Consider the following 57,671-nt stretch of genomic DNA (forward strand, 5'->3'; position numbering starts at 1 on the left):
TTGGTTGAATTGTCATGAATGTTTCCTGCACAGGTACCTAAAATTGTGCGCCAAATATTCCTAAATACTGTTCCTGCAATACAAATCCATTATTATTCCATCCAAGTGTATTCATGATATAACCTAAGCCATCCGCATGATATCTTCCTGATATTTTCTGGTACGCTAAAAGCTCGTAAACCCCATTTGAATCAAAATCCACCGGATACAAGCCGCTCAAAGGATCTACAAAACCGGTTATCGGTGTTTTCAACTTCCCATTTGTGTCATATATTTCATTTAAATAACTTGCATCCCTCGTAGAGATATCAATAATATATTTCTCGTTATTTGGCTTGCTTACAACCTCAACCTTATAATGATCTTGATAAGTGACGTCGTAATTGAAATGATTATTATAAACATCAGAATCAAAAAGCAATTTGGCTTGATTCCCGACAAAGGAAACAATGTAATAATTAATAATTCCACCACTGCCACCTGTAGTAATACCAATCAATATATCATCCACGCCATTGCCTGTGAAATCACCCAAGAACAGTGTCGGATTATAGCCAACGTTGTTATGCAGCGGAATACTTGTCAATACTCCCGTTCTCCCATCCCTAATATGAAGCGTAATATTTTGAATGAATGGACTATCCGCCGTTTTTGTACCAGTCAAGTAGATTTGATCAATCACCTTATCACCCGTTACATCTCCATTAGATAACGCAACAATAAAAGGTTGCCCCATAGCGGCACGGAATTGAGAGTTATTCATGATTTGCCCCTTTCCATAAAGATAAAGACTATAGTTATTATCTATCCTATGGGTTTTTGGGTTGATTGCTACTGGTGGGTAAGGAGATTAACTTCGTTCACCTATTAATTTTGAAATAGGTGGTACAACAATCGGTCACGGTCATCGAAAAACTGTTTCATGATGGAGTAATGTTCTGTTTCTTCCAGAGTTGTTTCCTCAATCCCATCTTCTGTGATTTGGACGATTTTGGAAAGCGGGTGGGCCATCAGAATCGGCGAATGGGTCGATATGATAAACTGGGATCCTTCCCTAACAAGTTCGTTGATGCGTGCAAGCAATGATATTTGGCGAAGAGGGGACAGGGCGGCTTCGGGTTCATCCAAAATATATAAACCGTTGCCTCGAAACCGCTCTCTGAACACGGCGAAAAAGGATTCTCCGTGCGATTGCTCGTGAAGGGATACGCCTCCGAAAGAATCAATGATCCTTGAACCAAATGCAGGTTCGCGGTCAAGCTCCTCGATATTTGTCGCTACATTATAAAATGTCTCCGCCCGGAAGAAAAAATGATCTCTTGCCCGTTCCGTCCCCTTAACAAGACGAATATATTCATCAAGCTTTGAGTGGGAATCAAAACTGGAAAAATTGAAATTCAACGTTCCTCCTTCCGGATTAAAGCCATACGCAATGGCGATTCCCTCCAGCAACGTCGACTTTCCCATGCCATTTTCGCCGATTATATATGTGATGTTTGGATGAAGCTCTAATTCGTGCAAGTTCCGGACGAAGGGAAGGGTGAATGGGAATGTGCTATGCGGTATCTCTCCCCGCTTCAGACGCACAGCCCTTATATATTGGGAATTTGAGTTCAAAAGTGCCAATTGAAAGCACTCCTTTCATCGGTTTAAAGAACCCTGCCGTCCATGCCATTACTACACTATTCTCTTACAATCATAGAAATCCTCTATATTGTTGCCTGACTATTCAAGAAATGGTATATATAAAGTTTAAGAGGAAAGGGGATAGGGGATGGATTACACATTGATAAGAAATAGAATTGAAGCGATTGCTTCACGGGTCAAAGAGATTGGTGGAGAGGTTCAAGAAGTCAACATCGGCGTACCGGCTTCCCGAGAACAAATAACGGAAATGGAAGCTCGGTTAGGGGTTAAGTTGCCTGTTAGTTTTAAGAAGGTCCTTGAGGAGTTTTCAGGGGAGTTTAGCTTGCGGTGGTTTTTACCGGATGAGAGGGCAGATGAATTCGAAGGCGTATTTTCCGGAACTCCTCATTGGAGCTTAAAACGTCTTCCCGAAATTGAAGAATATCGCATGGGATGGGTTGAAACGGTTTTTCCTAATCCGGACGACCCGTATGATAAGGTTTGGCACAATAAATTGGCTTTTTGTGATGTGGGTAACGGCGATTATTTAGCCTTTGATACGACGGATAGTGATGACGCACCGGTCGTTTATTTAAGTCATGATGATGGAAGAGGCCACGGATATAAGATTGCAAATAACTTTATTGAACTCATCCATAACTGGTCAAAAATCGGTTTTGTGGGGTGCGAGGATTGGCAATGGCTACCCTTCACAATTAGTCCTGAAAGTGGGATTGATGCAGATGGGGAGACTGCAATAAGATTTAGGGAATGGATTGGGTTAGCAGAGAAAATGGATTGAATACAAACTTAAAATGCTTGGAATTGAAAGTAACCCAAACCAATGATGGTCAGGGTTATTTTTAATTACTTTTAGGTTCTCATTGAACTACGTATTGTGAAATTGAAACGTTTTGAAGTTTGTACCGTATTAGATATAATGGAATGCTTCGTTTTCCTAAACAGGAAGGTTTTTTCATCCTATTAGCGGGGCTCTTTTGTCATGATATAATAGAAACAACAGCATATAAAACGGGGTGAGTAAGTGGGTCAAATAGAATTACAGAAGATAGGAAAGGTGGCAGTTTAAACGAATGAGATTACGAGATGTCATCAAGTTCCTTCTTCCAGAATATCAAATCATAGAAGTATATAAGGAGAAAGGGTTCTTTGCAAAGAAAAATCGGATGCAGACAGCTGTACCTATGTTGCAGCGTCAAGAGTTGCGGGGAGGCGGAGGCTTGGAGAATACGGCGCCAATCCAGTCCGTTTCAAGCAAGCCGGTTAAAACAGCGCAACAGCCACAGGAGAATACAGCCGCTTACCAATACAAGGACAAGACGAAATGGAATAGTGCTGAAATCCCGGGCATCTTCGGAGAAATACGCTCCTATCTCACTGAGGATCTTGTTGGACAGAATGAATTCCTCGATCAGCTGATGATTGCCTTCAAACGGCCATATATTACCGGCTTTGACGGGAACCGACCGAAGAATACGATTTTTGTCTTAGGGGGTCGGGGAACCGGCCGGAAAACGGGTATCTACCGTGCGATCCATTATATGAAGCAGTATCGGCTTGTAAGCAGTGAAACGGTCATGAAGATAGATCTTGCTTCATATCCGACGGTTTCAGAGTTCCCGTTGTTCCTATCGGATTTATATAAATGCCTGTACGGTCAGTCGGATGCGATCTTATTCGAGAACTTTGAGAAATCCCATTCGAGCATAATTGATGTCATTTCGGTGCTGGCGAGGACGGGAACCTTTGCACTCCGCTCGAGGTATGTATTCCAGAACAATGCCCTGGTAGAAGCCACGGGAATGCTCGTTCAAAATTCCATTAGCGAATTAAGTGCGAATGGCAAGTTCTTCATCTTTGCATCGGAAAAATCCGAAGAAGACGTCTTCGATGTATTTGGTCCGAAATTTATGAGTTCGGTCGGCGATGTACTTCATACGACTTCATTTTCCAAAGGTGAAGTGCGGATGCTGACCCTTCGGATATTGGCGGAGTTGAAAGAGAAGTGCCGTGGGCAACTTTCTATTGGAATCGCCTGGGATGAGCAGGTACTTAAGGAGACGAACAGGCAATTTAAAACATCGACCGGTGTCAATGGTCTGCGGAATTACGTCCATGAGAAGTTCTTTATGCCAATCGCCGAATATAAATTAAGGCATTCATTGGATACGGATGAACGGGTGATGTTAACCCACTCAGATACAGGCTATTCGGCAATTATACGGGGTAAGACGATTCCGTTGGCAGCACTGCGACCGCAAAAGATGGCTGCGGGCATCGAAGAAGTGAAGCGTGAACTTGCTACGATCATCGGTATGGACGCTGTGAAAGAGTATGTCCTCCAGTTAGAAGATCACTTGAAAGTTCAACAACGACGGGTGTCAGCAGGAATCCAGTCGTCGGACATCTCCATGCATATGATCTTTTCGGGAAATCCGGGTACAGGGAAAACGACGATCGCGAGGATTGTCGCAAAGTATATGAAGGCACTTGGCATCCTATCCACTGGCCAACTACGGGAGGTGACACGGGCGGATCTCGTCGGTCAATATGTCGGCCAAACAGCACGTCTCACTCAAGATGCCATCAACTCTGCTCTTGGCGGTGTTCTGTTCATCGATGAAGCGTATGCGCTTTGCAGGGATAAAAACGATTTATTCGGACTTGAAGCAATCGATACGCTTGTCAAAGGAATGGAAGATAACCGCAATGATCTACTTGTCATATTGGCTGGTTATGGGGATGAAATGGAAGAATTCCTTAAAGTGAATCCTGGCCTAAAATCGCGTTTTCCGAACTTGATCCATTTCGAGGATTATACATCAGAGGAGCTCTGGAAAATTGCTTTGCATACTGCACATAGCAAAGGGTACAGGATTGCAGCGAACTGTGAGGAACCGCTGCTCCGTCTATTTGATAAACGGCAGATTAAAGGACGGAATGACAGTGGAAACGGTCGCTTAGTCCGAAATATTGTAGAAAGCACCATTTTGAATCAATCCAAACGCTTGAATGAAGACCCAACCGCCGAATTGGATGAACTTCGCTATGAAGATTTCCAGTTCGAAGAAACCGGCGATTTCGATCTCGATGCATCCCTTGCGCCAATTATCGGTTTAACCGACGTGAAGGAGTTTGTCCGTCTGCAACATAAGTTGTTGATAGCGGAAGAGAAAAGACGTGCTGCGGGCATTCAAATGGATACCACGCAATCATTAAATATGATATTTAGCGGCAACCCCGGTACCGGAAAGACGACCATCGCGCGTGTCGTGGCGCAGATGTTCAAAGATATGGGCATGCTGAAATCTGGCCATTTAGTGGAAGTGGACCGTGGCGGATTAGTGTCCCAATACGTTGGCCATACGGCGAAGAAGACGGAAGAAGTGTTCCGGTCGGCGCTCGGCGGTGTACTTTTCATCGATGAAGCGTATTCATTGTCTTCCGAAGGGGACAGTTTCGGCAGGGAAGCGATCCATACACTCGTGAAGCTGATTGAGGATTACCGTGGCGAAATTGTTGTGATTTTGGCGGGATATGACAAGGAAATGAAAGAATTCATGAAAGCGAATACGGGTCTTGCATCTCGCTTTCCGCTTCAGATTAAGTTTCCCGACTATCATGCGGAGGAACTGTTCCGCATCGCCCAAAAGATAATTTCGTCAAAAGGCTTCCGTTTGGCGGCAGATGCACAGCAATTATTGGAGGAACAGGTCGGCCAACTGCATAAGCAAGCGACAGCTGATTCCGGGAACGGCCGGATGGTAAGAAACTATGTAGAAGAAATAGTGCGAAACCAGTCGGCGAGGATTGCTACGGTGGATGTGCCTGCGGAAGAAATGCAAATGATCATCCCGCAGGATATTGAACCGATGAAAAAAGTCGACGATGATTTCGACCTCGAGGAACAATTGGCGAAAATCGTTGGATTGGATGAAGTGAAAGGTTATATACGTGGTCTCAACGCACGATTACGGATGCAGAATGAACGGAAAAAATTGGGCATGATTGTTGACGATTCCCAGACGATGCATATGATCTTTAAAGGAAATCCAGGAACCGGGAAGACGATGGTGGCACGAACAGTCGCTCAAGTACTCTATCATATTGGCGTCATTCGAACGAACAAGCTCATCGAAACAGATCGCGCCGACCTTGTGGCAGGATACGTTGGACAGACTGCCATGAAGACGAGGGAAGTGGTATTATCTGCGATGGACGGCGTCCTTTTCATCGACGAAGCATACGCTTTAGCGCAGGGAGGCACGAATGACTTCGGCAAAGAGGCTATTGATACATTGGTGAAAATGATGGATGACCATCGAGACCGACTTGTCGTCATCCTTGCAGGGTATAGCGAGGATATGGATCAGTTTTTGGTTATTAATCCAGGCTTAAGATCCCGCTTCCCGAACGTTATTGAGTTCTCCGACTACTCGACAGAGCAGTTACTGCGCATTTCCAATCAATTCTTCGAAGGAAGGGGCTATGTCCTTGACTTAGCTGCAAAAGAAAAACTGTCGGAAATCCTATCCGAAGCTTCGAAGGAACCGCATTTCGGAAATGGCCGTTACGTCCGAAACTTGTATGAAAAGGCAATTAATAACCAGGCAATCCGCCTTAGCACCGATCCTCATCTGACCCGTGAAGAATTGATGACGATCCAGTCGGCTGATCTTGAAAGGGTGTAGTACGAATGAAAAGTAAATTGGCCGCCGCAGCAGCAATCCTATATTTTATTTTTCCGATGTCTATCGTATTAATCATACTGATATTCACTCCGATTATGTTTCTATCTGATGTCAGCACAATCCGTACAGCGGGTTTTGCGGGTCCGCAGACCGGCATTGCTATGATAGGTATTTGCGGATTGTTCATCGGGATTTCTATGCTGGTACCAGCGTTACGGCGGATGTATCGAGCGATTCCTTGGTTATACGCATTCATTACAATCTTTTTCATTAATGTCATCATCGCGAATACGGCATTGATGATTTTGAATAAAGGGTATGAAGTAACGAATTCAACACGTCATACAATCTTCTTGATACTCATGATTGTATTTATCATCGGGGCGAGACTGGCGATGAGCATATATTTCAAGAAGAGACCAGTGACTTCCGTGGAAGTGAGGTAGGACATTGACAGAAAAGAAGAAGGATTTGAGAACCAAATTGGAAGAAGCAAGGGGCACTCCAAAATCGAAGCAAAGAGGAAGTATGGGTGAATCGCACCCGTCCTGGGGGGAGCCTGAAACTGCTGAAAAATCAATCCGAAAACGGAATGATCGACCGCTGAAAATTTTCGGAGCCATCTGTCTGGCCATTGGAATAGGGACTGTTGCATTTTCGGGTAGCACCAGTCCTTCAAGTTCCGAGGCAGCAAAGAATGCCCTTGAAACAAAAGTATCTTCAGGCGTTTCGGCTGGAACAATCCTGCTCAGGTCGGACGAAAACATCGGGGCAAAGGACTATACGATTGAGCATACCCATGCAGGCGACCAAGCAAAACTATGGATTTGGGATTATGCAGCCGAGGACGGGGATTTCGTTCAAGTCATCGTAGATGGTGTCCCAACATCTGAACCATTCATGATTAAACACAAACCGAAAGTAATCACCGTACCAGCAATTGGAACAATCGAAGTGAAAGGGATTCGTGATGGTGGTGGGGGCATCACCTATGCAGTCCGCTACGAGGCGAATGGAACAAGCTATTTCAACAGTGCACCTGAAGGGGAATTTAATACGTATACACTGAAGCGCAAATGAAGAAGCGGGGCTGTCCGGAATGGTAGTGAAAACTCACCTTCCGCGACAGCCTTTTTAGTACCCAATTTAGTACCTGTGCAGCAAACTATTCTAATAATACACTACAATTGCATAAATATTAAAAATGAAGTCAATAAATTTTAGAGTTTCACCAGTATTGTTGTATATTTATGCGAATCGGTTGAATTGTCGTGAATGTTTCATGCACAGGCACCTTTACAAAGAAACGGTATCTTCATATAACGAATTCAGGTATACTCTTATTGAAGAGGGTTCGAAACCATCCCCTCTATAATAAAAACTAGGGAGGAAGTACATATGGAAAAAGCGGTAGTCGTATTTAGTGGCGGGCAAGATTCAACGACGTGTCTTCTGTGGGCTTTGGAGACATTCGATCACGTTGAAGCCGTCACTTTTTTGTATGGCCAAAGAAATGCGTCGGAACTGGATTCGGCGAAGAAGATTGCAGAGGATTTGGGGGTTCCCCATACCGTCATGGATTTAAATTTGTTGAACCAGCTGACGGAGAATGCCATGACCCGCAGTGACATGGAGATTGACGAGACGGGTGGAGTTCCGAATACGTTTGTCGAGGGTAGAAACCATATATTCCTGTCGTTCGCGGCGATTTACGCAAAGCGTGTTGGGGCGAGGCATGTCATTACGGGTGTGAGTGAAACGGATTTCAGCGGTTATCCAGATTGCCGGAATGATTTTATCAAATCATTGAATGTCACGCTGAATCTTGCGATGGATGCACGCTTCGAGTTCCATACGCCGTTAATGTGGAAAACGAAGGCGGATGTCTGGGAGATGGCGGACAAAATGGGCAGTTTAGAGTATATCAGAGAGAATACGACGACTTGTTATAACGGAATCATCGGTGATGGATGCGGTGATTGTCCTTCTTGTAAATTGAGAAAACAAGGCCTTGATGCGTACCTGACAGGAGGCCGCGTACATGTTTAGGATTTTAATCTACTTACTATCGATCGTACTTGCCAACGTGATTACGGCCAAATTTGCGCCGATTGAATTAGGTTTATTCATCATCCCTTATGGAACGTTGTTTATAGGATTGACGTTAGTTATGCGGGATATGGTCCAGAATCGATTCGGCCGTTGGAAAACATATGTGTTAATTATTGCTGCGCTTGCAATCTCTGCGATTACAAGCCACTTGTTAGGCGACGCGTTGTGGGTTGTATTTGCGTCGATGCTTAGCTTTATCATATCCGAAACGGTCGATACGGAAATTTATACGCGTTTCAAACTACCTTTTGTCAAACGAGTCATGTATTCCGGAATTATCGCTGGATTTCTTGATTCTGCAGTATTCGTTATCATCGGAATCGGTCCGTTAGGTCTCAAGTTCGTACCGTGGGAGCTTGTCCCTTACGCAATTGCGGGACAGTGGATTGCGAAGACGCTTATGCAGCTGATTGTTGCCGGAGGAATCAGGCATTTTGTTATAAAATTGGGCATTTATGAACCGAATATATCAGACGAACCACATAAAGTTCCGCAAACAGTGCGGGCCACACAATAAGGGAGGAGCAAATCGAATGAAACAAAGTGACACGAAAGATCTTACATTGCTTGGAAATCAAAACACGGAATACAACTATGACTACAATCCGAGTATACTTGAAACTTTTGAGAACCAACATCAGGACAACAATTATTTTGTAAAGTTCAATATTCCTGAGTTTACAAGCCTTTGCCCGATGACCGGGCAACCGGATTTTGCGGCAATCTATATTTCTTATATTCCGGATGTTCGAATGGTGGAAAGCAAGTCGTTGAAATTATACATGTTCAGTTTCCGAAACCACGGGGCTTATCATGAGGACTGCGTAAACATTATTATGAATGACCTCATTGAACTGATGGATCCACGGTATATTGAAGTGTGGGCCAAATTCACACCGCGTGGCGGCATCTCGATCGACCCGTATTGCAATTACGGAAAATCAGGCACGATGTTTGAACAAATGGCGATTAACAGGCTCATGCAGCACGATATGTATCCGGAAAACATTGATAATCGATAAGTAGGATGAAGAAAAAAAGCGTTGGATCCCTTAAACATAGGTATCCAACGCTTTTTATGTGAGGATAATTTCAGGTTCTCACTGTAGCCATAATTGTTTCAGAACCTGCAAACGCTATAAATGAGCGTATTCATATTGTTTACCACCTTTTCGTGGAGCATCCCTCACAGACGAATTGCTTCAACTTCACGATTTCCGAGAATTCTTCCATGGGTTCAGGGTATCGGCAAGACGGACAAATGGCCATGCGTTCAAGACTGATATATTCTTCCATTTCTTCATCGGCCACGCCGTACGCAGTGACAGCAGCTTCGTACAAAGCTTCTATAAATGGATCGGGATAAAGCGAATCATCCGGGAACGAAATGATATTGCGGTATTCTGTTTTGGCATTTAAGCTGTCATTGTAAGAGATATGTGGTTTCCATTCTTCATTTGCCATCCTGTCGTTCAAAGTTTGAATGATTTTATCGCATCGGTCCGTGGACAGCCCATGCCATGTTAAATGTAGCCCTTGGAACACCTCATATTGGGATGAATCGCCGAAATAAGCGACCACCTTTTCATACAAATCATCAATACAGTCGTGAAGATATTGGATTTGCTTGCAATAATAATCCCAACGGCTTTCTGCAAAATAAACAAATGCTGAATCCCTTAACATCGAAATTTCTACAAGCGCATCATCACGTTCATCCAGTGACGAGAAACGAATGTACCCGTCTGCATATTCCCGGTACGATTCTAAAATGCCGACGTAGGAAATGGCATGCAACTCATCAAGAGTACCTTCAGGTAAGCAAATTTCGGAGCAAAAAAGGCTATCGTTAGCGCGTAACGGTTCTTCCGAAAACTCACTGGAACAAGTGAAACAGATATACATAACAAGCCCCCATTCTTTTTCATTAACCAATATACATAGGGCTCCAATAGTTTGTTATGGCAGGAACGTGTACCTTTATACGCCAAAGGGTTTCGGCAACTATTGTTTATGTTAGAAGCTCCCATTTGCTATTTGATTAGAAACATGTTATTCTTAAGAAGAATTATTTTTGTTCTAATTCAGATTGAGAATATATTTTGTCTGAATATATTTTGTTTTTCGTCTAAGGTTTTTGAGCAAGGATAGTATCACATATGTGGAAATCCACATTAGGAGGCAAAATTTATGGAACAAGGTACAGTTAAGTGGTTTAATGCAGAAAAAGGTTTTGGATTCATCGAGCGTGAAGGTGGAGAAGACGTATTCGTACATTTCTCAGCTATCCAAAGCGATGGTTTCAAATCTTTAGACGAAGGTCAAAGTGTAACTTTTGATGTTGAACAAGGACAACGTGGCCTACAAGCTACAAACGTTCAAAAAGCTTAATATAAGCCTGAAAAGACCCTATTCGTAGGGTCTTTTTTTATTTTAATTAATTTGAAACCAATACGTACTTCCCACGTATTACCATTTGGGGGAGGTGGGGGGATGTTAAGTAGAAATGAGCCACGACACATTTTTATGGCAATTTCGTTCGGGATTCTAGTAGTTTCTCCTGTGTTTCTTTTACTGTTACCATCATTTATAGCCAACTCGCTTTACCAAGAGCCAAGTACTTGGGTCATTGTTGTTCCTTCGAAGGTGTATTTGTTATATGGGGTTGGAGTACTTTTTCTAATCATCGCCACTTCTTTGCTCTGGATTTTGTCTGTGAATAAAAAATCGAAATGGCTTGCCGCAATATGCATCCTAATTTCGATTTTATTTGTGGCAGAAGGATCCGGGCATTATGTACGCGTGTCAACGGAAGGCATTTCATTCAAACGGGGAGTGGTGGAGGCAAACCAGCATTATGCATGGGATAAAATTGAGCAAGTCGTTTTTCGTCAGATTCCGCAAGAGGGAGGATTTCCGAAGTTCGATTTCTATTTTAGAGATGGGGAAATGGTTACATTGCCTCAAAATCGGCATATGCACTTGTTCCATAATACACTTGTCAAGACGCTTCAGCGTGAAGGGATAGACGTGACACGCAAATGAGGGTCATTTGGTGTTAGGGTTCCTATTGAGCTTGGACTTCTCATAGAACCCGACCCCTTGGTTTTAATTAATAATCGTGCTTGTCCGAATAGACTACTTTATAGTTTATTCAATTGGAAAAAGGGGTTGTTTCAAGGAGCAATTTTTTACCCTTTGAAATAGCCCCTCATTTTCTATTTAGTGCTCAGGAAGATAACCTATGCGTTTAAGATACAGTTCAAGCAAGCTCAGGAAGTGATCAATATCATCTTTCGTAAGATCGCCTATATTCGCGACTCGAAAGGAATTCAAATCTTTAAGCTTTCCAGGATAAATAGTTATGCCGTTTGTGTAGAAATAATCATGCATGCTCTCGAAGTTATATGCAACACACACAGGCTCTACGATTGCGGTAACAATTCTTGAATGATGTTCGGGAGCGACAAGATGCGTTAATCGAAGTTTATTGATGCCAGCGACTAACGTTTTCCAGCACTCAGAATAGCGTGCATATCTTTCATTTACACCTTCTTCTTTTACTTCCATGATGGCTTGTTTTAATGCATACATTGTCTGAACGGGCGGGGTGAACCGCATTTGCCCTGTTTCCTTGAAATGTATATATTGATCATAAAGATTTAAGTAATAATTCCTTGGCCTTGTCTTCATTTCTTTCTCTACTTCATCTTTTTTTGCCACGACAAAAGAGACGCCTGCCATGCCTTGCAAGTTTTTATTGGAACTCGCCGCGAGATAACTGATGTTCATCTTGCTCATTTGAATGGGAATCGCGGCGAATGAACTCATGGCATCCACCATCATTGTTAAATTGTTTTCTTTGCAAATTAAACCAAGCAATTCAATATCATTTAATAAACCCGTTGTTGTTTCATTGTGCACAACAGCAAGATAGGAAACGGGCTGCGGCCGATTTCGGATAAATGATTGCAAATGATCGAACTGAATTGGCTGATCCACTGGACTAACATATTCAACCCAATCGAGCCGATATGCTTCTGCAATTTCACACATTCGTTTTCCATATGACCCATTATTAATGATAACGATAACCCCGTCAGTCATTACGGTACTCAAGATTGACTCTACTGCAGCGGTACCGGATCCACCAAACAGAATGGTTGTATAGTCCTCCGTATTTGCAACGAGACTCGTAAGTTCGGTAGATACCAAACGCATGATATCACCGAATTCTTTTTCGCGCGGGCAAATATCCGGGACGATCTGCGCGAATTTAACCGTATCCGTTGTCGTAGCAGGACCTGGATTTAATAATATATTTCTTTTAAATTTCCGCATGCCACTCATCCTTTTTCGTTGATGAATTGTTGAAGTCGTATTTTCACTTCATGAGGCGTAACTTGAGGGCGACCAAGGTTTTGTTTAGATCCTGTTCTAATTTTAAGATGAAGGAAAGTAAGTCCTTTTGTCTTTTTCCATTTTTGTATTTCTTTTTCGAGTTCTTTTAGATTATGAATATACAATGATTTTTCGTATCCGCAAGCGGCCGCGATGTTGACAAAGTTTACATTATGAGAAACGGTGCGTTGCCCTCCCGTTGAGTCGTGGGTTTGATTATCTAAAAGAATATGCAGCATATTTTCGGGTTGATAGGTACCGTTTGTCGATAGACTTCCCATTCGCATAAGCAAGGAACCATCTCCGTCAATGACAACTACATTGAGTTCTTTTCGAGTAAGCGCTAATCCTAATCCAAGGGAACTAACACACCCCATGGAACCAACCATGTACAAGTTGTTCGAGGAATCTTCCACTTCATAAAGTTCTCTACCCGTTTTTCCTGTTGTTGCAAGATGTACGGTTTTCCCATCTTTACACTGATTAATCACTTGCAATGTTACAATTCGACTTGGTAGTTCATCAAAGGAAGTTTTTTCAATTTTTGACTTATTTATATGAATGGCTTCTTCCTCGAGTTTCAAGCTCTCTTTTTCAAATGTGTTTTTTTTGACTACAAAGAAAAAAGGTTGTTCTTTTTCAACCCACTCGTTAGCCGTTTTAAGTTGTAACTTTGCTTCGCTGAAATTACTTGATAAGTATTGCCATTTTATTTGCATAAGGTCTAATAATTGAGTTGTGATTTGTCCCATTAATTCATGCTGAGGTTCGTCAATCAAACCTGGTTCTCCTCGCAGACTAACAAACCCAAGCACGGGTAATTGAAACGGATAAGTTAAAGATGTAAGGGGAGAGACAGCATTTGTGAGGCCAGAGTTTTGCATGAGTACTACTGATTTCTTTCCTCCTAAGGAGGCCCCTGATGCGATTGCGATTGCATCTCCCTCATTTGCAGCAGCAATATAGTTACATTCATTGATCGAGTAGTTAATAAGACTTTTTAAAAATGAGCAGGGGACCCCGCTATAAAAGTTAAAACCATGTTTTTTAAGTTCATGACCAAATTCACTTGTGTTCAACATATAAATCACTCCGTCTCCGGGGGTGATGGGTTAGTCAATGGTAAATATTTCATCTCCGCAATTTGAAGTTCCTTTGCGTTTTGGAGTCTAAAAATTTCATTTACATTAGCGATTGAATTCTCAACTTGATGTAGACTCCCATCTTTTTGGATTTGCTTTGAAACGTTTTGCATAGCCGTAATCGATGCTCTTAAATTATGGTTAGCCCAAATTACCGCGTTTACTCCTGATTTTACGAATTCAGAAGTTGGTGTCGAATAATACATTGTTGGAACGATCAATACTGGATGTCTCCTGTTCCACTCTTTCATAAAGTCTGCTATTTGTTCGAAATCGGAATTTTTACTGTGGATAAGAATCGCATCGGCACCAGCTTGTCGGTATGCCTCTGCACGAGCAAGGACTTCTTTTATTCCCCATCCTGCAATAAAAGCTTCAACCCTTGCAACAACTATAAAATCATCATCCATTTGCGTATCTTTCATAGCTTTTATTTTTCCGCAAAACTCTTCAATTGGGGCGAGGGGCTGAGCCGTTCCGTTAATAAAAGAGTTTGTTTTAGGAAATAGTTTATCTTCTATGCATACACCGGCGATACCGATTTGCTCTAGTTTTTTAACCAACCTTCTAGCGTTGTTGAAATTTCCATATCCTGTATCTCCATCTACAAGTATTGGGATTGTCGTAGCATCGCTCATGAACTCAAGAATATCGACTACCTGTGTCCATGAAGCTTCATTATTATCACGTAGCCCCATGGACGCCGATATCGAAAGTCCACTAGCCCAGATTCCTTTAAAACCTGCTTCCTCAACGATTTTTGCAGATAAACCATTGTGAGCTTCCATTAAAAATTCAAGTTGTTGTGAGTTCAGTAAATTCTTTAATTTAGTCGTTTTCTTCAATTCTATCCCTACCTTGATTTCCTTTAATTGATGTACGAGTACCTTTATTAACATATGTAGGGATTTAGTATATTGACAGGGCAGGTTGTCCCTTAAGCCGGGTGCTAAGACATTTAATCCGTTGATTTCTCTAACTCGTCCAATCCTTATTCACTTTGCAATTTACGTATTTCCATAATTCGTCTCCAAATTTCCTTATTCTCTATTTTCGCGAATGACCGGATGCTTGGTGTCGTATTCACTTCAAATAAAATCGGTGTTCCATTTTGATCGACACCAAAGTCCATTCCATAATCTCTACAAGGCAAAGCGGAATGGATTACCTTCGCAGCTGCGATTGCAATTTCTTCGATTTTCTTTACGATATTCTCTTGATTGTCACTAAATCTCGTTTGTGCTAATACGTCGGAAATGGGAATTACTTGAGCGCCCCTATGGGAATTTACAATCCCGCTTTCTGTTTCTGTACCTGTTGAAATGGCTGCATACATTCCGCCAATCAACCAGTTGCTATTTAGTTTTTGGGTATGAACCCGAATCACAAAAGGTAATCCATCTTCGGTGATGCTTTGAATCTTTTCTTGAATGATATAAAGACCGCTTAATCTATTTAACTTTAAAAATGGATGAAGAAGCTGCTGAATTTCATTCATTCCGGATACGTACTTTTGTACGGGTGTTCCCTGAATTGTAAATCCATTTACGTAGAACTTCCCGCCATCATTTTTGTGGATTTTCAAAATTGCCCTCCCCTGGCCCGTCGTATCATGTTTAACATAGACTGCCTGATAGCGGTTCAATAAATCATCCAAACTATTCTCGCTGTATAGAACCGTTTCTGGAATATGTTTTGCAACTAATGAATCTTGTCGCAATAATAAACTTTGCTCCCATTTCCCCATTGCTTTCTTCATGCACTCATCTCCTATCATCCTATTTTATTCATGCGGAAGTTAAGGTGCCTGTGCGGAGTTGTAAAGGTACCTGTGTGAGAAACTATTCCAATAATGCACTACAATTGCATAAAAAAGAAAATGAAACACTGTCAAATCAACAGGTGGTTCTTGATGAATGTTTTATTATACATTTTCGTGAATTGTCATAAATGTGTAACGCACAGGTACCTTTACAATTCCTTTTTAACATCCGAATTTTCAAAATGGTATGGTAACATATGGGTAAGGTATAGGGAGGGGGAGGACAATGGCTATTTTAGCTGTTCACGATCTATCGAAAGTTTATAAGAGTCACCAAGTACTTGATAATATCAGTCTTACGATTGATGCACCTGGGATTTGGGCGTTGGTTGGTCCGAATGGGGTTGGGAAAACGACGTTCCTTAATGTTGTCACGAATATTCTTCCAGCCACATCCGGGAGTGTCGATTTAATGGGGAAGTCAAATAAGGACCCGTCTGTTTTTAAGGAAGTTGCGTTTCTTCAGGATAATACGGTCCTATTTGATTATTTAACAGGCTATGATCATCTGAAATACATTTGTGATGTGCAGAAAATCCCAAAAAAGAGGGTCAATGAAGTGACGGAGTATGTTGGCATGGAAGGCTATCTCAAGAAGACGGTCGGCAACTATTCTCTTGGGATGAAACAGCATTTGCTGTTAGCGATGGCACTTATTAATGAGCCGAAACTTTTGCTGTTAGATGAACCGTTAAATGGTTTGGATCCGACGAGCGCCATTTTAATGCGGGGAATTCTATTGGAGCTTGCAGAGAAAGGGACGACCATCCTTTTATCATCACATAATCTATCGGAAATTGACCGTGTGACAAAACAGATTTTATTCCTAAAGGACGGCAAACTGACTGAAGTCGATATGAATAAATTTGAAAATACGTACTATGAATTTGCGCTTTCTAATAATGAGCTTGCTCATCGTATCTTGAAAGAGCGTGGGTATGATGTGGAAATTGCTTCCGATAAGACCCGAATTCAATTGGGGAATGACCAATTAGATAAAGTAATTGACCTCATTAAAGGTGGAGAAATTCAAATTTTAGATATACAAAAAGAAATAACGGGATCGGAAAAGTTGTACAAAGAGATCTTTTCAGGAGTTAGCTCATGAACAAGGTCTTATTTGAGTGGAAAAAAATCACTCGTCTTAAAGTGTTTCTGATTTTTTTACAGCTCACGTTCGTCTTTGTTTTCGGTTTGTATTTCTATAACCATATGTCACAGGATCAAATTAAAGTAAAAAAGACCGAGCATTTTACGGAACTACGTAAAAATGTTAGCCGCCAGCTTCTTCAGGCGGAGGAAGAACAGAAAAGAAGACCATCCATGGGGCTTAGTGGGCAATTGCATTTTGGTGCGGAACTTTCCGCTAAGTTACAACAATTGATCGGCACCATTCAAAGCGGCGACTGGCGGGCTGAGTTGCAGACGGAAATTGATGTATATGATACCGCCATACAGTACATCGTTTATGATGGTGCATATTTCGGAGTAAGTTTAATTGATATGGAGCTAATCACTAAGCTAAATGAGGAATTACTGAAGAGAAATTTACCAAAGGAAGATTTTGATCTATCCATCCAGACCTCAATCTTCATGAAGAAAGTCGTTTCGTTAGTCATGAATCCTGTAGGTTTTGTCATGCTGCTATTCGTTTTAGGCCTTATTGTGACAAAGGAATTTGATGATAATACGATCCGGCAAGTGTTGACATTACCAATGACAAGAATAGAGTATATGTTCATCAAATTCATTACGATCGTTTCTGGGGGAGTACTTTGGCTTGCGCTGATTTTCGGAAGTTCTTATCTATTAGGTGAACTAATAGGCCGCTCGGAAGGGAACATTTTTCAATATCCGATTTATACGAACCAAGATACGTTTATTAGTTCAGGAAAGTATTTAATAGATGCTGTCTTGTATAGCTTCAGCTTTATGACGTTTTCTGTAGGATTGCTTCTGTTTTTAGCGTATGCATTCCGTAATACAATCGTCACGTTTTCTGCTTTGCTTTTTATCATGGCTGGTGGGTGGCTGCTTACCAGTTATGGGGTTCAAAATATGTTTAATCCATTCACGTATCAAATGGTAGACCAAGCCATTTTGCAAACACCACACTATTTCCCAGCAGGTATAGCAGTCTTAGGTGTGGCACTGTTGGCATTGTTAGTGGCTACAATAATGGTCAACCGAAAGCGGGGGATGTGACATGAAGTACTTTCTTTTTGAATGTAAAAAGATGCTCAAGAAGAAATCGATTTGGGTTGCGATCATACTATCGGTCGTGGCGATGGCGGTGTTTTATTTCTTTAATTATTCTGTAGCAGAACGAGTCCATAAGACTCGAATGCTAGATTTGGAAACAAGTCAAATCGATTTTCCTGAAAAACTTGCAAAGGATCGGATAGCTCTTGAAGAGGCAAAGAAGGCCGGAGATAGCGCAAAGGTTCTTGATTTAGAGCGTGGGATTAGTATCTATGAAAAAATGCTTGAAGAAAAAAAGTTTCAATGGAACAACATTATAGATGGTAATTGGGCAGCAATTTCGGAAAAGCAGTATGAACAGTTGAATTACTTTGCGGTAACCTCTAAGAGCCAGAACTTTCCTGTGCACTCGATTATGGATCAACACGTTTCGATGTTTACGGTAAGGGCATCCGCGGAAGAGAGAAGGCTTGTGGCGGAAATAGGGGTTGAACCTTTCGTGCAGTGGGATTACTATGCCCCTTATCATCCAACCGCCTACGATAACCATGACGGCAAGGTATTGGAAATGTGGGAATTGGGTACGAAACGCTACGGGAAGCAGGGGTTCTACTTTTTATATCAAATTATCCCCGCCTTCATTATCCCGTTCATTATTCTAATTGGCTGCTTTGTCTTTGGAAATAACGTTTCCTCCGAAGCGACGAAGAAAAAAAGAGGCTTGAATTTGTATGCGGTTCTTCCTTTAAAAAGAGGACAGCTCTTTTTCTCAAAATATTTCAGCGGACTAGTGTTCACGGTGGTTTTTGTTGTATTTATTCTGTGCGTGCCATTGATCTCAAGTTTGTTCACATCGGGTGTTGGGAGTTTGCAATATCCGGTATTGGTTTATGATGGTCCGATTGAAAGCCCGTTTGGATTTGAATCGACCATTTTAAATGAATGGACGGATGAATTTCATTTTATTACTTTAGGGGAGTATTTCAGTACAGTTCTGCTTTTAACGGTAGTTTTGATTGTTTTCATGTTTTCGATTTATTACCTCCTTTCGCTATTTTTTTAAAATCCGACGGTCAACGCAGCGATATTGCTTATTGGTACGTTCTTCGGGATGACTATTTTGCCAAAGGCGCCCTTCAATCCATTCACGTATGTAGATATTCATAGAGTCGTAAATCGGGAATTTGCAGTCGTTAATTTCAACGAGGCAATAAAAGTGGGCAACGGGTTGATGGTTTTAGGTGCGATTGGTGTTATAGCAATTGTGTTATGTTATATGAGATTTAGAAAATATGTAGTTGAATAATTTGTTTGAGGCGTCCCCATTATAAATAATATAGAGGGGGAGCCTCACTATTGAAAAGTGTGGGATAAACATGGTCACTGAAGGCGGATATCTAAAGGAAGTGGAGGTATTGACGGTGAAAAAGGCATGGAATCATCAAGGAATCATTGAGAAATTCCAAGCGAACAGGAATGAGGAGCAAGCAGGTCCGATGAAAGCATATATGAAGAACCATTTCCCGTTTTTGGGGATCAAAAGCCCTTTGCGCAAGTCGTTGCTGCGGGAACAATTCCTTGAATATGAATTGCCCGAGCCTGCTGCACTTTTTTCAGAGGCTTGGAAGCTATACGAGTTGCCGGAGCGTGAATATCAATATGCAGCAATCGCGCTGATAGATAAGATGAAAAAGCATTTGACGACGGAGGATTTTCCAGTACTACGTCAGTTTATTGAAACAAAGTCCTGGTGGGATAGTGTGGATTCGGTAGCGCCGACTTTCGTTGGACAGCTCGTTAAACTTGATAGAAATTATGGCGAAAAGGTTATGCTTGACTGGTCGAATTCGGATAATATGTGGACAAACCGTTCTGCGATTCTTCATCAGTTAAAGTTTAAGGATCAAACCGATATCGACTTGTTGTTCCACATTGTTCAGCAGCATGCCGATTCGAATGAGTTTTTCATACAAAAGGCGATTGGCTGGGCTTTGCGGGAGTATGCTAAAACGGATCCCGAAGTTGTTAAGCGATTTGTAGGGGAGACTACATTAAAGCCATTAAGCCGTCGTGAGGCACTAAAGCATATTAACTAATTTATGAAATTGATTGGGAACTTAAAGGTTTGATAACAGCCGTGGGAATTACATATTGGTTGGCCGGTCAATCGACAGAAGATTCCATTCCCCGGGAAATACCGACACTATCTGATGTTTACAATTATGGAAAGCGGAAAGAGTCGTTTGAATTTGTCGAAAAAGACCTTTCTGTGTATGAGGCCGATGACTATTTCAAACGTGCGATTACAAGGGGTACTCGTTTGGAGGCATTACTCATTACCGAAAATGCTAAACCCGAAGAGGAATTGATTGGAATCATAACACCTTTTGATTTATTGAAAATAAAATGAGTGTAAAAAAACAGTAGAAAGTTCAGTACGACACTGAATCTCCTACTGTTTTTCAATTCACTCCACTCTTTTCCGTATCGTGAAATTATCTCCAAGTAATAGCCAGTTTTGAGGGAAAGGATATCCAAGCACCCAATAACTGATGCCCCGAAGTTTATAGGCTTTTACCATATCGAATTTCGCTTGTGCACTGCGGGCATCTTCAAACCAGACTTCGTGGGTGCGTCCCTGCGAATCGACGTAACGGAAAAACGGGGCTTGAGCAGTTTGATCATATTGAATGGCAACTTGGTGTTGAATGGCCCTACGGACCGCTTCCTGTGAGCTGAATGTTTCGGCTTCAGACCCTTGGACGAAAGGAAGAATCCAGTCCCGTGCATAAATTTGAAAGCCGAACAGAATCTTGTCTCTTGGAATAACTGTAACAGCGTAGTCAAGCACCTTTTTTATTTCATTGAGTGGAGAAATTGCTTGAGCAGGTCCTTTTCGATAGCCCCATTCATAGGTCATCAACACAACAAAGTCGACAATCCTACCATGCGCTTCATAGTCATGCGCCTCATAGAGTAATCCTTTTTGTTCACTACTTGTTTTGGGGGCAAGCGCTGAAGATACAGAGTATCCTTCCGGATGTAACCGGTCGACCGCAAGTTGCAAAAACTGATTGTAATGCTCCCGGTCTGCAGGGTACACATTTTCAAAATCAATATTTAACCCCTGATAACCTTTTTCTTTCATGACAGCGAGCACATTTGTAATGACTTTTTCTTGAAGTTCACTACTTGAAAGTATAGTATGCGCAGTGTCGGATCCGGCAGCTGTAGCACTGAAATTTGTTATCGCCATTATAGGTACAACTCGTTCCGCAAAAGCGGATTTTAGCATTTCTGTATCATCGAGAGTAGATAAGGTGCCATCCTCTTTCACACTATAAACAAATGGCATCCAATAGGTGAGGTACTGGCCAACTTCCTGAATTTCCCGAGCGCCTGTTTCTCCAGTATTGATTGTATAGGCATTCACATCAATGACCGGCTTCGGAACGGTTGATTGGGAAACGGTCGGGATGACAAGAGCTTGACCAACCACCAAAGCATTCGGGTTTTCCAATTGGTTAGCTTCGATTATCTGATCCATTGTAACGCCGTACTGATGGGAAATACCCCATACAGAGTTCCCTTGTTTAACAACATGAATTTGCAATCCACTTCTCTCCTTACTGTTCATCTCCTTTAGGGTATTCGAATTGTATTTGGGATGTTATCACTTTTGAGAAATCGTAGTCGATTACGTGATAAAATGTACATTAGAGTGGGGGGATTTGAATGCGTCTTGAAAGGCCATCATTGAAATGGAAATCGGAACATATTGCCTATTTGAAGGAATGGGATGAAGCCAAGGTGAATCCAAGTAGTTTTCGGTTGAAAAAGGATTTTCCTTACGAAGATTACCTTGAAGAGTTGAAGGAAGAAGAAGCCGGGAAAAACAACAGGGTGCCAAATTCGAATTACTTCCTTATAGACGAGAACAATCGAATTTTAGGAGCAGTTACTATCCGGCATTTCCTGAGTGATTATTTACGCAATGTAGATGGCCATATCGGTGCTGGGATCCGTCCATCTGAACGTCGAAAAGGGTATGCGACGTTTCTTCTTTCCGAAGCATTGAAAATAACGGATCAGTTAGGAATCCGCTCAGTATTGGTCACTTGCAATGAAGATAATATCGGTTCGGCAGCTGTCATTATAAAGAACGGCGGAGTGGAAGATGAAAGCTTTACAGAACCGCATGGAAATGTTGTGAGGAGATTTTGGATTGAACGGTGAAGGTTAGCTGAGTCCACGCTGAGAACTCTCGCGTGGGCTTTCTACATTCTTTCGCGCCGGAACGAGTTCCCTTCCTAATTTACTTGCCCCTCTTCTGAAAACATCCTAATTATTGATATAATAGAGAGAGTCAGCTGAGTATTGTTGTGAAAGGTGGGATGATTTTATGGATCAGGAAAAATGGAAAGAACGATTGCTTACGAATGGAGAGTTATTCATCGGTGAGAAGACTGCTTTCCGTTCGGCCATATTGATTCCTCTTGTTCAAGTGGAAGGGGAGTGGTCTGTGTTGTTCGAAGTTCGTTCCTCAATGATGAGAACGCAACCCGGCGACATTTGCTTCCCGGGCGGCCGGATTGACCCGACCGACGAATCTCCTCTATATGCAGCTTTACGGGAAACGCATGAAGAGCTTGGAGTGAATCCGGATACTGTGAAAGTGTTAGCGCCATTAAGTCCATACATTGCTTCTCCATCATTTGTCGTCTATCCATTTGCCGGAATCGTAGACTATGAGAAAATCATTCAATTCTATAATAAAAACGAGGTTGAAGAGGTGTTTACTGTCCCGCTTCAATGGCTATTAGAGCACGAGCCATATATGCACGAGGTTCAAGTGGATATGTCGCCTTGTATAAATTTCCCGTACGATAAGATTCGGAACGGGGCCAACTATCAATGGAGGGCGCGCTCTGTGGAAGAATGGTTTTTCGAGTATGAAACCTATACGATTTGGGGAATGACGGCGCGAATTTTGAAGCATTTTATTGATAGTATTCGCTGATAGATAGAATGGACATAATTGCTGTGTAAAGGCATTACACATCAGGAGATAAATCAAGCGCTCGTCTGCGAGCGCTCGTTTATCTCACGGGATATTAATCCAGTCCTCCATTAAGCAAGCTTTTCAACACTTTTTTGTCTCCAATATATGATAACTTAGCGATTTTGTCGTCGCGCATAATCGCGATGCCTGTTAACTCTATTTCTGTTTTATTCCCATTTTTATTTAGATAATCTAAATTGACAGTGAAATCATAATTCGTCGGAGTCACTTCGTTTTGCTCTACTTCGACATTGTTCACCTTCAATTGATAATTGAACTTATCGGCTGAATCATGGAATATGGCAAATTCATTCATCATCACGTATTGCATAAAAGTGCTTTCAGTAAAATAAGCTGCGTATGTTTCCTTCAAATAGTTGTTGTACTCCTCAAATCCTTTCTCATCTTCCTCTAAACTATCCGATATGTAATTATGGAAAATCGCATTTTCATCTGGCGCATTCAATTGTAGTCCGACCACCGTTTTGATATTTTCCTTGATACTTTCCTGCTCATCGGATTTTGAACAACTTGCAAATAAAAGGCCGATTATCAATAAAAACAGAACCAACCCCGTCTTGCGATGAGAATTCTTTTTCATTATCATCTCACTCCCGGTTTAGAATTTTCAGTTCTGTAATTATACGGCTCAAATATGGTATTAGTTTCGTTTTATGCCCTGCAGATACCACTTATTTCAAGTACCTTCTCGCTCCGGCATACTCAGATTTATAAGGTTCAGCGTTCATCGAAATAATTTCCAAAGCCCTTGAATAGTTAGGGGCGTGAATCATTTGCCCATTCCCAATATACATAGCAACATGGTGAACAGCACCTTTACCTTTATCATAGGCAAAGAATACTAAATCACCAGCCTGTAAATTGTTTTTGGAAACAACGACTCCATGCTTTGCTTGAACGGAAGAATCTCTTGGAATTAAAATGCCGTGTTGTTTATAGACACTATACGTGAAGCCGGAGCAATCAAATCCATATGCCGAAGTCCCGGCCCATAAATAGGGCAGCCCCAAGAATCTTTTTCCTGTTTCGACTAAATCCTGTCGTGTCGGATTGGATATACTTTCATAATCAGAAAAGACATTAACATATTGCTTTTGAACATATTTTATTCCATTTTGCGGTGTTTGAACTTGAATCCAGTTTTTATCTACTTTACGAACTGGTAAGATCGTATTGAAACTTACCTCTAAGAACTTCGAATTGCTGGAAGTGGAATTATATAGATTCGCTTTGTTCGCGGTTACTATTGCAATATCACATCCCTCGTAGTTTAAATAGGTTTCTGCGATATGGGATTTTGGCACCCAGTTAGGATACCCGTTGCTGTTTTTAGGACTTGATTGATCGATAATCGCGATCTTATACCAATCGCCCTTACTTTCCAAAATCATGACTTCTTGTCCGTATAATGCTTGCGTATCAATTTTTCCAAGTAGCCAAAGCTTCTGTTGGTGATTCATATCCTTTGTCCAAGCAGATAAATCGACAGGAGTGGAAATGGAAGGATGATCTACCGTTCGTGTTGCATTTGGGGTTGCCCATAAGGTCGTAACCGCTACATTAACAATATGTATTTTTGTATTGTTAGTTTTAAAACACGTATTTCTTTGTTCACCAGAATTTCCAATTGGATAACCGCCAATGATTCCTTCCCAAGCAGAACTACCTGCAGCGAAACTCGTTGCTGTATTCATAAAAAGAAATAGAAAAAACAATAGTAAAAAGAAATGCTTTTTCCTCAAACTAACTCCACCTCTACTTGAAATATTTCTATCTACTTACCTGCCATTTATCAAATTAATGAGTATATTCTTACTAACATCAGTATAAATTGGATTTTTAAGCAATACAATCAAATTTTCTGATAGACTCAAAGGTAAAAGAGGTAAGGTAAATATAAAAGAAGGGAGATAACACATGCCACTGTCAGAGAAACTCATGAAATTGATCTCGCAATACATCGATGATAACCTTGTCGAAGAATTTATCTTTCATGAGATTGAAAGTGAATATGATTTTCAAAAAATGGAAGCACCAATTCGGGAGAGTAGTCGAAGCCTAAGTGATGTTGTGATGCAATTGGATGAAACATTTTCCCAGCGTTTGCTCCGTTGGATCGATGAAAAAGGGATGACGGATGCGGAAACCTATAAACGGGCGAATGTGGATCGGAAACATTTTTCGAAGATCCGCAAAGATATCGATTACCGACCAAGCAAACCAACTGCCATAGCGTTGGCACTTGCCTTGCAATTAAATTTGGACGAAACGAAAGATTTATTGCTGAAGGCGGGATTTGCTCTTTCACCAAGCAGTAAGTTCGATCTGATCATCGAGTACTTTATCACTGAAGAAAACTATGATCTATTTAAAATTAATGAAGCATTATTCGCTTTCGATCAAAATCTGTTAGGAGTATAGATATTTGTCGCTTGGTAGGCGACATTAAGGCTAATCCTAAATGTTATCCTTACCGTATACCAATGGTTTGGGAGGATAATGACATGAAAAAGGGATTAACGGAACTGGTATTTATTCTCGATAGAAGTGGCTCGATGAGCGGATTGGAAAGCGACACAATCGGCGGCTATAATGCGATGTTGGAGAGACAGAAAAAAGAACCTGGTGAAGCTGTAATCACGACAGTCCTTTTTGACGATGATTATGAATTGCTGCATGATCGTATTAACCTTCGGGGCATTGAACCAATCACGGAGAATGAGTATTTTGTGAGGGGGACAACTGCGCTTTTAGACGCGGTGGGAAAAACAATCCTTAAAACAAGCAATGCGCAAAAGCGTACTGCAGAAGAGGGACGCGCCGAACATGTAATGTTTGTTATAACTACAGATGGAATGGAAAATGCGAGTAGGGAATTCAACTATGAAAAGGTTCGCAACTTAATTAAGCATCATAAGACTAAGCATGGTTGGGAGTTTCTATTTCTTGGTGCGAACATCGATGCCATTGCAACTGCAAATCTCTATGGAATCAACGAAGACAGGGCAACTAATTATCATGCGGACAGTGATGGAACTCTGTTGAATTATGAAGTAATCAGCGAAACGATCAGTTCGTTGCGGGCGCATAATGAAATTGCAGTAAACTGGAAAGAGCGGATTGAAGTGGATTATAGTATGCGTGAGTAAATAAGTTGCGTAATTATTGTATAGTGATGGAATAAAATGTATATCTACAAATAAAAAAGAGCCATTTCGGCTCTTTTTTCATTCTGCAAAACACTATAAATCATCTTCTGTAAAACGGTGTTTGTGGATAACGGGCTGGGTAATAGGTAGGGGGATAGGATGGATAGCTTGGTGGGTAAGTGTGTTCTTGATTCCCATTGGCATCCCCGAGTTTATTGCAATCTTTCGGTGGTCCAATAATGACAGTATCTTTGATGGGCGAAAGTGCTTGTTGAATCTGCCTTTCATCCAGGCAGTAAGCATTGGCGAATTCTTGAGGCGGCGTCAAACGAAGGATGTCAGATCCCCAGACAGTTTCAAGCTTATGTGTGTCATAAATGGTAAGGACATGTGTGTCATCAACGCTTGCCGTAAAAAAATGCCACCATCCTTGCGGGATATTTACAACTTGCTGAGGACGGATTCTGTAACTCTTCAATTCTTTTGTTGTTGGATTAATCATCGAAACAATTGTTTCCCCAGTAATACAGTAAATCACTTCGGATGCATTGAAATGATAATGAGGCTCAACACCATTTTCAGCACTTAAAAACACATCAAGTAATAAAGTGTCGCCAAGCGTTTTCATTTGTTCATTACCTAAAACATTTATATAGTTATCGTCATTTTTAGTGAAAAAACGACTTTGTGCCAAATCGAAGGCGTAATGCAATTTTGGATCTTTGAAATCCACATGCTCCTTACTCAAAAACAAATCCTCCTTTATGAATAATCATCATATCCATAAACTATGCGATTGTCCCGGGGGGTGTGCTAAGAAAGCCGGTTTACGCATATCTTGAAGGCGAGGCATGCAGTATGTCCAGGGGGGATGAAATGCAAAAAATAATGTATCTTCTTTTAATGTTAATGAGCAGCCTCTTATCTGCCGATTCGTATGATAGTGAAAAAGCGGTAAAAAATGGGGATGTCATCAATATGCATGGGCCAATTTACAATTTTGCACGATTCGAGGAATTTCTTGATGTCGTCAAGGAAGGGAATATAGCAGATGTCCGAATTACGAACTATGCAATAGATGGAAATCCGACTTTGTACAATCTAACCTTCGATGGGACTGTATTCCATTTGGAAATCGATCAATCAAAAAATAAGAACCGGGGGGACAGCCCGAATAATGTTAGACTGTCATGTAACGAGCTTGTAAGAGAGGTAGGGCAGCAGTTATATATTTACACACTAAAAGAATGTCAGAACTCCACAACAGATAGTTTCAATCTCCTTAACATCTTGAAAGAGCAGGAAGATAATCATGAACATTAATCTTGGGCACGTACCCACCGAAAAGTTCACTCCGTAGAATAGAGGGCTGGTAATCATCACTAATGCCCATCGCTATTCATATATATAGATAGTGCCTAAAATTAGTGAAAAGGGGATTTCATGGAGAATAATAAAAATCCAAAGGAAGCGCAACTTGAACAGTTCCGAGTCAATAACTATGGAAAGAAAATGACGACAAACCAAGGGCTGAAAGTTTCTGATGATGAAAATTCATTGAAGGCGGGTGTGCGCGGGCCGACATTGTTAGAAGATTTCCATCTTCGTGAGAAGATCACGCATTTCGACCATGAGCGGATTCCAGAAAGGGTTGTCCATGCGAGGGGGTTTGCTGCACACGGCGAATTTGAGTTATTAAAATCCATGAAAGAATTTACAAGGGCGAAATTCCTTCAGGATGTAGGTTCCAAAACTCCACTATTCATCCGTTTCTCAACCGTTGTCGGCAGTAAAGGTTCCGCCGATACGGTAAGGGACGTACGCGGGTTTGCTATCAAGTTTTATACCGAAGAAGGAAACTTCGATCTCGTCGGAAATAATATACCTATCTTTTTCATACAAGACGCCATAAAGTTCCCTGATATGGTGCACGCCATCAAGCCTGAACCGCATAATGAAATTCCGCAAGCTTCATCCGCCCATGATACATTCTGGGATTTTGTCGCAAATAATCAAGAGTCGGCCCATATGATTATGTGGCTAATGTCAGATCGGGCTATCCCAAGAAGTTTCAGGATGATGCAAGGTTTTGGTGTCCATACATTCCGCTTTGTCAATGAGGATGGGAAAGCGAAATTCATAAAATTTCACATCAAGCCATTTCTTGGCGTCCATTCGCTCGTCTGGGATGAAGCCCAAAAGATTGCCGGAAAGGATCCGGATTTCCATAGACGTGACCTTTGGGAAAACATAGAGCATGGCAATATCGTTGAGTATGGAATCGGTGTACAAATGATCGATGAAGAAGACGAGTTCATGTTTGACTTTGATATTTTGGATGCAACGAAGATTTGGCCAGAGGAATTAGTGCCTGTCCAGATGTTCGGCAAAATCACATTAAATCAGAATGTATCAAATGTATTTGCAGAAACAGAACAAGTCGCAATGCATCTTGGCAATATCGTGCCGGGCATCGATTTCACGAACGATCCGCTTCTACAAGGAAGACTTTTTTCATATTTGGATACCCAACTTCTTCGTCTTGGTGGACCAAATTTCACCGAAATTCCAATTAACCGCCCAGTCTGTCCTTTCCATAATAATCAACGAGATGGGTTTAGCCGCCAGCGAATCGATGTCGGGCAGGTCGCCTACCATAAAAATTCACTCGCCGGGAATACTCCGTCTACTTCCAGTTGGAAAGAAGGGGGATATGTCCATTACGCCGAGAAGGTTGAGGGACGCGTCATTCGAGAGAGAAGTGATTCTTTCCTAGACCATTTTTCGCAAGCCAGACTTTTTTGGAACAGCATGACGAAACCGGAAAAGGAACATATTACCGATGCTTTCATTTTCGAAGTCGGGAAAGTGAATTCGGCTGATGTCAGGCAGCAAGTTGTCGATATGTTTGTCAATGTGGATGTTGGATTGGCAACGGCGATTGCTGATGCGGTCGGTGTTAACCGCCCGAATGGTCAACAAGTAAATGTAACAGCTTCATCACCAGCCCTCAGCCAATCAAATACGCCAAAATATCCATACACACTCAGAGTCGGAGTTTTAATTGGCAGCGGTTTCAACGGTAATGAAGTGAAGGCAGTCGTCAATACATTATTCCAGAATGGCGTCGCAGTCGACATTGTTGGTGAGCAATTAGGCAGCCTCATGGGTGCCGATGGAGTGAAAGTCGTATTAAATAAAACGTTCCTAACTACTTCGCCTGTCCTTTACGATTCATTATATGTAGTTGGAGGAAAAGCGGAGAATCAAGCGAAATTCAATAACGATATTGAAGAATTCATCAATGAAGCGTATCGTCATTACAAACCGATTGGTGTTGCTTCGACAGGGGAAACCATTTTCAACAATTCCAAAGCGAAAATAGGACCTGGCATCGTAATCGCCTCAAACTCGGGAACCGATTTCCCGAATGATTTCATTCAAGCTATCACAGAACAGCGCTTTTGGGACCGTACAATCTATTAAAATAGAAAGAACGCGATAAAGGGCGTGTAGTAATGAATTATGATGAAAATTCCCGAGGCGATGATGACAAATCAACAGAGCTCTATATTGCAAGGATCACATTTATAGGCACACTTCTCTCCACATTAGGCGATGCTCTTCAAACTGTTGGAGCAGGAATTGCACTGCAACAGTTAGAAAAACCCAACCAACAGGGTACTCAAGATCAATCAAGTCAAATTGAATCAATGCAAAAACAAATTGATCAATTAACTAAAAAAATAGAGAGTATGGATAAGGGAAATAATAAACGACAAACGTAATCGTATTCTTAATCAATAAAACTTCACAATTGTTTAAAAAACGATAGCATTCTTCTTGTAAAAGGCGTACGATGTATATGGAACCGGGCGTGAAAATTAGTTGCTCGGGCATATTACATTGAACGCCTTTTGGCGATGTACGAATAGAGAGGAAAAGGTAAAAATGACATTTCAAACTGGTAGGATCGAAAGAGATTTCTTAGGGGAGAAAGAGGTTCCAGGACATGCATATTATGGAATTCAAACGATACGAGCGACAGAAAACTTTCCAATAACAAAGGAGCGTATGCATCCGGAGTTGATTCGCGCGATCGGTATTGTCAAAAAAGCCGCAGCTATTTCGAACGTTCTTGTGAATGATCTACCAAAGGACATTGGTCTTGCAATTGTCGAAGCTTCAGATGAAGTGATTGCAGGGACTTTATCCGACCATTTCATCGTCGATCCAATTCAAGGCGGTGCAGGAACTTCATTCAACATGAATGCGAACGAAGTTATTGCGAACCGTGCGCTTGAAATTATGGGTCGTGAAAAAGGCGACTATGGTTTCATTAGCCCGAATAACCACATCAATATGTCCCAGTCTACAAATGATGCTTTCCCGACTGCTATTAAAATTGCGACTCAACAATTGGTTAATCAGTTGTTAGAAACAATGGAAAAGTTCACGACTGAGCTGCAAGTAAAGGAACAGGAATTCGATGGAGTTATCAAAATGGGAAGAACCCACCTCCAGGACGCTGTTCCAATCAGACTTGGACAAGAATTCAGCGCTTACAGAAGTGTTATTGAACGCGATATCGAACGTATCGGAAGAACAAGGATCCATCTTTCTGAGATTAACATGGGCGCGACGGCAATCGGGACAGGCCTTAACGCAAATGCGCGATACATCGAAACAGCGGTCGAGCACCTCTGTGAAATCAGCGGCATGCCATTAGAGTCAGCTAATAACTTAATTGATTCCACACAGAACACAGATACATACACGGAATTGTCTTCCGCTCTGAAAATCTGTGCGATCAACCTTTCAAAAATGGCAAATGATTTACGTCTGATGGCATCTGGTCCGAGAGCTGGATTGAATGAACTCAATCTTCCAGCAAGACAACCGGGATCATCGATCATGCCAGGAAAAGTGAATCCGGTCATGGCTGAAGTGATGAACCAAATATCATTCCAAGTCATCGGTAACGATCATACAATTAGTATGGCATCTGAAGCGGGCCAATTCGAATTGAACGTTATGGAGCCTGTATTAGTCTATAACTTACTACAATCATTGACTATCCTGAACAATGGTATCGAAGTGTTCCGCAAATACTGCATTAGCGGCATTACTGCAAACGTTGAACAAATGCAAGAATATGTGGAAAGAAGCATCGGTACGATCACGGCGATTACTCCATACATCGGCTATGAAATGTCTTCAAAAATCGCAAGAGAATCATTTGAAACAGGTGTTCCGCTCAAGGAACTTTGCCTGCAATACAAGGTTCTTACTGCTGATGAATTGAATCAGTTATTGGATCCTTATAAAATGACAGAAATGAAAAGAGAAGGCGTCGTGCATTCTTAATTATATAAAATCTTTATCACACCCTCGGTTGCAAAAATTCAACCGGGGGTTTTTATTATAGGTTCTATAATATTTGTTGGGGTGTTCGTACAAATTCAATAAAAAAATGCACGTAAATCACCATTTCTTTTATACTTGAATTGTCGAGAAACAAGTAAACGAAAGGTGATACGTGCACATGAATTCTAACATGAATATTCCAGGATTAAAAGATGTAAACATTGAAAAGATAGAAGAGGTTGGAGAGCGGACTGCACTTCATGTTTCGCTTCCAAGGAAGCCCCACAAATGCCCAGCATGTGGGGCGATGACAACTAAGATTCATGATTATCGCATTCAGAAGATCAAGCACCTCAAGTGGTTTGAACGTTTAACAGTTCTTTTTTATAAACGTCGTAGGTATGCCTGTTCATGCGGAAAGCGCTTCTCAGAGACATCCCCCTTCGTGGATAAGTATCAACGCTATACGAAAGAGTGGAATCAAGTTGTACAAGTCCGATCAGTCAAGTCGAAAACATTCAAAGAAGCAGGAGAAGTACTTGGTACCTCTAGCTCGACAGTAATCCGCCGGTTCAAGGAAGTGGCGAAAAAGCAGATGAAAAGTGGTGTCCGATTACCAAAGGCCATTGCGATTGATGAATACAAGGGCGATACAGATGCCGGTACGTACCAACTGATTATTGCGGATGCAGAAACACACGAACCCCTTGATATCTTACCGAACCGAAGGAAAGAAACGATCAAGGATTATCTATGCCAATACGGGACTGACGTTGAGTTAGTGGTTATGGATATGAATCCAAGCTTTAAGGCAGCCGTAAAAAAGGCTTTGGGTCGCCCAGTTATTGTCGCAGACCGTTTTCATTTTTGTCGCTATATCTACTGGGCGCTTGATGAAGTTCGGCGGAAAGTGCAGAAAGAATGGCATGCGTATGACCGCAAGAAATGTAAAAGGATGCGGCATGTGTTATATAAACGTATCGAGAAATTAACGGAAAAAAACCGTTGGTATTTAGATCGATATCTAGGCATGTCTGATGAATTGAAGAAGGCATACGAACTGAAAGAGGCGTACTGTGAGTGGTTTGATTGGGCAAAGAATGCAGAGAATTTGGTAGAAGTGAAAAACCGACTAGAAGCCTTTTACCGTAAGGTAGAGAAAGCCGGTATCCCAGCTTTTTCAAGAGCTATTCAAACGTTCAAAAACTGGCAAGTAGAGATTTTGAATAGTTTTGGATTTAAGTATTCCAACGGTTTCCTTGAGGGCATTAACAATAAAACAAAAGTGATGAAGCGCAATGCCTATGGTTTTAGGCGTTTTGATCACTTTAAAGCAAAGATCTTATTAAACATTCGATATAAAGAAATTGGAGTTCATTTAGGATAAGGAGGATTTTCTTATAACAAAATTGGTATAAAAGAGTTTCGTTGATTGGAGCGAAAGGCGGCGACTCCTGCCGGAATAGCATGAGCTGAAGACCCTGGACTGAGCGAAGCGAGGGAAGCGGCTGAAGCCATGCCGGCGGAAAGCGTCCGCCTGTAGTGCAAATCAACATTATTCATAGCAAAATTTAAGTTAAAGAAAGTTAAAGGGTGATGTGCAAATCACATCACCCCAACATTTGATTTAGAACCTTATTATACATATGTATATGCCCCGAATTGTTCAATTCGGTATTAATTCAGAACCTGGTGAATCCAAGCGAATTCCGTTATAATAGGGCAGTATGTCACTTTTTGAAGCAGAAGTAGACAAGCCGTAAATTGGCGGCCTTTTAATAGATAAAGGAAATTTTGAAAGGAGAATCATCACTTGACCGTTATAGTAGGAGAGAAAATGGTTGCTGAAATCCACCGTTTGGACGCTAAAGGAAATGGCCAGGCTGCAATTTGGCGAGAGAATGAAAAGGGCAACCTGAGAAAGTTGAAGCTCATCATTCCGCAGTCATTGCCGGGGGAAACCGTGCAAGTTGTTGTAGATGATCCGTCTATGAGATGGACGAAGACTTTGCCAGAAGAAATATTGGTCGCAAACCCGGACCGAGTAGAGGCGCCTTGCCCACATTTCGAGCTTTGCGGAGGCTGTGTCTGGCAGCACTGGAGCTACGAGGGACAGCTGAAGCATAAGACGAATCATGTGAAAGAAGCTTTGCAAAGCGTAGGGATGAATCCGGGGCTTGTAGAGGACACAATTGGCATGGACGACCAATGGCATTACCGAAACAAAATGGAATTCACGTTTTCACCTGAAGGCAATCTTGGATTGCATGAACAAGGGAATTTCCGTAAAATTATTCCTCTTGAAACATGTCTGATCGCTGGCCGCAACATGGTCGATGCGACGATGGAAGTTAGTGAATGGGTGAAAGGGTTCGGCCTTACAGGCTATAATAAAGACACTCATGAAGGGCTACTTCGTCACTTGATGGTCCGTGAATCATTTGAAACAGGAGAAATCATGCTTTCATTGTTTGCGACAGAAGCTCCGACTGGTGACATAGCGTCAGCAGTTGAAAATTTGATTGACCGGATTACTGATAAGTTTCCGAATGTGAAAAGCTTGCTCTGGCATGTAAATACAGATTTGGCGGACCGCACACAATCTGAAGATACCTTTGTGTTGGCAGGTCGAGATTTCATCTATGATGAATTAGGAGGATATCGTTACCGCCTATGGTTCGACACATTCTTCCAGACGAACCCTGTTCAAGCGCAGAAGCTTGTCGACCTTGCACTGGAAATGGGCAAGCCGCAGGAAGATGAAAAAATGATCGATCTATTTTGTGGTGTGGGAACGTTCTCCTTGCCGTTTGCTGCTCGCGTTAAAGAATTGGCAGGCATCGAGATTGTTGAAAAATCGATTGAATCTGCAAAACGGAATGCTTTGGATAACGATTTGCATAACACAACATTCCTTGCTCGCGACGCACGAAAAGGAATTGACGAGATTCATGAAAGCTGGGGCTTGGCAGACATATTATTAGTCGACCCGCCACGTTGCGGTGCTGGCGGCAAAGTGATGCGTCGAATCGGCCGATCCCAACCGAAACGAATCGTATATGTATCATGCAACCCGGATACATTTGCAACAGACATTGCGGAATTAGTGCCGTTCGGCTATAAACTTCAAAAAGTGCAGCCGGTTGACTTATTCCCGAACACTGTACATGTGGAATGCGTTGCGTTATTGACTTTGGATGCGGAATAAAATGAAATGAAGCTCTCTTCGTAAGTGGAAGAGGGCTTTTTTGATGGCACAAACACATAGTAACTTCATTTCTGGACATTCTAACAAGAAAATATCGGATGAGGGGATGTTTATGAAAATTGAAAGATCGTCCGAATGGAAAGAGGGCTTTGAGGAACGATTAGAGAACCGGCAGGTTTGGGATAATTGGACGTTATATAAGATGTGCTATGAGGTGGAAAAAGTTAGGCTGATCAAAGATTTCAACGGACTTCAAGCACCAAATTTTTTACCCGGGCTTAAGCCTTATCCTCACCAAGTGGAGGCGGCACAAACGGTTATTGAGAGGATGAATGGGAAAGCGATATTAGCTGATGAGGTTGGTCTCGGAAAAACCATTCAAGCAGGCCTAATCTTAAAAGAATACTTGATCAGGGGCCTTGTTAAAAAAGCGCTTATTCTTGTCCCTGCATCTCTTATTAATCAATGGATTGAAGAACTGAACCAAAAATTCCATATTCCTGTCGTGCAATACAATAAAAAATACGATATGAGTTATTGTGATATTGTTGTCTGCAGTATGGACATGGCGAAAAGAAGCCCCCATAGAGAAAATATTTACAATCAGGATTATGATTTGATCATCATCGATGAGGCACATAAATTAAAAAACCCTAAGACGAAAAACTATGAGTTCGTACAAAATCTTAAAAAGAAATTTTGCTTATTATTAACTGCGACACCAATTCAAAACGATGTGTTTGAGCTGTTTAATTTAATTTCTTTATTAAAACCCGGGCATCTCGGCAACTTTGAGACTTTCCAATCAGTATTCTCCGCGAGTAAACATAACGTTGAAGAAGATGAGTTTTTAAAAGAATTGATCAATCAAGTGATGGTCAGGAATTCGCGGCATGAAACGGGAATCGAGTGGACGAACCGCCGTGTTCAAATTATCCCTCTTGAGTTCAGTGAAAAGGAAAAAGAAGTGTATGATATGATCTCGGAATTGAAGCATGTATCTCCCGTTTTTTCCGGTGCGTTTTCAATGATTACATTGCAAAAAGAAATATGCAGCAGTAAACATGCGGCTTACCTAACTTTGAACGAAATGCGGAAAAAATGTACTAACCCCGAAGAAGTTTCATTCACGGATGAGATCATAGTAAAAATTTCTCAACTCGATACGAATACAAAAGCGGAAAAGGCTTATGAAATTATCAAAGAAGCTAATGGTGAGAAAGTCATTATCTTTACGGAATACCGCGCAAGCCAAGCATTCTTGCAAAATTTTCTATATGAAAAAGGGATCATCAGTGTCCCGTTCAATGGGAAATTCAGCAAAAGTAAACGTGAGTGGATGAAGCAATTATTTAAAGAGAAAGCCCAAGTGCTGATCGCTACAGAATCTGGCAGCGAGGGGATAAACCTTCAATTTTGCCATCATGTCATCAATTATGATTTGCCGTGGAATCCGATGAAGCTTGAGCAACGGATCGGACGTGTACACAGGTTAGGTCAAGAGCATGATGTTAATATATACAATTTGGCCATTAAACATACAATTGAAGACCATATATTAGAGTTACTGAATGTGAAAATTGGCGTCTTTGAAAAAGTGGTGGGCGAGTTGGATGATATTCTGACATTTAAAATGTCTATATAGCCCAAGGAGGTAGTGTATGTACCCACAACAGATTCATCAATATATAAGGCAGTTTTTCAAGGAGAATAATTGCGAAATCATTCGGGAAAGTGACAATTTCATCAATGTGCAATTGACGATTGAAATGGATAAACGAATTATGAACCGGCCATTTTACTGGAAGTACCTCGAAAGCACGGGAGACGAGCCGAAGCCTGCGCAGCTGACATTAATAACCGATAAGAATCGACTTACGGAAGGTATTGCTGGAGAGGTCGTGCATTACGGTTCGCCCCGCCTTAACCAATTATTTAAAGTGACGAAAGAGCTTGGCTCATTTGTGCAAATGTATGAAGAACCTGCAAATCCAAGTGGAGAGCAAACGATTTTGACGCCGTGGGTTGGAGTCAATTATAAAATTACGTATTCCAGTGATCGAACGAAGGAGATTCTTTATTCGTTAGGCATCAATCTACTAACGGGCGCCATTCTAAACGGTTTCCAGGAGTCAATCTGTCTTTTGAATTTGGGGAGCAGGATTGCGCCGAACACTTTCCACGTACCTTATATTATCAAACCGATACGTGCACTTGAACGACTGGATGCTGTCATTGAGAACCAAATTTTGCATGATGACCATACATGGGCGGAGGAAGCAAAGGAAAGACTTCGAAAGGACTTGCTTGTGTTGGAGTATTTTTACAGAGATATTGAGGAAGCGGACCGTCCAGAATGCTATGAGAGTGAGAAGAAAGCGATGGAGGAACAGTATGAGACGAAGGTGAAGATTGAGGTTATCAATGGAGGTCTGTTTTATTTGTATACAAATGTAGGATAATGTTGGTTAAACTTAGGCGATAGGCACCTCACACATGGGAATTCATCCTGCATATACTGTAGAGATTGCGTTAAAGGAGGAGAACCAATGCATTATTGGTATTTCCCATACAGTGTTCATGTAGCCTATCCGCCGGTTATTCGACAAGTTTCAGCCCCGTTAGCTATCACAGAAAACATGACAGCCTTCCCAAGTAAAAGCACCTCTTATCCACCTGTTAATACAACCCGGTTCACCAATTCCGCGAAACATTCTTTGGAATTGTTCAAACAGGCCGAACTGTTAGTAAGAAAAATTTCGGAATCTGAAACTTTTGCTAACGAATTGATGACGGCTGCTCAGCGATCTGATCAGAAAAAAGTGGACGAAATGAGCGCGTCAGTAGGAATCACTGCTAAATTTGAGGCGAAATTCATACCAGAGGGATTTAGGATCGAACTTCAAAGCGGAGACAAGGATGGTAAAGTGATAGTCAATCTTCGTTGGTAATAAGATCTGTCGCCCTAATTTACTTGTTCCTTTAATTGAAAACAGCAATGCATGCCAAACCTTTTGGCGTGCATTGCTGTTTTCTTTAGTGCGTATGTATGGAACAATAGAAGATACAGAAACGGAAAGGGCGGATAAGGGGATGAAGAAAAAGATTTTTGGTATCCATGATGATAATACGTTGCGACAGTTCAAAAATTGTTTGCGCACGGGGCAAGTGGTGGGCGGTGTGTTATGTGCTGATGGGCATTACGGATATAGCCAGCCGGTTGGGGGCGTTGTCGTGTATGATGGGCAAATTTCCCCTTCTGGTGTAGGGTATGACATTGCTTGCGGGAACAAGGCAGTCCGCACCAACTTGAAATGGTCAGAAGTCGAAAAGGATCTACCTCGCATTATGGATGAAATTGCGTCTTCTATCTCGTTTGGTGTTGGACGTAAAAATAAGAAAAAGGTGGACCATGAATTATTCGATGATCCGGATTGGGACGTTTATAAGGAAATCGGCAAGCAGGAGCATGACCGGCTAAAGAAATTGGCGATTGATCAATTGGGAACGGTAGGCGCAGGGAACCATTTCGTCGATATACTCATGGAGAAAGAAACAGGAGATGTATGGGTCGCAAATCATTTCGGCAGCAGGGGGTTCGGCCATAAGACGGCAAGCGGATTTTTGAACTTAGCAAATGGCAGGGGTTTTTCCGATCGTGCACCGGGTGAAAGTATGGAGCAAGCACCGACATTAATTGATTTGGATAGCGAATTGGGCGATCTTTATTATCGAGCGATGACGTTAAGCGGAAAATATGCTTATGCTGGAAGGAATTACGTAATGGATGAAGTACTATCGATTTTAGGTACCACTTCCGAATTTGAAGTGCATAATCACCATAATTACGCATGGAAAGAAACTCACTTCGGCAAGGAGTACATCGTCGTTAGAAAAGGGGCAACACCTTCAGCGCTGGGGCAATTAGGTTTCATCGGTGGCAGTATGGGTGATATTTCCGTGATAGTCCGCGGTAAAGAGAATGAAGCGAATGCGGATGCCTTCTATAGTACGGTTCACGGGGCTGGTCGTATCATGAGCCGAACGGAAGCGGCCGGCCGGATGAATTGGAAAACCCGTACAAGGTCTGGCGGTAAGATTACACAGGAACGTATGGATCAAGCCATCCAAAAGTACGGTGTCGAATTGCGTGGTGGTGGAACGGATGAAAGCCCGTTCGTCTATCGCAAATTGCGTGACGTGTTAGTTGCACATGAAGATACGATTGATGTCCTCCACACATTAAAACCGGTCGGAGTTTGCATGGCTGGTGCGAATGAATATGATCCGTATAAGGATTGAGAATTATTTCATAGGAAGAAGCCAATCATATTCTGTTTGATTGGCTTTTTCGTATTCAAAAACAATAATAAAGCATCCCTATTCAATATATATTTATTGTAATTCGATAAATACCGTGGTAAAGTCATATTAAATTAATTTAGTGAGGTGCATTTTATGAAACGTGAAACACTCTTTTTAAAGTTGGCGCTCGTTCTTATGGGGATTCCAATACTCGCAATCTGCATATTTGTCGTGCCGAATATAGCGGAATTCGCAGCAGAGCTATATCCAACGATGCCATATTTAAGATATCTTGTATTAGTCGATTTGTATGCATCAGCAATTCCTTTTTATTTTGCTCTATTTCAGGCCTTTAAGCTGTTAAGTTATATCGATAAGGATGAGGCGTTCTCGGATTTATCCGTGAAAGCATTAAAAAATATTAAATACTGTGCGCTTATTATCAGTGGCGTTTACGTGATTGGCATGCCGCTCTTTTATCTCATGGCGGAAATGGATGATGCACCGGGCATTATATTAATCGGGTTGGTTATCATTTTTGCTTCATTTGTTATAGCGGTTTTTGCGGCAGTTCTCCAAAAACTATTGGCCCGGGCCATTGAAATTAAATCAGAAAATGAATTAACGGTCTGAGGTGAAAACATGGCGATTATTATTAATATTGACGTGATGCTTGCTAAAAGGAAAATGGGTGTAACAGAGCTGTCTGAGAAAGTCGGAATTACGATGGCAAATCTCTCCATATTGAAAAATGGCAAGGCAAAGGCGATTCGATTATCAACGCTCGAAGGGATCTGCAAGGCGCTCGAATGCCAACCTGGGGATATTTTGGAGTATCGAAGTGATGAGGATTAAGAATAAAGTGATTTGGAGGTGAGTGTATGAGCCAATTTAGCAACTATTCAAAGCAGGATTTACATCTATTAGGCAGAAGTTCCTTTGTGATAAAAACTAGGAGAGCATTCCAACAACTTGTTCGTTTTGGTTGGGAGCAGGCATTGTCCTGCCTGTTTCCTGTCGTGATTTTTGCCTCATTGGCTGTTACGCAAGTTTTGCCGCTCCCTTTTCTGCCCCGGTATGATTGGTTGTTAGTCATCTTCGTATTGATGCAATGGTGGATGGTGCGCTCCGGGATTGAAACACGAGATGAACTGAAGGTCATCACATTATTCCACCTCATCGGTCTAACTCTTGAGATTTTCAAAGTGAATATGGGTTCGTGGTCCTATCCGGAGGAAGGGTATTCCAAAGTGTTGGGGGTGCCTTTGTATAGCGGATTCATGTATGCAAGTGTAGCGAGCTATCTTTGCCAGGCGTGGCGTAGGATGGATGTCGAACTTATTAAATGGCCGCCTTTTTGGATTGTTGTCCCTCTGGCATCCGCAATCTATCTGAACTTTTTTATCCATCATTTTTGGATTGACGTGCGTTGGTGGTTATCCGGACTTGTGATTATTGTTTTTGGGCGTTCATGGGTCACTTACGTTGTTGGTGGGAAACGATATCGAATGCCAATTGCACTATCTTTTGTACTCATCGGATTTTTCATCTGGGTTGCCGAAAATATCGCAACATTCTTCGGGGCGTGGAAATATCCAAACCAAACCGATGCCTGGAGTCTCGTTCATTTAGGGAAGGTGAGTTCATGGCTTTTATTAGTGATTGTAAGCTTTCTCATCGTTGCTACCTTGAAGAGGGTAAAAGGGAGGAAGCAAAACGCAACGGAGTAAATGGGTAAGTGGGGTGCTATTATTCTAATTTTGTTTGGTCTATTAATTTCATTTGTTACACTAATTATACTTTTGGTTTTCTTCGTTATGGTTACAATTTCACTTGTTAAAAAGAAACCATTTCCTAAAAAGACATTGCTTACAGTGGTATCTGGAATGGTAATTGTATCCTTAATATATGTATACGAGGTGTTTTTTTTTCATTTAATGAAATTAACAAAACCTATATTCAAAACGGACCTGGTCCTGTTTTATCACCCACAGGTGAATTTACAGCTAATGCTTACTACGAACCGTATGGCGGTGCAGCAGGAGGGGTTAATATGTGGGTAGAAATAACAAAGCACAATGAAAATGATATTAAAAAAGTAATATATTACAGCGATGCGAATGACAATATTCTTTTAGATTGGGTAGATGAAAAAACGTTGTTCATAACAAACGCAGGACCCTATAAAAGCAACAGCATCAAATTGGATGTAGAGCATGAGATTTATCATGATAGGGGTTTAGCCTGTCGGAGTTGGTTATTGAAAGATGAGTATGAAACTTGTTATCAGAAATAGTCTTTTAATAGAGGATTTCAATATTTCGTATCGAATTAACTATACTGACAGCTAATTTTAAAAAGGGGTTTTATACTTGGAAAACTATAAAGAGAAAGCAGTAACTTTTCTTCAATTAATCGTCGCGGGAAAAATTGATGAGGCGTACGAAACATACGTAAGTCCGGATTTGCGTCATCATAATCCATACTTTCCTGGGGATGCAGAGTCATTGAAGCAGGCGATGAAAGAGAATGATGGCATGAGCCCGAACAAGACGCTTGATGTGAAACAAGCGATAGAAGAGGGAGAAAAGGTAATGATTTTTTCCCATATTAAACAAAACCCGGAAGACCTTGGCGGAGCCGTTGTCCATATTTTCCGTTTCCAAGAAGGCAAGATTGTTGAAATGTGGGATGTCGGACAAGCAGTACCAGAAGATTCACCGAATGAGAATGGGATATTTTAATAAAGGGCAGGCAATCATACAAATTGATGATTGCCTGCCCATATTTATTTACCTTCTCCTCTTTCTCGGATCACTTTCGACCTTCTTGCTTCTATCAACGATTACTTCAAACTCAACAAATACAAAATATCGGTTTTCATCCATCTCTTGAACATTGACCACTTTTCCGTTTCGGCCTTTAATCCTAACATTATCACCAATGGTAGGTATCGTTCTTAACGCTTGATTGAGTACATACGTATTATTTTCATAGAAGTGAATGGAATACATATTCTTGTCCCCTTTGTGGTAGTTTGATAGTAGATTCCATTCATTCTATGAAGGGGACAGGAATTTAGAACGTGCGGGACACTCCGATTGGTAAATCAAAAATAAAAACGGTAAGTCAATGATGGTTGTCCATCAATGGCTTACCGTAATGTATTAATTATATTGACAGATGTTATTTTTCTTTTTCGCGTTTTAGTGGTGTGTCGTAGATATCGCCTTTCACGTCAAAGTCCTTTGCAAGTTCTTGGCTGCGGTTTTCTCCGAGATCATTCGTATTGCTGTTCGTGTTCAAGCCCCTCTTGTACAGTTCTAAACTATTATGAGTCCTTTCGTTCATCGTCTTTTTGTTGTTTTTCATGGAATGGTCACCTCCTACTTCGTACTATGCACGGGATTGGAAGATGTATGCATACTGCATTGCAATTCACACTCATAAAAGGGATTTTCGCTCCGCTTGTCGAATAGTGTAAGAACGAAATAGAAAAGGGGAAGTGCACATGACGGTTGAACAGTTTTTAGAGGAGCAAAATAAAACGATTAGGGATTTTCACATAACAAGAGCCAATAGTTCTTGGATGGCGGCGACAACAGGGGAAGATGAATGGAATAAAAAAACGGCAGCTGCGTCGAATGCAGTGAACGTCTATCTTTCAAATCCAGAACGTTTTGAGCAAGTGAAGGCGTATCTTGCGCAAGAAGACTTAACGACAATCCAGCGTCGCCAACTAGAAGATCTTCAAACAGGTATGGCTGGAAAGCAGATTCCAGAAGATGATTTAAAAGAAATGGTGGAGCGCTCTACGGAATTGATCGGCATATTTAATACATTCCGCGCAACCATTGATGGTAAATCGGTATCTGAAAATGATGTTCGCCAAATTTTGATAAAGAGCAATGATTCGGCTGAACGTGAAGAAGCGTGGCATGCGAGTAAGCAGATCGGGAAGGAAGTAGAGGAAAAGCTATTAACCCTTGTCAGAAAACGGAACGAAGTCGCGCGTTCATTAGGATACGAAAACTACCATCAAATGAGTTTCGAGCATCAAGAACTTGATCGGGACGAGATATTTTCTATCTTCCATAAGCTAAAGGACCTTTCCGATGAGCCATTCCGCCAGATGAAACTTGAGTTGGATAGCGAATTAGCGGAGCGCTTTGGTGTTTCTATCGATGGGCTTCGTCCTTGGCATTATGCAGACCCGTTTTTCCAAGAAGCACCGCCTTCCAAAGACTTGGACTTAGATCCGTTCTACGAAGGGAAGGATCTTGAGCACCTGACAATTGAAACATTCAAAAGCATGGGGATGGATATTACGGATATGTTAGCGAACAGCGATCTATATCCGCGTGATAAAAAGAATCAGCATGCGTTTTGTTCAGACCTTAACCGGGAAGGCGACGTCCGCGTATTGTGCAACAATGTTCCATCCGATTATTGGTCGACAACGATGTTGCATGAATTCGGACATGCCGTTTATTTCAAATACGTAGATCCGACACTTCCATTCCTATTAAGATCTTGTGCACATACACTGACTACGGAAGCGATAGCGATGCTGTATGGTCGTTTCGCGAAAAATCCGGATTGGCTCCAGCAGTTTTTAGGGATAGACGATGCTGAAGTGGCGGAATTGGAGCCGCTTATCAATGAATCCTTGCGTAAGCAAATGCTTATCGCAGGTCGTTGGATCATGACGTTTTCATTCTTTGAACGCGAACTGTATGAAAACCCGGATCAGGATTTGAATAAATTGTGGTGGAAACTCGTAAAGGATGTACAATTCGTCAATCCGCCTGAAGAGCAAGACTTCCCGCATTGGGCAGCGAAAATCCACTTTACGCTTGCTCCGGTTTATTATCAAAACTATTTATTGGGTGAACTGACGACGTCCCAACTGCAAGCTTATATAGAGAAGAATATATCCAAGGATCTGTTCACTCCTAAAGTCGGGGCCTATTTGGTGGACGAGTTTTTTAAACCGGGTGCACTTTATCCATGGAATGAAAAGATTGAAAGAACGACCGGCGAGAAGTTGAATCCCCAGTATTTCATTGACCAGTTTGTGTCGGGGGTATTGGTTTAATAGAATCAAAGCAAGGGAGAGGTTTGGATGAAGCTTGCGGAGGCATTGATTGCACGGGCGGATTACCAGAAAAGGATTGAACAGCTGAAAAAACGGATTGGGATGAACCTGAAAATCCAAGAGGGGGAGGAGCCTGCGGAGGATCCGAATGCGATGCTCACGGAACTTGACGGTATCATAAAAGAAGTGACCCTCTTAATTCAGCGAATCAATAAAACGAACTGCTCCGTCAAATTTGATGAAACTCGCACGCTTGCCGATGCATTAGTCGAGCGTGATCAGAAATGGGATAAACGATTGATCTTGTCCAAATTTGCGGAGGAGGCGTCTATCCGGAACGATCGTTACAGCCGTACTGAAATCAAGATCATCAGCACGGTGGACGTTAAAGCGATTCAAAAGCAGGTCGACCAATTATCGAAAGAGTTCAGGGAGCTTGATACGAAAATCCAAGGATTAAATTGGACTGTTGAATTGATGTAGATCGGGCATGCCCGAAGAACAGTTTGCAAGTCGGTAGCTGCTTATGGCAAAGGTGAGTGCAATCCCGCCGACTGGGGAAGTCGGACTCAATGGTAGGTAGATGGGGCTATACCAATCGGTTCGAATCCGTCATGAACAATTGACGCCCAGTACTGTGACAATTGTACAAATCGAATGTTAATGTAATGACCATGCACTAATTTGCGTAGGCAGTGAGGGTGGGATAGGGGTTCCTTTATGGGGAGAGAAGGCATCTATGCTTGAGGCGTAGGTGCTTTTTTGTGTTTATTCGTTTTCGGAGGGCTTTATGAGTTTTTAAGTACGTTTATGCGTGTCTTGGAAGGTATATGCGTGATTTATTGGGTTTATAAGCTTTTGGATGAAGTTATGCATATTTTATAAAAAACGTCCCAACACCAGCTCATCAATAGGTGTCGGGACGTTTTATGAATTAAAGTTTACTCTGCTTCTGCCATCCATGATTCATAATAGGAGGTTAGTGTTTTCTCTAAATCTGCTATTAGGGATTTATTCATTTCCAAGCCTTGCTCCTTCAATAAAGCAAGTTCAGCTTCTAACTTTGCTATTTCAGCTTCAAGGTCAATTGATGTTGTTGTTTTCTTTTTGACATTAGCCTTCGGTTTTACTACTACTACTACTTCTTCATCTTCTTCAGTTCGAATTTCCCGCCATTTCTCTCGAGCCCAATCGAACGGACCTTCAAAAGTGGATAGAGTACCATTTTCCAGCCATGCAGTGCGGAGGAAGAGTTTATTCAGGAAATATCTATCATGGGAAACGGCTAAGATTGTGCCCGGGAAGTCTTCAAGTGCCTCCTCCAAAACTTCTCTCGACTCGATGTCAAGATGGTTTGTCGGCTCATCCAACACGAGGAAGTTAATATCTTGATGCATTAATTGTGCTAGCCGCAACCGCATTCGCTCGCCGCCACTTAAATCAGAAATCCGCTTGAACACATCAGGTCCGTAAAACATGAACTTAGCAAGAATATGCCTTGCATCGCCCTCTGCGACACTTACACCATCCCGGAATACATCTATTAATCGGGCTTTTGGATTGGCGATTTCAAAGTGTTGAGAAAGGCTTCCTACTTTCACATTGCTACCCAATTTGCTCAACCCGCTGTCTACAGGCAATTCGCCTAAAAGAGCCTTCAAAATGGTCGATTTTCCACTACCATTACGACCGACAATTGCCATCCGGTCTTTCCAATATACGTTGAGGTTCGCATCCTTCAGCAACAGCTGTTCACCGAAAGATTTCGAAACAGCTTCCATCACAACGACTTCTTTCCCGCTTCGTGGTGCGGCCTCAAAAGCGAGGGCCATTTTCTTCGGGTCGATCAACGGTTTTCGGACTTTTTCCATTCGTTCCAGTGCTCTTTCCATATTGCGCGCTTGTCGATGAAGACCCGCATTCGGAGGATTGGCTTGATTCGCCCATATTCTCAATCGCTTGATAGCTTCCCTCATCTTCCGAATCTTTTTCTGCTGTTCTTCGTATTCTTGAAACTCACGCAACAGTTGTTGTTCCTTTTCAATGACGAAAGAGGAATAATCTCCGTGATAAATCCCGATCTCACCATCTTCCAAATCAGCAACCTTCGTCACGACTCGATCAAGAAAATAACGGTCATGAGAAACGATGACGACCGTTCCTGTATATCCGTTCAGAAACTCCTCGAGCCATTCCACTGCAAAAAGATCGAGATGGTTCGTCGGTTCATCTAATAGCAACAGATCTGGTTTCGTCAATAAAAGCCTTCCAAGCATAATTTTCGTCTGCTCGCCGCCGCTTAATTGATCGAATGTCCTTTTAATAAATGGGCTGAGTTGCAGTCCGGTAATGATACTGGCGACTTCCGAATCCATCGAATAACCATTTCGATTCGTGAACGTTTCCTGTAAGTCACCGTACCGCTTTAAAAGTCTTTCCATTTCATCAGGTCCTGCGTTAGCCATTTTCATCTCAAGGTCAGCCATCTGTGCTTGCATTTCGCTTAAATCTTCAAATGCTGTATAAAGGACATCCAAGCCTGTCGTTGTTTTATCAAATGAAGGAATCTGCGCCAAATAGCCGATGGTCATCCCTTTTTTAAAGTGAATGGACCCACTATCAGGCATCTCAACTCCCGCGATCAGTTTGAATAAAGTTGTCTTTCCACTTCCATTCCGTCCAACAACGCCCAATCGCTCCCCAGTTTTAATATCCAATGATAAATCTTCAAAAATACTATTTCCACCAAGCATTTTACTAATATTTTGTACTGTACAGATCATTGATTTCCGCTTCCTTTCGATTTTATACACGAAATTCGGCAACAAAAAAAGACCGCGTTTAAGCGATCTTCCCCTTAAAATTAATGTAAGGATTGAAGTGCCAAACAGCTGTGTAATTACTGAAATTGTTTAAAAAAGGGCATACCTATCCCGTTATGCACAATTTCATGAGTAATCGCACATGAAGTGGCTAAATATTCCAATAGAATTTCACGTGCATACACAGTGTCCAACATTCAATCCTCACCTCCGTTCACTAAGTAGTGGGAAAAGTTTAACATAAATTTGCAGTTAAAGCAATAGGGTCATTAAGGCAAAAGCTTTACTGCATTTCTTTAGTCGGGCCCATTACACCAGGGACCGTCAACCCTGATTGTCGCAATAACACAGTCATTTGACCACGGTGATGCGTTTGGTGATCGATAAATGTGCGTAGCAACTTACCACGTGAGATTTCAGTCCCGAATGCAGGAACTTTTTCAGTCAATGAGTCATCTGTAAGGTTTGCTACTGCTTTTTCCATGGATTCCATCACTTTTTCATATGCTCCAACGATTGCTGTCACGTCTGTGGGTACCGGCTCCTTATGTGCAGGTACTTCGACTTCCAATCCAGATAGGCCGCCAAAGAAACCGGCTGATCCAACTAAATGCCACGCCAACCAGCCAAGCGTACTATGCCCCTCGACGATTGCCTGATCCAATTTTTCATTCGTAATCGCCTTGATGACATTCAGCGTTCCACTAGCTGATGCGTTCCAATCTTCATTAAAATCCTCTACTTTACGATACATATGATTCACTCCTTTATTCTTCTACAATAAGTATAGCGAATGGGACAAGTAGTGTCCCTGTAAGTCACTTATGTTATGCAACAACTGATTTTCGATATACGACAGGTGTGAATCTCTTCCAGCTTTCATTCAACTCTTCCCATTCAACGATTTTCCAAGGATTGAAGTATGTCTGTCCGTTTTTATTGAAAAACAACTTATCCTCAATACAGTAGGCTGCATGTTTAATGATTTCATTTTCGTCCACCCATACGACGACATCTCCACCTGTAAATTCCTCTTTGGTTTTAGCAAAGTCTGCACTCTTTAATCCAAGTGCAAATGTTTCATCATGAACCCACTCATGGATAATCCACTCATCCATATCTGGCGATGAACTTATTGCATAAAGCGCAGCTGCAAGACAATTTGCACCGGGTTTGGTGGAAAAAGTATTTGCATACTTTTTCAGGTGGGCAGGTATTGTTGCGGGCGCTTGAATGGACGTCCATTCATCATAAAACTGTGCTGTTTTACAAATTATTTCTTCTTTGATGGAGGTTGGCAGTCCTATCCACATTGCTCTTTGCAGAATTCCGATCTGTTCACCATTCACCTCTATTACATAATCCTGCGGGATTAAATTATTATCAGTTAACAGGGAAAGTGGTCCTGTCAATCCTCTACCTAACTTATACTGAAGCGTAAACAAAGCTTCTTGCTTCTCACTAGGTAATGAGGATATCCAATCGGGATGCGAAACAACTACAAATTCTGCATCCTTGGAAATATTCCAGTACATATAACTGTTCACCATTTGAATGCCTGTATAGGAGGAGTGTTTGAAAAACTCCTTCCTTGGAAAAAGTAATGCTCCTTGTAACTCATTTTGATAGACAGGCAAGTCGTTTGCCCTTAAGAAAAATAAATCCTTTTCAGGTATGTAATTTTCGATCCATTTATCCAGTTGTTTTTGAGTGGGACGAATCGTGATGTTTATAGTAATCACCTTTCCTTATGTAAATGGTCTAATTCCAATAATATCCAAGTAATAAGAATTGTCAATAAGTATTTTTAGTATAGGTTCTTTTCGTTTTATCATTATCCTATATGTATACGCACTCACGTCGAATGGGTAGCCTATCTCCAGTACATAGTACAGGAGGATTAGCATGAGTAATGATCAAAAAAATAAAAATCTGCCCGAGCAACCAGAGCCGTTTTGGAGAACGAGTGTTGAGTTTCCTTCATTTTCAAGTTTGAAGGAAGATATTGAAGTGGACGTAATTGTCGTTGGTGCGGGGATTACGGGTATTACATCCGCCTATTTATTGGCTAAGGAAGGTCTAAAAGTCGCTGTAATTGAGGCGGATAAAGTGTTGAACGGGACGACCGGCCACACGACAGCAAAAATTACGGCACAGCATGACTTAATTTATGATGAATTCATTCACAATATGGGTAGGAATACCGCAAGATTATATTATGAAGCGAATATGGAAGCGTTGGAATTCATCGAGAAGACAGTGAAGGAGCAGGAGATTGACTGCGAATTTACAAGAGTGGATGCGTTTATTTACTCAGTGAGTGACAAATATGCCGAAAAGATTAAGAAGGAAGCGGAGGCGTATGAGAGGCTACAGATTAAAGGCGAAATGGTCGATAGCTTCCCTTTTGATATTGATGTGAAAAATGTCCTTGTGATGAAGGACCAAGCCCAGTTCCATGTGACGAAGTATTTGGTGCATCTCATTGATTTATTTCAAAAGAGTGGTGGGCAGATTTTCGAAGATACCGTAGCAGTCAATATTGAAACAGGCGATCGACCGGTAGTTCTAACGCGAAATGAAAATCGGATATCAGCGAAGCATGTTTTGATTTGCTCGCATTTTCCTTTTTACGAAGGAACGGGCCTTTATTCCACAAGGATGTATGCAGATCGCTCTTACGCTCTCGCGGTAAAGTCAAAAAAGAAATTTCCGCCAGGGATTTTCATAAGTGCAGATGAGCCGACCCGTTCTCTCCGGTCGATTATGGACAACGGTGAAGAATTGGTACTTATTGTTGGTGACAATCATAAGACCGGTCAAAGTGAAGTGGAGACGATGGAGCATTACAAGGCGCTTAAGAGATTTGGTGAAGAGGTTTTTGGCCTTGAGGAAATCAAACAACGGTGGTCAGCGCAGGATTTGGTCACTTTGGATAAGCTGCCATATATCGGTGAGATCACGTCTGGGAATCCTAACATCCTCATTGCGACAGGCTTCAGAAAATGGGGAATGTCGAATGGAACAGCTGCGGCATTGCTTTTTAGGGATATGGTTATGGGGAAAGAAAACAAGTTTGAAAAATTGTATAGCCCATCCCGATTTTATGCGCATCCAAGTTTGAAGAATTTCCTCGTGCAAAATGCCAATGTTGTTGGTCAATTAATAAAAGGAAAGTTAGATTCCCCGAATATGAAACCGGAAAATTTGGCTAAGGGAGAAGGCGCAGTCATCAAGCTTGATGGGCATCGCAAAGGGGCGTATCGGGATGATGAAGGGAAGCTCCATATTGTGGATACAACATGCACCCATATTGGTTGCGAGGTCGAATGGAATAATGGCGACAAGACCTGGGACTGCCCATGTCACGGCTCGAGGTTCAAATATACTGGTGAAGTGATTGAAGGGCCGGCTGAAAAACCGTTGCAGAAGTATGATTATAAGATGATTGATAATTTGACCTCGGAGGACTCGGGGTATTGATTGAACTAAACGAAGGCATCCAAATGAAATTGTTTGGGTGCTTTTTTCATTGAAGGGATTTCCACTTCGCGAGCCGAATATAAGTAAGAAGGTACATAAGCTCTGAAAATGAAGGGAAGATGATGATGAATACGAATGTGACGTCAAAAATGAAGATTAATAAACCTGTGGCTGAAGTATTTGAAGCGATTGTGGAACCTGAAAAGATGGGATGCTACTGGTTTTCTTCAGGAACAAGCAGGGTTGAGCAAGGTAAGACGATTACTTGGAAGTATGAGGAATATGGTGCCGAAGGGGATATCCATGTTTTGAGTGTTGTGGAAAACAAGGAAATTGTTTTCAACTGGGGAGAAACGAAGGTCGAGATGATGTTCAAAGAGACGGATGGAGGGACAATCCTTGAGGTGACTGAATCGGGGTTTAAAGCGGATGATCCGGATATTGTGAGCAAAATGATGGGGCAAAAAGGGGGCTGGGTGTATATGCTTACTTGTCTGAAGGGATATTTGGAAAATGGAATTACTACATTGAGGGCTTCTTTAGTTCATTAATTGAAATGAATGAATGCGTTTATGCGTGAATAGGAACATTTATGGACTTTTGTAGAGATTTATGCGCGTTTGCCGCGGATTATGCGTGTTTCGGGAGATTTATGCGTGATTTAGTTGTATTATGCGTATTTCAGGGGATTTATGCATATTTGGGGAATTGCGGTGTTCATTATTCGACAAAACGAATGGGGGCGTTCAAGTGAAGGGGACAATTGCAGTTGAGGGGTTTGACAAGCATGCAAATAAGTATGTGGAGAAGCATTTAATACCTGGAGCAATGATCGGCGTCAGTGAAAACGGGCAGACGATTTACGAGAGGGGCTTTGGTTATCGGAATGTGGCGGAGCAGCTTCCGGTAACGGGGGATACGGTTTTCGGCATTGCATCGATGACGAAGTCATTTACGAGTGCGGGTATTATGAAGTTGCAGGAGGAAGGGAAGTTATCGGTGCATGATCGAATCGTTGATTACCTTCCTGAATTGCAGAAGCCGGGAACGCAAGTGGAGAAGGTTACGATTCACCATCTTATGACGCATACGGCAGGCTATCCGCCGCTTGCGACTCATGTGTATGCTCGGAAAAATAGTATCGAACAAGATCCTTCTGCAAAGGATTATGGACTGGACTTGTTGAATAATCCTGGTCCGCATATCGAGACGTATGATGAAATGCTTGCTTTCATGGCAACCGCTGATTTTGAGTGGCTTGGCGAACCGGGACGATTTTATAGCTATTCGAATGATTCTTATGGGTTGCTTGGAGTTATTATCAGCAGGGTGAGTGGACGGCCTTATGAGGAATTCATTGAGGAAATGATCTTGAAGCCAGCGGGGATGAAGAACAGCTTCTTTGATATGAAATTATTGGAGGAAAAGGTGGATGTTACGACACTTTATATGAAGGCGAAGGATGGGTCCCGTGTTTACGAAGCACCGCTTTGGTGGGATGCGCCTTCGATGCGTTCGGTCGGTTATTTGAAGTCAACGACGAATGATATCCTACGCTATTTGGAGCTTTATTGGAATGAAGGTGTTGTAAATGGAACACGAATTTTGTCGAAGGAAAGCATCCAGCAAATGATTCATCCGCATGTGGAGTATGAGCCTAACAGATGTTATGGCTATGGATTGCGGATCATTCCTGATTATTTCGGCTCGACGCTGATTAGCCATGGCGGCGGGTTGAAAGGTGTTTCATCCTATATGTGTGCAATCATTGAGAAGAAACAGGCAGGTGTTATTTTGACAAACGTCTCGGATGTGCCTTCTGGGGATCTACTGATGGCTGTCTTGAATGTCACGGAAGGTAGGGGTCTCGAAGCCGCACCTGAATCCTATGAAGTTCAGGAAATTGAAGTGGATGAACTGCGTAAATTCGTAGGATCCTATATTTCCAGTGAAGGGATGAACGTGAAGGTCGCTCTAAAAGGGGATCGGTTAAGCGTTGAATCGAATGAAGTGCTTCGTACGTTAAAGTGCATAGGGAAAAATATTTTTATTGATGACGATGAGAAAGGCGGAATCCTGCAGTTCATAGAACAAGAAAATGGCGAAATAGAGCGGATTGTATATGGTGGCAGGCATATTATGAAGGTGAAATCCTGAAAATCCCCACACTGAATTGCATGGGTGACTGTCATGTACAGGTGTGTTTATGTCACATAGTATAAGTGCATAAAGTGATTTGGGGGTGTTGATAAATGTCTAAAGAATCTTGTGGAACTGGTAATGTGAACAGTTGGGGGTTTAACTTGATCGTTGTTTTGTTCATCCTTTTGATCATTGTCGGAGCGTCGTATTGGGGCGGCGGTTATGGCGGCGGTTATGGCGGCGGCTATGGTGGGGGATGCGGTTACTGTTAATAGCAACTTTTTTAAGGTGCACATTTCACGATGTGCACCTTTTTATTCTTCAAGAATCGATCGGACAATATAAATTGAATCCCATTCACCTGATGAAAAAATGGACATCGGGTATTTCTTTTTGAATAGGAGCGAGTGAATTTCCTGTTCACCGTATCCTTGTTCCTTGAGGAGGTGGATTTTACCACGAAGTTCTTGTAAGTAATCAAGCTTATTAAGCAATGCAAGTTTGCCATCTTTTACATAGCCGGCATGGCAGCAAAATAATTCCCCGAAATCATACGTCAATACATGTTCGAGTGACGCGATAATTTGTGGGACGCTTTCTTCGCGTAGAATCAGCTTCGTTTGAGGATGTACATAAAGATCGCCGGAAAAGAGCTGTCCGGTTTCCTGATTCAAAAAAGACAAATGATCTTTTGCGTGTCCAGGCGTTTCAATCACATTCCATGTAGCGGTCCGTGAGGTGAAAGTTTCGCCGATGGGCTGTGCTTGAAACGGGCGTCTCCTTCCCCAAAATAATTGGCGATATAATGGATAGGCCGCCTTCCGATGGCATTCCACAATAGACATCTCATTCATTAGAACAGGCAATCCATATTCCTTTTGTAAGTGGGCGGCTCCGCCAGTATGATCCTCATGGGAGTGGGTGACGGCTACCTTGTCTACGTCCGCTTGAGTGAAAAAAGCATTGAATTCTTTAGACAGCGCGTGGGCACCCGTATCAATCATCACCCCATCAACTTCAAAGCAATGTACATTCAACCTAACACTTTTAAAGGACAGCCTTCCGTTTATAAATCGGACATTGCTCTGTTTTCCTACAACTGACTCCCTTTTTAAAAACATTCCCCCACCCCTTTTCGTCTACCCATAGATTACCATGAAATGAATAGCTATTCATTAAAATTCAAAATAGAGCTGCACTATCATATAATGGAATTACTTGACAGACTGATTGTAATGAAAAGGAGGCTATTTGAATCACGATGACAAATTTCGAGTCTAAACAGGAAATTGGCGAACTGGTGCAAGAAAAGATGTACCCGTATCGAAAAGGGATGATGTTGGTGCTCTCGATGGGGTCGTTGCTCTTTGCTTACATTCTTTATTTATCCCAACTATTTGTTATGGGAGATGCACATATTATTTGGCTTGTATTTGCTGTATTGATAAGCACATCGATTCTTATGGTTACGGTGCGACCGGTGATATTGTTGAATCGCCGTTTATGGATGAACAGCTTGTTACTAGTCCATCTACTTATCTACTTTTACGGACTATTACTTGCATCTGATATAAATCAGCCGTATTCCAGCGGATTGACAATCATTGCCGTAATATTAGTGTTATTATCCATTGTTCTTGTCTATCGAACGACGATCTATGATTTTCCATCGAAACGCCAAAGATTGATTAAAGATACAAGGCGATTGCATTTCATCAACATCACAACTGGAATTTTCATAATCCTCGTTACTTTATTCTTCTTATGGGCATTTCTATTATTTTCAGGAAGAGCAACACTAGGGTTTTTGACGTTATTGACACCGATTAGCGGATGGATTCTGTCTTATACACTCCAAATGAAGTTATTGGCAAATCAACAGAAAGCCGCCGCATACGCTATTGTATTTATCCAAACAGCAGTGATTGTAACAGGAATCGTACTTTGGATAATTGGGCTGTAAGGAATGGGGGAAGGAAAATGAATAAAAAATATGGTGTACTGCTTAGTGTCATCGGGGTTGCAACTGTAATTTGCATTGTACTTGGGCTCGTTTTTAATAAATCAGAGAATGAAAAACAACAAGGACTAAGTGGTGTATTTGATGTGTCTGTTGAGGGTACTATCGCATATGTTGAATTTGAAAATGGGAAGGCGGGTATTTATCTGACCGATGGGAGAACGGATCCTGTCGTCCAATTTCCTGTTGAGCAAACTATTCTTGATATCAGCTTCAGTAATGACGGCAAGACCCTTGCCTACATCGTTTCCGACAAAGAATTGGATGAGGGAAACGGAAGTGAAGTGCGTATACTGAATACGAAAACTAACTCGGATGAACAGGTGTTTTTATCTCAAGATATCATCACTGAACTTGCTTTTGACCCGAAAAATCCTGCCCTACTATTTTACCTGCAGGCAGGTGTCTTTACGAATTATTCTCCGATTACGGGTAAGCAACCACATGATTTTGACGTTTACAGCTACGATTTAACTGACAAGACGCAAAAACGATACACGGATTTGAAGAAGTATTCTATGAGGTCGTTGCAAGTTTCCGAAACTGACGCATCTGTGTTTGTCCAAATGGACGATGACGAAAAAGCACAATCGGCGGACGATATATTTGCATCGAAACAACGAATTTTTCAGATTCCCCTTGATACGCCTGAAGAAAAGTCAATCGTAAGCAATCCCGCCGGTGAAGTAGATATATATGATTTCCTCGTTTTACCGGACAGGGAAGAATTGGTTTATCAAGCCGTCGGAGGCACGGGGGCGAATGGAGTTTTTGAATACGAATTATTCAGCTACAACTATGAGACCTATGAAACGAAACAGCTGACAAGACTAAAGGAATACACAGCCAAGCCGATTCTCGGTCCTGACGGGAAAATCTATTTCCTCGTCGACCGGAATTTCGCAGGACGCCAACCCGACTTCCATATCTATCGAATGAGTAAAGGCGGCAAAGATATAGAAGAAATAAAATTGTGATCTTACGGTGACAAACACTGGAACAATTAATCCGTTCCGTGCTTGTCACCGTTTTTTGTATATAATCTTAAAGTTGTCGAATAACTAATGATATGCGGAAGTTTCTTTCTAATTCGTGAGAGATGCCAGATCGGTTCTTACAGTTTATAATGAAGAGCACTTTGTTGATAAAAGTGTTAAACGGGAAGAGGATTTTTACATATTTTTCCGCTCCATAACAATAATATAAGGCATCTAGGGAGGAGTATTTACTTTGAATTTCATCATCTTTATTGTGGCATTGCTTGTTATTTTTATCCTTGCGTACATAGTGAGCAATGGCAAAAAAAAGATAAAGGTCAGACCAATCTTAGTCATGGTTGCTCTGCAACTTGCATTTGCTTTCCTTCTGTTGAATACCGAATTCGGGCTATTCATCATCCGCGGGATATCCAGCATCTTCGATCATCTTTTAGCTTTCGCAGCTGAAGGAATAAATTTTGTCTTCGGTGGATTGGCAAATGAAGGAACGTTCCCTTTCTTCATGAATGTCTTGTTGCCAATCGTATTTGTATCCGCACTTATCGGAATTGCACAGTACATTAAACTACTGCCTCTTATCATCCGTTTCCTTGGTCTACTATTAAGCAGAATCAACGGACTCGGAAAGTTGGAGTCATTCAACGGGGTAGCATCGGCTATATTTGGACAATCTGAGGTATTTATTTCTGTTAAAAAACTGCTGCCGAACATACCAGAGCACCGTTTGTACACAATGTGTACATCCGCCATGTCCACTGTTTCAGCATCAATACTTGGAGCATACATGACGATGATCGATCCGAAATATGTCGTTACTGCACTTGTATTGAATCTATTCGGCGGGTTCATCATCGCAAATATTATCAACCCATACGAAGTTACTCCTGAAGAGGATAGAATTGAGACACTTGAAGAAAGAAAGCAGTCCTTCTTCGAAATGTTAGGGGAGTACATCCTTGACGGATTCAAAGTTGCAATCATTGTTGGTGCAATGCTAATCGGATTCGTAGCATTAATCGGTATGGTGAATGGCATCTTCGAAGGAGCATTTGGCATCACCTTCCAAGTCGCTCTCGGTTACGTATTTGCACCGTTCGCCTTCCTCGTCGGCATCCCGGCATCCGAAGTCATTCAGGCTGGAACGATCATGGCTACAAAGCTGTTGACGAACGAGTTCGTGGCGATGATCGACCTGGGCAATATCGCCTCCTCTCTTTCCGATAGGACAGTAGGTATCATCTCGGTATTCCTTGTCTCCTTCGCTAACTTCTCGTCAATTGGAATTATCTCCGGTGCGGTTAAAGGGTTGCATGAAGAAAAAGGGAACATCGTTGCAAAATTTGGTATCAAGCTACTATACGGCGCAACATTGGTCAGCTTATTGACAGCCGCAATTACAGGAATCATGTTAGGGTAAACAAAGTCGGGCATCAATTGGATGTCCGGCTTTTTGAGTTCGTTAATTGGATATCAGAATGTCGAAACGATATCATGATGAAGAGAATATATAATGGGGAGTGAGCAATGTTGATCAACCCTTCTGTAAAGAAATTCAATGGTATCCCGCTTTCAATTCTTGATCTCGCGCTGATCAATGAGGGAAGTACTGCGGGTCAATCTTTCAAAAATAGTGTGGATCTTGCCCAGCACGCGGAAAAATGGGGCTTTAACCGTTTCTGGCTTGCCGAGCATCATAATATGCCGGGCGTCGCCAGTTCCGCAACAGCTGTTATTATCGGGCATGTGGCGGGCGCAACTGAAACAATCCGTGTCGGTTCAGGCGGTGTCATGCTTCCGAATCACGCGCCTCTTGTTATCGCCGAGCAGTTCGGCACGCTTGAAGCGATGTACCCGGGGAGAATCGATCTTGGGCTTGGACGGGCTCCGGGTAGTGATCAAGCGACGGCTTATGCGCTGCGTCGAACATTACAAAGCAGTGGTAATGAGTTCCCACAGCAATTGGCGGAGCTGCGTCAGTT

61 protein-coding genes and 1 pseudogene (1 of these 62 only partly in view) are annotated in these 57,671 nt (G+C 41.8%); 44 read left to right on the forward strand and 18 right to left on the reverse strand.

The genetic code is table 11. From position 1 onward, the window contains the following. Positions 1–37: 37 nt before the first annotated feature. Complete coding sequence (locus tag P5G49_RS13365; RefSeq protein ID WP_301244530.1) at positions 38–763, reverse strand: VCBS repeat-containing protein; 726 nt, start codon at positions 761–763, stop codon at positions 38–40. Positions 764–867: 104 nt separating this feature from the next. Continuing rightward, the gene (locus tag P5G49_RS13370; RefSeq protein ID WP_435877217.1) at positions 868–1,617 is read right to left on the reverse strand and encodes an AAA family ATPase; all 750 of its coding nucleotides are present in this window, start codon (positions 1,615–1,617) and stop codon (positions 868–870) included. A 157-nt stretch (positions 1,618–1,774) separates the two neighbouring features. Here P5G49_RS13370 and P5G49_RS13375 point away from each other — a divergent pair, with 157 nt between their 5' ends. From P5G49_RS13375 to queF, 7 genes are all read left to right on the forward strand, one after another. Continuing rightward, positions 1,775–2,428 carry an SMI1/KNR4 family protein gene (locus P5G49_RS13375; RefSeq protein WP_301244534.1) on the forward strand — a complete coding sequence of 218 codons (654 nt, stop codon included), beginning with the start codon at positions 1,775–1,777 and terminating at the stop codon, positions 2,426–2,428. Between the two features lie 292 nt (positions 2,429–2,720). Further along, positions 2,721–6,338 (forward strand): AAA family ATPase, encoded by a 3,618-nt coding sequence (locus tag P5G49_RS13380; protein ID WP_301244536.1) that lies wholly within the window; start codon positions 2,721–2,723, stop codon positions 6,336–6,338. A gap of 5 nt (positions 6,339–6,343) precedes the next feature. After that, on the forward strand, positions 6,344–6,784 hold the full coding sequence (locus P5G49_RS13385) for a hypothetical protein (RefSeq protein WP_301244538.1): 441 nt from the start codon (positions 6,344–6,346) through the stop codon (positions 6,782–6,784). A 4-nt stretch (positions 6,785–6,788) separates the two neighbouring features. Further along, positions 6,789–7,418: a hypothetical protein gene (locus tag P5G49_RS13390; RefSeq protein WP_301244540.1), complete on the forward strand. Its 630-nt coding sequence runs from the start codon at positions 6,789–6,791 to the stop codon at positions 7,416–7,418. 294 nt (positions 7,419–7,712) lie between these two features. Further along, the gene (gene queC / locus P5G49_RS13395; RefSeq protein ID WP_363322187.1) at positions 7,713–8,387 is read left to right on the forward strand and encodes a 7-cyano-7-deazaguanine synthase QueC; all 675 of its coding nucleotides are present in this window, start codon (positions 7,713–7,715) and stop codon (positions 8,385–8,387) included. Further along, entirely contained in the window at positions 8,380–8,967 is a 588-nt protein-coding gene (locus P5G49_RS13400) for a VUT family protein (protein ID WP_301244543.1), read from the forward strand. Before queC ends, P5G49_RS13400 begins: the two co-directional genes overlap by 8 nt. A 16-nt stretch (positions 8,968–8,983) precedes the next feature. After that, on the forward strand, positions 8,984–9,472 hold the full coding sequence (gene queF / locus P5G49_RS13405) for a preQ(1) synthase (protein ID WP_301244544.1): 489 nt from the start codon (positions 8,984–8,986) through the stop codon (positions 9,470–9,472). A gap of 139 nt (positions 9,473–9,611) precedes the next feature. Here the strand turns inward: queF and P5G49_RS13410 are convergent, their stop codons facing one another. Further along, on the reverse strand, positions 9,612–10,385 hold the full coding sequence (locus P5G49_RS13410; protein WP_301244545.1) for a hypothetical protein: 774 nt from the start codon (positions 10,383–10,385) through the stop codon (positions 9,612–9,614). A 255-nt stretch (positions 10,386–10,640) separates the two neighbouring features. Between P5G49_RS13410 and P5G49_RS13415 the strand changes: the two genes are divergently transcribed. Beyond that, on the forward strand, positions 10,641–10,841 hold the full coding sequence (locus P5G49_RS13415) for a cold-shock protein (RefSeq protein WP_283733908.1): 201 nt from the start codon (positions 10,641–10,643) through the stop codon (positions 10,839–10,841). Positions 10,842–10,943: 102 nt separating this feature from the next. Beyond that, complete coding sequence (locus tag P5G49_RS13420) at positions 10,944–11,495, forward strand: hypothetical protein (protein WP_301244548.1); 552 nt, start codon at positions 10,944–10,946, stop codon at positions 11,493–11,495. Between the two features lie 177 nt (positions 11,496–11,672). Here the strand turns inward: P5G49_RS13420 and P5G49_RS13425 are convergent, their stop codons facing one another. The 4 genes from P5G49_RS13425 to P5G49_RS13440 form a co-directional block, all read right to left on the reverse strand. Continuing rightward, a complete protein-coding gene (locus P5G49_RS13425) occupies positions 11,673–12,791 on the reverse strand; it encodes a 2-aminoethylphosphonate--pyruvate transaminase (RefSeq protein WP_301244550.1) in 1,119 nt (372 codons plus the stop codon). 5 nt (positions 12,792–12,796) lie between these two features. Further along, positions 12,797–13,933, reverse strand: coding sequence for a phosphonopyruvate decarboxylase (gene aepY, locus P5G49_RS13430; RefSeq protein WP_301244552.1), 1,137 nt, complete (start codon positions 13,931–13,933; stop codon positions 12,797–12,799). A gap of 5 nt (positions 13,934–13,938) precedes the next feature. Then, the gene (gene aepX, locus P5G49_RS13435; protein ID WP_301244554.1) at positions 13,939–14,838 is read right to left on the reverse strand and encodes a phosphoenolpyruvate mutase; all 900 of its coding nucleotides are present in this window, start codon (positions 14,836–14,838) and stop codon (positions 13,939–13,941) included. Positions 14,839–14,984: 146 nt separating this feature from the next. Then, positions 14,985–15,752 (reverse strand): YheC/YheD family protein, encoded by a 768-nt coding sequence (locus tag P5G49_RS13440; RefSeq protein WP_301244556.1) that lies wholly within the window; start codon positions 15,750–15,752, stop codon positions 14,985–14,987. A gap of 289 nt (positions 15,753–16,041) precedes the next feature. Here P5G49_RS13440 and P5G49_RS13445 point away from each other — a divergent pair, with 289 nt between their 5' ends. The 6 genes from P5G49_RS13445 to P5G49_RS13470 all read left to right on the forward strand — a co-directional run bounded on the left by P5G49_RS13445 (position 16,042) and on the right by P5G49_RS13470 (position 20,427). After that, the gene (locus P5G49_RS13445; protein WP_301244558.1) at positions 16,042–16,923 is read left to right on the forward strand and encodes an ABC transporter ATP-binding protein; all 882 of its coding nucleotides are present in this window, start codon (positions 16,042–16,044) and stop codon (positions 16,921–16,923) included. Continuing rightward, the gene (locus P5G49_RS13450; protein WP_301244560.1) at positions 16,920–18,020 is read left to right on the forward strand and encodes an ABC transporter permease subunit; all 1,101 of its coding nucleotides are present in this window, start codon (positions 16,920–16,922) and stop codon (positions 18,018–18,020) included. The genes P5G49_RS13445 and P5G49_RS13450 overlap by 4 nt, the downstream gene beginning before the upstream one ends. A 1-nt stretch (position 18,021) precedes the next feature. Next, positions 18,022–19,080, forward strand: a complete 1,059-nt coding sequence (locus tag P5G49_RS13455) for an ABC transporter permease (protein ID WP_301244562.1) — start codon at positions 18,022–18,024, stop codon at positions 19,078–19,080. Between the two features lie 57 nt (positions 19,081–19,137). Further along, complete coding sequence (locus tag P5G49_RS13460; protein ID WP_301244564.1) at positions 19,138–19,323, forward strand: hypothetical protein; 186 nt, start codon at positions 19,138–19,140, stop codon at positions 19,321–19,323. A 115-nt stretch (positions 19,324–19,438) separates the two neighbouring features. Continuing rightward, entirely contained in the window at positions 19,439–20,113 is a 675-nt protein-coding gene (locus tag P5G49_RS13465; protein ID WP_301244566.1) for a DNA alkylation repair protein, read from the forward strand. A gap of 29 nt (positions 20,114–20,142) precedes the next feature. Further along, complete coding sequence (locus P5G49_RS13470; RefSeq protein WP_301244568.1) at positions 20,143–20,427, forward strand: hypothetical protein; 285 nt, start codon at positions 20,143–20,145, stop codon at positions 20,425–20,427. 57 nt (positions 20,428–20,484) lie between these two features. Here P5G49_RS13470 and P5G49_RS13475 read toward each other — a convergent pair whose 3' ends face one another. Continuing rightward, positions 20,485–21,630: a glycosyl hydrolase family 18 protein gene (locus P5G49_RS13475; RefSeq protein WP_301244570.1), complete on the reverse strand. Its 1,146-nt coding sequence runs from the start codon at positions 21,628–21,630 to the stop codon at positions 20,485–20,487. A 122-nt stretch (positions 21,631–21,752) separates the two neighbouring features. Here P5G49_RS13475 and P5G49_RS13480 point away from each other — a divergent pair, with 122 nt between their 5' ends. Together P5G49_RS13480 and P5G49_RS13485 are read left to right on the forward strand one after the other, a co-directional pair. Then, positions 21,753–22,253 carry a GNAT family N-acetyltransferase gene (locus tag P5G49_RS13480; RefSeq protein ID WP_301244572.1) on the forward strand — a complete coding sequence of 167 codons (501 nt, stop codon included), beginning with the start codon at positions 21,753–21,755 and terminating at the stop codon, positions 22,251–22,253. A gap of 166 nt (positions 22,254–22,419) precedes the next feature. Next, positions 22,420–23,037: an NUDIX hydrolase gene (locus tag P5G49_RS13485; RefSeq protein WP_301244574.1), complete on the forward strand. Its 618-nt coding sequence runs from the start codon at positions 22,420–22,422 to the stop codon at positions 23,035–23,037. 94 nt (positions 23,038–23,131) lie between these two features. Here the strand turns inward: P5G49_RS13485 and P5G49_RS13490 are convergent, their stop codons facing one another. Further along, complete coding sequence (locus tag P5G49_RS13490; protein WP_301244576.1) at positions 23,132–23,680, reverse strand: hypothetical protein; 549 nt, start codon at positions 23,678–23,680, stop codon at positions 23,132–23,134. 91 nt (positions 23,681–23,771) lie between these two features. Further along, positions 23,772–24,842 (reverse strand): C40 family peptidase, encoded by a 1,071-nt coding sequence (locus P5G49_RS13495; protein WP_301244577.1) that lies wholly within the window; start codon positions 24,840–24,842, stop codon positions 23,772–23,774. A 175-nt stretch (positions 24,843–25,017) separates the two neighbouring features. On the opposite strand from P5G49_RS13495, the gene P5G49_RS13500 reads away from it, so the two are divergent. Both P5G49_RS13500 and P5G49_RS13505 read left to right on the forward strand, forming a co-directional pair. Next, a complete protein-coding gene (locus P5G49_RS13500; RefSeq protein WP_301244578.1) occupies positions 25,018–25,521 on the forward strand; it encodes a hypothetical protein in 504 nt (167 codons plus the stop codon). Positions 25,522–25,604: 83 nt separating this feature from the next. Beyond that, positions 25,605–26,249, forward strand: a complete 645-nt coding sequence (locus tag P5G49_RS13505) for a vWA domain-containing protein (RefSeq protein ID WP_301244579.1) — start codon at positions 25,605–25,607, stop codon at positions 26,247–26,249. A 100-nt stretch (positions 26,250–26,349) separates the two neighbouring features. Here P5G49_RS13505 and P5G49_RS13510 read toward each other — a convergent pair whose 3' ends face one another. After that, positions 26,350–26,997 carry a cupin domain-containing protein gene (locus P5G49_RS13510; RefSeq protein ID WP_301244580.1) on the reverse strand — a complete coding sequence of 216 codons (648 nt, stop codon included), beginning with the start codon at positions 26,995–26,997 and terminating at the stop codon, positions 26,350–26,352. Between the two features lie 128 nt (positions 26,998–27,125). Here P5G49_RS13510 and P5G49_RS13515 point away from each other — a divergent pair, with 128 nt between their 5' ends. From P5G49_RS13515 to P5G49_RS13585, 15 genes are all read left to right on the forward strand, one after another. Beyond that, positions 27,126–27,572, forward strand: a complete 447-nt coding sequence (locus P5G49_RS13515; RefSeq protein WP_301244582.1) for a DUF4362 domain-containing protein — start codon at positions 27,126–27,128, stop codon at positions 27,570–27,572. Positions 27,573–27,692: 120 nt separating this feature from the next. Beyond that, positions 27,693–29,735, forward strand: a complete 2,043-nt coding sequence (locus tag P5G49_RS13520) for a catalase (RefSeq protein ID WP_301244583.1) — start codon at positions 27,693–27,695, stop codon at positions 29,733–29,735. A gap of 32 nt (positions 29,736–29,767) precedes the next feature. Further along, positions 29,768–30,037, forward strand: a complete 270-nt coding sequence (locus P5G49_RS13525; protein WP_301244584.1) for a translation initiation factor 2 — start codon at positions 29,768–29,770, stop codon at positions 30,035–30,037. A gap of 163 nt (positions 30,038–30,200) precedes the next feature. Continuing rightward, positions 30,201–31,616, forward strand: coding sequence for an aspartate ammonia-lyase (gene aspA / locus P5G49_RS13530; protein WP_301244586.1), 1,416 nt, complete (start codon positions 30,201–30,203; stop codon positions 31,614–31,616). A gap of 172 nt (positions 31,617–31,788) precedes the next feature. Further along, entirely contained in the window at positions 31,789–33,003 is a 1,215-nt protein-coding gene (locus P5G49_RS13535) for an ISL3 family transposase (protein WP_301244587.1), read from the forward strand. 450 nt (positions 33,004–33,453) lie between these two features. Then, positions 33,454–34,824 (forward strand): 23S rRNA (uracil(1939)-C(5))-methyltransferase RlmD, encoded by a 1,371-nt coding sequence (gene rlmD, locus P5G49_RS13540; RefSeq protein WP_435877218.1) that lies wholly within the window; start codon positions 33,454–33,456, stop codon positions 34,822–34,824. Between the two features lie 106 nt (positions 34,825–34,930). After that, positions 34,931–36,469: a DEAD/DEAH box helicase gene (locus tag P5G49_RS13545; protein ID WP_435877219.1), complete on the forward strand. Its 1,539-nt coding sequence runs from the start codon at positions 34,931–34,933 to the stop codon at positions 36,467–36,469. A 16-nt stretch (positions 36,470–36,485) separates the two neighbouring features. Further along, entirely contained in the window at positions 36,486–37,286 is an 801-nt protein-coding gene (locus P5G49_RS13550; protein ID WP_301244590.1) for a YqhG family protein, read from the forward strand. 87 nt (positions 37,287–37,373) lie between these two features. Continuing rightward, positions 37,374–37,775 carry a YuzC family spore coat inner layer protein gene (locus tag P5G49_RS13555; protein WP_301244591.1) on the forward strand — a complete coding sequence of 134 codons (402 nt, stop codon included), beginning with the start codon at positions 37,374–37,376 and terminating at the stop codon, positions 37,773–37,775. A gap of 142 nt (positions 37,776–37,917) precedes the next feature. Then, entirely contained in the window at positions 37,918–39,126 is a 1,209-nt protein-coding gene (locus P5G49_RS13560) for an RtcB family protein (RefSeq protein WP_301244593.1), read from the forward strand. Between the two features lie 156 nt (positions 39,127–39,282). Continuing rightward, complete coding sequence (locus P5G49_RS13565) at positions 39,283–39,762, forward strand: DUF2975 domain-containing protein (RefSeq protein WP_301244595.1); 480 nt, start codon at positions 39,283–39,285, stop codon at positions 39,760–39,762. 9 nt (positions 39,763–39,771) lie between these two features. After that, positions 39,772–39,984 carry a helix-turn-helix domain-containing protein gene (locus P5G49_RS13570; protein ID WP_301244597.1) on the forward strand — a complete coding sequence of 71 codons (213 nt, stop codon included), beginning with the start codon at positions 39,772–39,774 and terminating at the stop codon, positions 39,982–39,984. A gap of 26 nt (positions 39,985–40,010) precedes the next feature. Continuing rightward, positions 40,011–40,859 (forward strand): DUF817 domain-containing protein, encoded by an 849-nt coding sequence (locus tag P5G49_RS13575; protein WP_301244599.1) that lies wholly within the window; start codon positions 40,011–40,013, stop codon positions 40,857–40,859. Between the two features lie 212 nt (positions 40,860–41,071). Then, a complete protein-coding gene (locus P5G49_RS13580) occupies positions 41,072–41,425 on the forward strand; it encodes a DUF5412 family protein (RefSeq protein ID WP_301244658.1) in 354 nt (117 codons plus the stop codon). 76 nt (positions 41,426–41,501) lie between these two features. Then, the gene (locus tag P5G49_RS13585) at positions 41,502–41,873 is read left to right on the forward strand and encodes a nuclear transport factor 2 family protein (RefSeq protein WP_301244601.1); all 372 of its coding nucleotides are present in this window, start codon (positions 41,502–41,504) and stop codon (positions 41,871–41,873) included. Between the two features lie 48 nt (positions 41,874–41,921). Here the strand turns inward: P5G49_RS13585 and P5G49_RS13590 are convergent, their stop codons facing one another. Together P5G49_RS13590 and P5G49_RS13595 are read right to left on the reverse strand one after the other, a co-directional pair. Next, complete coding sequence (locus tag P5G49_RS13590; protein ID WP_301244603.1) at positions 41,922–42,143, reverse strand: hypothetical protein; 222 nt, start codon at positions 42,141–42,143, stop codon at positions 41,922–41,924. A gap of 172 nt (positions 42,144–42,315) precedes the next feature. Then, positions 42,316–42,501, reverse strand: coding sequence for a hypothetical protein (locus tag P5G49_RS13595; protein WP_301244605.1), 186 nt, complete (start codon positions 42,499–42,501; stop codon positions 42,316–42,318). Positions 42,502–42,640: 139 nt separating this feature from the next. On the opposite strand from P5G49_RS13595, the gene P5G49_RS13600 reads away from it, so the two are divergent. After that, complete coding sequence (locus tag P5G49_RS13600) at positions 42,641–44,227, forward strand: M2 family metallopeptidase (RefSeq protein WP_301244607.1); 1,587 nt, start codon at positions 42,641–42,643, stop codon at positions 44,225–44,227. A gap of 27 nt (positions 44,228–44,254) precedes the next feature. Further along, complete coding sequence (locus P5G49_RS13605) at positions 44,255–44,710, forward strand: DIP1984 family protein (RefSeq protein ID WP_301244609.1); 456 nt, start codon at positions 44,255–44,257, stop codon at positions 44,708–44,710. A gap of 458 nt (positions 44,711–45,168) precedes the next feature. Here the strand turns inward: P5G49_RS13605 and abc-f are convergent, their stop codons facing one another. The 4 genes from abc-f to P5G49_RS13625 form a co-directional block, all read right to left on the reverse strand. Next, positions 45,169–47,010, reverse strand: a complete 1,842-nt coding sequence (abc-f, locus tag P5G49_RS13610) for a ribosomal protection-like ABC-F family protein (protein ID WP_301244611.1) — start codon at positions 47,008–47,010, stop codon at positions 45,169–45,171. Positions 47,011–47,126: 116 nt separating this feature from the next. After that, the gene (locus P5G49_RS13615) at positions 47,127–47,246 is read right to left on the reverse strand and encodes an RAxF-45 family protein (RefSeq protein WP_301244613.1); all 120 of its coding nucleotides are present in this window, start codon (positions 47,244–47,246) and stop codon (positions 47,127–47,129) included. Between the two features lie 86 nt (positions 47,247–47,332). After that, positions 47,333–47,803 (reverse strand): DinB family protein, encoded by a 471-nt coding sequence (locus P5G49_RS13620; protein ID WP_301244615.1) that lies wholly within the window; start codon positions 47,801–47,803, stop codon positions 47,333–47,335. A gap of 73 nt (positions 47,804–47,876) precedes the next feature. Continuing rightward, complete coding sequence (locus P5G49_RS13625) at positions 47,877–48,791, reverse strand: hypothetical protein (protein ID WP_301244617.1); 915 nt, start codon at positions 48,789–48,791, stop codon at positions 47,877–47,879. A 163-nt stretch (positions 48,792–48,954) separates the two neighbouring features. Here P5G49_RS13625 and P5G49_RS13630 point away from each other — a divergent pair, with 163 nt between their 5' ends. The 4 genes and pseudogenes from P5G49_RS13630 to P5G49_RS13645 form a co-directional block, all read left to right on the forward strand. Further along, positions 48,955–50,532, forward strand: a complete 1,578-nt coding sequence (locus P5G49_RS13630) for an FAD-dependent oxidoreductase (protein ID WP_301244620.1) — start codon at positions 48,955–48,957, stop codon at positions 50,530–50,532. Between the two features lie 122 nt (positions 50,533–50,654). After that, positions 50,655–51,083, forward strand: coding sequence for an SRPBCC family protein (locus tag P5G49_RS13635; protein ID WP_301244622.1), 429 nt, complete (start codon positions 50,655–50,657; stop codon positions 51,081–51,083). 199 nt (positions 51,084–51,282) lie between these two features. Beyond that, positions 51,283–52,689: a serine hydrolase domain-containing protein gene (locus P5G49_RS13640; RefSeq protein ID WP_301244624.1), complete on the forward strand. Its 1,407-nt coding sequence runs from the start codon at positions 51,283–51,285 to the stop codon at positions 52,687–52,689. Positions 52,690–52,784: 95 nt separating this feature from the next. Next, positions 52,785–52,892 (forward strand): annotated as a pseudogene (locus tag P5G49_RS13645) (YjcZ family sporulation protein); the annotation flags it as partial. A gap of 96 nt (positions 52,893–52,988) precedes the next feature. Here the strand turns inward: P5G49_RS13645 and P5G49_RS13650 are convergent. Continuing rightward, positions 52,989–53,795, reverse strand: a complete 807-nt coding sequence (locus P5G49_RS13650; RefSeq protein WP_301244625.1) for an MBL fold metallo-hydrolase — start codon at positions 53,793–53,795, stop codon at positions 52,989–52,991. Between the two features lie 140 nt (positions 53,796–53,935). Here P5G49_RS13650 and P5G49_RS13655 point away from each other — a divergent pair, with 140 nt between their 5' ends. The 4 genes from P5G49_RS13655 to P5G49_RS13670 all read left to right on the forward strand — a co-directional run. Next, on the forward strand, positions 53,936–54,637 hold the full coding sequence (locus tag P5G49_RS13655) for a hypothetical protein (RefSeq protein ID WP_301244627.1): 702 nt from the start codon (positions 53,936–53,938) through the stop codon (positions 54,635–54,637). Between the two features lie 17 nt (positions 54,638–54,654). Further along, positions 54,655–55,671, forward strand: a complete 1,017-nt coding sequence (locus P5G49_RS13660; protein ID WP_301244629.1) for a TolB-like translocation protein — start codon at positions 54,655–54,657, stop codon at positions 55,669–55,671. 253 nt (positions 55,672–55,924) lie between these two features. Beyond that, positions 55,925–57,109, forward strand: a complete 1,185-nt coding sequence (locus P5G49_RS13665) for a NupC/NupG family nucleoside CNT transporter (RefSeq protein ID WP_301244631.1) — start codon at positions 55,925–55,927, stop codon at positions 57,107–57,109. A 107-nt stretch (positions 57,110–57,216) separates the two neighbouring features. Continuing rightward, positions 57,217–57,671, forward strand: the beginning of a protein-coding gene (locus P5G49_RS13670; RefSeq protein ID WP_301244633.1) for an LLM class flavin-dependent oxidoreductase. Its footprint extends 565 nt past the window's final position; the window shows 455 of its 1,020 coding nt (coding positions 1–455); its start codon is at positions 57,217–57,219; the stop codon falls past the right edge of the window.

Origin of the sequence: Sporosarcina highlanderae, from assembly GCF_030433715.1 — a bacterium.
In the GTDB taxonomy this organism is placed as follows: Bacteria; Bacillota; Bacilli; order Bacillales_A; family Planococcaceae; genus Sporosarcina; species Sporosarcina highlanderae.

What these genes read in the sequence shown, in the direction of transcription:
- P5G49_RS13630 (WP_301244620.1), top strand. Translation starts at nt 48,955, where the DNA reads ATGAGTAATGATCAAAAAAATAAAAATCTGCCCGAGCAACCAGAGCCG.
- P5G49_RS13505 (WP_301244579.1), top strand. Translation starts at nt 25,605, where the DNA reads ATGAAAAAGGGATTAACGGAACTGGTATTTATTCTCGATAGAAGTGGC.
- P5G49_RS13455 (WP_301244562.1), top strand. Translation starts at nt 18,022, where the DNA reads ATGAAGTACTTTCTTTTTGAATGTAAAAAGATGCTCAAGAAGAAATCG.
- P5G49_RS13550 (WP_301244590.1), top strand. Translation starts at nt 36,486, where the DNA reads ATGTACCCACAACAGATTCATCAATATATAAGGCAGTTTTTCAAGGAG.
- P5G49_RS13365 (WP_301244530.1), bottom strand. Translation starts at nt 763, where the DNA reads ATGAATAACTCTCAATTCCGTGCCGCTATGGGGCAACCTTTTATTGTT.
- P5G49_RS13525 (WP_301244584.1), top strand. Translation starts at nt 29,768, where the DNA reads ATGAATTATGATGAAAATTCCCGAGGCGATGATGACAAATCAACAGAG.
- P5G49_RS13655 (WP_301244627.1), top strand. Translation starts at nt 53,936, where the DNA reads ATGACAAATTTCGAGTCTAAACAGGAAATTGGCGAACTGGTGCAAGAA.
- P5G49_RS13440 (WP_301244556.1), bottom strand. Translation starts at nt 15,752, where the DNA reads ATGAAGAAAGCAATGGGGAAATGGGAGCAAAGTTTATTATTGCGACAA.
- P5G49_RS13635 (WP_301244622.1), top strand. Translation starts at nt 50,655, where the DNA reads ATGATGAATACGAATGTGACGTCAAAAATGAAGATTAATAAACCTGTG.
- P5G49_RS13415 (WP_283733908.1), top strand. Translation starts at nt 10,641, where the DNA reads ATGGAACAAGGTACAGTTAAGTGGTTTAATGCAGAAAAAGGTTTTGGA.
- P5G49_RS13595 (WP_301244605.1), bottom strand. Translation starts at nt 42,501, where the DNA reads ATGAAAAACAACAAAAAGACGATGAACGAAAGGACTCATAATAGTTTA.
- P5G49_RS13500 (WP_301244578.1), top strand. Translation starts at nt 25,018, where the DNA reads ATGCCACTGTCAGAGAAACTCATGAAATTGATCTCGCAATACATCGAT.
- P5G49_RS13615 (WP_301244613.1), bottom strand. Translation starts at nt 47,246, where the DNA reads ATGTTGGACACTGTGTATGCACGTGAAATTCTATTGGAATATTTAGCC.
- P5G49_RS13445 (WP_301244558.1), top strand. Translation starts at nt 16,042, where the DNA reads ATGGCTATTTTAGCTGTTCACGATCTATCGAAAGTTTATAAGAGTCAC.
- P5G49_RS13450 (WP_301244560.1), top strand. Translation starts at nt 16,920, where the DNA reads ATGAACAAGGTCTTATTTGAGTGGAAAAAAATCACTCGTCTTAAAGTG.
- P5G49_RS13400 (WP_301244543.1), top strand. Translation starts at nt 8,380, where the DNA reads ATGTTTAGGATTTTAATCTACTTACTATCGATCGTACTTGCCAACGTG.
- rlmD (WP_435877218.1), top strand. Translation starts at nt 33,454, where the DNA reads ATGGTTGCTGAAATCCACCGTTTGGACGCTAAAGGAAATGGCCAGGCT.
- P5G49_RS13565 (WP_301244595.1), top strand. Translation starts at nt 39,283, where the DNA reads ATGAAACGTGAAACACTCTTTTTAAAGTTGGCGCTCGTTCTTATGGGG.
- P5G49_RS13570 (WP_301244597.1), top strand. Translation starts at nt 39,772, where the DNA reads ATGGCGATTATTATTAATATTGACGTGATGCTTGCTAAAAGGAAAATG.
- P5G49_RS13380 (WP_301244536.1), top strand. Translation starts at nt 2,721, where the DNA reads ATGAGATTACGAGATGTCATCAAGTTCCTTCTTCCAGAATATCAAATC.
- P5G49_RS13555 (WP_301244591.1), top strand. Translation starts at nt 37,374, where the DNA reads ATGCATTATTGGTATTTCCCATACAGTGTTCATGTAGCCTATCCGCCG.
- P5G49_RS13485 (WP_301244574.1), top strand. Translation starts at nt 22,420, where the DNA reads ATGGATCAGGAAAAATGGAAAGAACGATTGCTTACGAATGGAGAGTTA.
- P5G49_RS13385 (WP_301244538.1), top strand. Translation starts at nt 6,344, where the DNA reads ATGAAAAGTAAATTGGCCGCCGCAGCAGCAATCCTATATTTTATTTTT.
- P5G49_RS13520 (WP_301244583.1), top strand. Translation starts at nt 27,693, where the DNA reads ATGGAGAATAATAAAAATCCAAAGGAAGCGCAACTTGAACAGTTCCGA.
- P5G49_RS13425 (WP_301244550.1), bottom strand. Translation starts at nt 12,791, where the DNA reads ATGCGGAAATTTAAAAGAAATATATTATTAAATCCAGGTCCTGCTACG.
- aspA (WP_301244586.1), top strand. Translation starts at nt 30,201, where the DNA reads ATGACATTTCAAACTGGTAGGATCGAAAGAGATTTCTTAGGGGAGAAA.
- aepY (WP_301244552.1), bottom strand. Translation starts at nt 13,933, where the DNA reads ATGTTGAACACAAGTGAATTTGGTCATGAACTTAAAAAACATGGTTTT.
- P5G49_RS13420 (WP_301244548.1), top strand. Translation starts at nt 10,944, where the DNA reads ATGTTAAGTAGAAATGAGCCACGACACATTTTTATGGCAATTTCGTTC.
- P5G49_RS13660 (WP_301244629.1), top strand. Translation starts at nt 54,655, where the DNA reads ATGAATAAAAAATATGGTGTACTGCTTAGTGTCATCGGGGTTGCAACT.
- P5G49_RS13560 (WP_301244593.1), top strand. Translation starts at nt 37,918, where the DNA reads ATGAAGAAAAAGATTTTTGGTATCCATGATGATAATACGTTGCGACAG.
- P5G49_RS13590 (WP_301244603.1), bottom strand. Translation starts at nt 42,143, where the DNA reads ATGTATTCCATTCACTTCTATGAAAATAATACGTATGTACTCAATCAA.
- abc-f (WP_301244611.1), bottom strand. Translation starts at nt 47,010, where the DNA reads ATGATCTGTACAGTACAAAATATTAGTAAAATGCTTGGTGGAAATAGT.
- P5G49_RS13650 (WP_301244625.1), bottom strand. Translation starts at nt 53,795, where the DNA reads ATGTTTTTAAAAAGGGAGTCAGTTGTAGGAAAACAGAGCAATGTCCGA.
- P5G49_RS13620 (WP_301244615.1), bottom strand. Translation starts at nt 47,803, where the DNA reads ATGTATCGTAAAGTAGAGGATTTTAATGAAGATTGGAACGCATCAGCT.
- P5G49_RS13480 (WP_301244572.1), top strand. Translation starts at nt 21,753, where the DNA reads ATGCGTCTTGAAAGGCCATCATTGAAATGGAAATCGGAACATATTGCC.
- P5G49_RS13490 (WP_301244576.1), bottom strand. Translation starts at nt 23,680, where the DNA reads ATGAAAAAGAATTCTCATCGCAAGACGGGGTTGGTTCTGTTTTTATTG.
- P5G49_RS13375 (WP_301244534.1), top strand. Translation starts at nt 1,775, where the DNA reads ATGGATTACACATTGATAAGAAATAGAATTGAAGCGATTGCTTCACGG.
- P5G49_RS13600 (WP_301244607.1), top strand. Translation starts at nt 42,641, where the DNA reads ATGACGGTTGAACAGTTTTTAGAGGAGCAAAATAAAACGATTAGGGAT.
- P5G49_RS13545 (WP_435877219.1), top strand. Translation starts at nt 34,931, where the DNA reads ATGTTTATGAAAATTGAAAGATCGTCCGAATGGAAAGAGGGCTTTGAG.
- P5G49_RS13515 (WP_301244582.1), top strand. Translation starts at nt 27,126, where the DNA reads ATGCAAAAAATAATGTATCTTCTTTTAATGTTAATGAGCAGCCTCTTA.
- queF (WP_301244544.1), top strand. Translation starts at nt 8,984, where the DNA reads ATGAAACAAAGTGACACGAAAGATCTTACATTGCTTGGAAATCAAAAC.
- P5G49_RS13605 (WP_301244609.1), top strand. Translation starts at nt 44,255, where the DNA reads ATGAAGCTTGCGGAGGCATTGATTGCACGGGCGGATTACCAGAAAAGG.
- P5G49_RS13575 (WP_301244599.1), top strand. Translation starts at nt 40,011, where the DNA reads ATGAGCCAATTTAGCAACTATTCAAAGCAGGATTTACATCTATTAGGC.